This is a genomic window from Ketogulonicigenium robustum, from assembly GCF_002117445.1.
Lineage (GTDB): Bacteria > Pseudomonadota > Alphaproteobacteria > Rhodobacterales > Rhodobacteraceae > Ketogulonicigenium > Ketogulonicigenium robustum.
On the sequence record NZ_CP019937.1, the window covers coordinates 666,814 to 721,578 of the forward strand.

Sequence of the window (54,765 nt, forward strand, 5' to 3'; positions counted from 1 at the left end):
CTGACGCGCGCGCCCCTGCCAAGAACTTGGAGCCTCTGACATGCAACTGACCCCCCGTGAAAAGGACAAGCTGCTGATTTCCATGGCGGCCGAGGTCGCCCGTCGCCGCCTTGCGCGCGGGGTCAAGCTGAACCATCCCGAGGCGATTGCCTTGATCACCGATTTCGTCGTCGAGGGGGCCCGCGATGGCCGATCGGTCGCCGACCTGATGCAGGCGGGCGCCCATGTCATCACGCGCGCCCAATGCATGGAAGGGATCGCCGAGATGATCCACGACGTGCAGGTCGAAGCGACCTTCCCCGACGGAACCAAGCTGGTCACCGTCCACAATCCCATTCGCTAAGGGGCCGCTATGATACCCGGAGAGATCTTTCCCGCCGACGGCGATCTGACCTTGAACGCCGACCGCGAGGCGATCACGATGATGGTCGCAAACACGGGCGATCGCCCGATCCAGGTCGGCAGCCACTACCATTTCGCCGAGACGAACCCCGCGCTGGATTTCGACCGCGCCGCCGCGCGCGGGATGCGTCTTGATATTGCCGCAGGCACCGCCGTTCGGTTCGAGCCGGGCCAGCGCCGTGATGTGCGCCTGATCCCGCTGTCGGGCGCACGCATTGTGCATGGGTTCCGCGCCGAAGTCGCCGGTCCACTTTAAGGGGGTTGTCAGATGTCCACCAAAATCGCGCGCGCGGATTACGCGGCAATGTATGGCCCCACCACGGGCGACAAGATGCGTCTGGCCGATACCGAACTGGTGATCGAGGTTGAACGCGACCTGACCACCTATGGCGAGGAAGTGAAGTTCGGCGGCGGCAAGGTCATCCGCGACGGCATGGGCCAAAGCCAAGTCACCCGTGCGGGCGGCGCGGTTGATACCGTCATCACCAACGCGCTGATCATAGACCACACCGGCATCTACAAGGCCGACGTCGGCCTGCGCGACGGGCGCATCCACAAGATCGGCAAGGCCGGCAACCCCGATACGCAACCGGGCGTCGATATCATCATCGGCCCCGGCACCGAGGCGATCGCCGGCGAGGGGCGCATCCTGACGGCGGGCGGCATCGACAGCCACATCCACTTTATCGCGCCCCAGCAGATCGAGGATGCGCTGCATTCGGGCCTGACCACCATGATCGGCGGCGGCACCGGCCCCGCGCACGGCACGCTGGCCACTACCTGCACCCCCGGCCCGTGGCACATCGGGCGGATGCTGCAAGCTGCCGATGCCTTCCCGATGAACATGATGTTCGCGGGCAAGGGCAACGCCAGCCTGCCCGCCGCGCTTGAGGAACAGATCCTTGCGGGGGCCGCCTGCCTGAAGCTGCACGAAGACTGGGGCACGACCCCCTCGGCCATCGACACCTGCATGACCGTCGCCGACGCGATGGATGTGCAGGTGATGATCCACACCGACACGCTGAACGAATCGGGCTTTGTGGAACACACGCTGAAGGCCATGGCGGGCCGCACCATTCACGCCTTCCACACCGAAGGCGCGGGCGGCGGCCACGCCCCCGACATCATCAAAATCTGCGGCGAGGATTACGTCCTACCCGCCTCGACCAACCCGACGCGTCCGTTCACGCAGAACACGCTGGAAGAACACTTGGATATGTTGATGGTGTGTCACCACCTCGACAAATCCATCCCCGAGGACGTCGCCTTCGCCGAAAGCCGCATCCGCCGCGAGACGATTGCTGCCGAAGACATCCTGCACGATATGGGGGCGTTTTCGATCATCGCATCCGACAGTCAGGCGATGGGCCGCGTGGGCGAGGTGATCATCCGCACGTGGCAGACCGCGCACAAGATGAAGGTGCAGCGCGGCCGTCTGCCCGATGAAACGGGCGAGAACGACAACTTCCGCGTCCGTCGCTATATCGCCAAATACACGATCAACCCCGCCATCGCCCACGGCATCAGCCACGAAACGGGTAGTGTCGAGGAAGGCAAGCGCGCCGATCTGGTGCTGTGGAACCCTGCATTCTTCGGTGTGAAACCCGAGATGATCCTGATTGGTGGCAGCATCGTCGCGGCGCAAATGGGCGACCCGAACGCCTCGATCCCGACGCCGCAGCCGGTTTATACGCGCCCGATGTTTGGGGCGTTCGGCAAAGCGGTCGAAAACAACGCGGTGACTTTCGTGTCCGCCGCCGCCGCTGCTGGCGATCTGGGCCGCCAGCTGGGCCTTGGGAAAATGCTGCTGGGGGTTGTGAACACCCGCAACATCGGCAAGCGCGACCTGAAGCTGAACAGCGCGACCCCCAAGGTCGAAGTGAACCCCGAAACATACGAAGTGCGCGCCGACGGTGTTTTGCTGACGTGCGAGCCTGCAAAATCGCTGCCGATGGCGCAACGCTACTTCCTGTTCTAAGGCCTGATGATGACCCTGCACGCCCATGATATCGCCCGCGCTACGTCCGAGGCTCCGGTCGATTTCGTCGAATTGACCTATGAAGAACGCCTGATCCGTCGCAAGCGGATCACCACGGCAAACGGCCTGTCGTTTGTGGTCGACCTGCCCGAAACCGTGGGGCTGGACGAAGGCGACGCCTTTGTGCTGGAGGATGGCCGCCACGTGGTCGTCATGGCCGCTGACGAGGATCTGATGGAAGTGCAGGGCGATTTGCACCGTTTGGCATGGCACATTGGCAACCGCCACGCGCCTTGCCAGATCGAGATGGACCGTCTGGTCATCCGCGCTGACAAGGTGATGCGCGACATGCTGCTGGGCTTGGGCGCGGTGGTCAAAGACCTGCGCGAGCCCTTCCGCCCCGAAGGCGGCGCTTATGGGCATGGTCGCACCATGGGCCATTCGCACGGGAATCAGCCCCATGAACATGCCCACGATCACGCGCACGACCATGCCCACCACGACGGCCACGACCGCCTGCACACGCTGATGCAGGGTGATGCGCCCGCAGGGTCCGAGGATGGCCATCACCACCACGACCACACCCATGATGAGGTGCCGAACCTGCGCCCCCATCACCACCATGACCATAAACACTGAAAGCCTGCTGACCCTATCGCAATGGCTGTCGCCAGCCTATCCGGTAGGGTCGTTCGTTTTTTCGCATGGGCTGGAACAGGCAATTGTCAGCGGTACTGTCACCGACAAAGACAGCTTGATCGCGTGGCTAGCGGCCGTGCTGGCACATGGCGCTGGGCGAAACGATTGCATCCTGATCGGCGCCGCATGGCGGGGGGGTGATCTGCCCCACACCATCGCCTGCGGCGAGGCGCTGCAGCCCAGCCGCGAACGTCTGCTAGAGGCCCGTACCCAAGGGTTGGCCTTCGCCAAAATCACGCGTGATGTGCGCGGCTATGATCTGCCCGATACCGTGTTCCCCGTGGTGTTCGGGCGCGCTGCCGCACTGGCGGGCGCGCCGCTGGTGCCTGCTGCGCAGATGTATCTGCTGGCCTTTGTCACCAACCTTGTCCAAGCCGCGCAGCGCCTGATGCCGCTGGGCCAGACCCGCGCCCAGCAGGCGATCGAGGCGTTATCGCCGCTTTGTGCGCAAACGGCGCTGGAAAAAACCGCGCTGACATTGGATGATCTGGGCGGCTTTGCCCTTTCGGCCGACATCGCTGCGATGCGGCATGAAACTCTGCAGCCGCGCCTGTTCCGATCCTGAAAGGAAAGAAGATGACGAATTCCCCGAACGGCCCGCTTAAGCTGGGCATTGGCGGCCCCGTGGGCGCGGGCAAAACCACCCTGACCGCTACCTTGGCCAAGCGGCTAAAGGACGAGCTGTCGCTGGCTGTCATCACCAACGACATCTACACCCAAGAGGATGCCGAGGCGCTGATGCGTCTGCAAATTCTGCCCGCTAGCCGCGTGATGGGCGTGGAAACCGGCGGCTGCCCGCATACCGCGATCCGCGAGGATGCCTCGATCAATCTGGCCGCTGTCGCCGAAATGCGCACCCGCCACCCAGATCTGGATCTGGTGTTGATCGAAAGCGGTGGCGATAACCTGTCGGCAACGTTTTCGCCCGAACTGGCCGATGTCACCATCTATGTGATCGACGTGGCCGCGGGCGAGGAAATCCCCCGCAAGGGCGGCCCCGCCATCACGCGGTCGGATATTCTGATCATCAACAAAACCGACCTTGCCCCCTATGTCGGCGCATCATTGGATGTGATGGAACGCGACGCGACCCGCGTGCGGCAGGGCCGCCCGTTTGTCTTCACCAGCCTGCGCAAGGGCGAGGGGGTGGACGAGGTAATCCGCCTGCTGAAAGACATCGGTGGCCTGTGACGGGCGCGTGGATTGCACTTGACGGGCTGACCCGTCGCGGCTGGAAGATGCAGGGGGCCAGCGTCACCGGCACCTTCGCTTTGGATGCGGGGCTGCCCGATGGCGTGCCGGTTGTGGCCTGCGGCCTGTCCGGGCCGCTGCCCCGCGCGCTGCCCGCCAAACCGCTGGATGGGCTGGCGCTGCAAAACAACTGGGCGCTGGTGCCCGGCCTTGTGCAGCAAGACACCGGTGCCACCACGCTGGGCGAGGAGGCGCGCATCGCCGGTTGGCTGCGCGCGGCGGGCGACTGGGATGGCGCGATTTGTATTTGCCACGACCGCACACTCTGGGCCCATGTCAGCGCGGGCGAGGTTGTGGGCCTGCGCGCCAGCCTGACCGGCCGCATCGCCGACCTGCTGGACGAGGGGCAGGCCCCAGCTGACATTGATATGGTCGCGTTCGATACCGCGGTGCAGGATGGCTACGCTCGGCCCGAACAACTGCTGGCGCGGCTGGAAGGGGCGGCAAGCGTTAGCGCCACGCACGGCCTGCTGATCGGCGCCGATCTGGCAGGGGCCAAGCGCTGGTGGCTGGGGCAAGATATTGTCGTCATCGGCCCGCGCGCGGATATTTATGCCCGCGCGTTGCAGGGTTTGGGGGCCGCGCCGCGCACCGCGCCTGACGCAGAGACAACCTTGGCGGGGCTGATCGCCGCCGCCGCGCGCAAGGGGTAGATTATGGACCGTTTGGACGCCGACCGCTTGCTGGTTTCCGTCATCGACCTTGGCAGCTTCGCCCGCGCGGCCGAACGCCATAACGTCAGCCCGGGGCAGGCGTCCAAGGTGGTCTCGCGCCTCGAGTCTGACCTTGGCGTGCAACTGCTGACGCGCACCACGCGCGCCCTGTCGCTGACCGAGGCGGGCCAGACCTATGTCGAACGCATCCGCCGCGTGATCGAGGAAATCGACGCCATCGAATCGACGCTGCGTTCGAGCACGGGGCGACCGTCGGGGCGGCTGCGTGTCACCGCGCCGCTGACGTTCGGGGTCTCGACGCTGACGCCGATTCTGGTCGAATTTGCGCGCGCCTACCCCGAAATTGCGCTGGACGTCAGCTTTTCTGACCGTGTCACCAGCCTGGTGGACGAGGGGTTCGACGTCGCTGTGCGCATCGGCCATCCGGTCGACAGCAGCTTGATCGCGCGCAAGCTATGCGACATCCGCGTGGTGTTGGGCGCGGCGCCCGCCTATCTGGACCAGCACGGAACGCCCGCGCAGCCCTCGGCCTTGATCGGGCATGAATGTGTGATCGACGCGAATTTTTCGGACGCAACCCGTTGGCGGTTCAATACGCCGGACGGGCGGGTATCCGTGCCGGTGCAGGCGCGCATGACGCTGTCGAACGCCGAAAGCTGCGCCCGCGCGGCAGAACTGGGTATGGGCATCGCCCGCGTGCCCAGCTTTGTGGCGGGGCCGTTGGTGCAGCGCGGCGCGCTGGTTCCGCTATTGACCGATCAAGAAGACGACCCGATAGGCCTTTTCACGGTTTTCCCCGCCGGTCGCCACCAGCCGCTGAAGCTGCGCAGCTTTGTCGAGTTTCTGGCCGGTCGTTTCCGTGGTCAGCCCGAGTGGGAGCGCGGCTGGTAATTCGTTCCAATATGGAAACTTAATAGTCTCAATTGCATGACTTAATGCTTCTGATGCAATAGTCTATCTGTCGTTCAACAGTTAACGCGGTCAGCCCCACCAGCCCTGACAAGGGATGGGGCCTCTAGCGAGGAACGACAGAATGACGATTTCAAACCAAGCCCCAACCTTTGTCGGCGGGGTGACATTGACGGTCAAGGATCTGCCCACAGTTGCAGATTATTACCGCACGCTGCTGAACCTCGAGACGCATTCCAGCGATGGTGCCGAGGTTGTTCTGGGCGCCGACACCCCGTTCTTGACCTTGCGCGGCGACAAGTCCGCCCAAAACGCCGGCCCACGCCAGTCGGGCCTGTTCCACACCGCTTTCTTGCTGCCACAGCGCGCCGATCTGGGGCGCTGGGTGATGCACGCCATCGACAAGCGCATTGCCGTCGGCGGCGCGTCCGACCACGGCGTGAGCGAGGCGATCTACCTGACTGACCCCGAAGGCAACGGGATCGAGATTTACACCGACCGCGCCCATGCCGACTGGCCCTCGCAATCCGATGGCAGCCTCGACATGTATACCGAGGCGCTCAACGTGCAGGATCTGGTGCAAAGCGCCGGTAACAGCCGCTGGGCGGGCATCCCGCAGGGCAGCTATATCGGCCACGTCCATCTGCAAACGGCGATCTTGTCTGCCGCCGAAAACTTCTACGCCAAAGCCTTGGGGTTCGAGGTGACGACCCGCTATCCGGGTGCGATTTTCTATGGCTCGGGCGGCTATCACCACCATTTGGCATCGAACATCTGGAACAGCCGGAATTCGGCCCCCCGCACGGCCCACATGACCGGCCTGTCCGAGGTGCGCCTGCTGAACCAAACCCCCGCCGTTCAGGCCCAAATGGTTGCTGGTCTGCAAGCTGCCGGTGCCGAATTTGCCGAAACCGATGGTGCCATCCGCATCAGCGACCCCAGCAATACCCTGTTCGATATCCGCGTGAAGGAGGCCTAAGATGTTGGTGAATGGCAAATGGGATGCCGATTGGCAGCCGGTGCAGGCGACCGATAAAAAGGGCGGCTTCGTGCGCCAGATCTCGGGCTTTCGCAACTGGGTCACGGTTGACGGCAGCGCAGGCCCGACGGGCGAGGGCGGTTTTCAGGCCGAAGCTGGCCGCTATCACCTGTTCGTCGCGCTGATCTGCCCGTGGGCATCGCGCACGCTGATTGCGCGGGCGCTGAAGGGGCTGGAGGACGTGGTCACAGTCTCGATCGTCGAGCCCGAGCTGACGCGCGAGGGCTGGAAACTATCGGACGCCGCTTTGGCTGACGTCGAAACAGCCCAAGGCGCGACCTATCTGCACCAGATTTATACTGCGACCGATCCGGTTTACACGGGTCGCGCGACCGTGCCCGTCCTGTGGGACCGCAAGACACGCCGCATCGTGAACAATGAATCGGCCGACATCGTGCGGATGTTCAACACGGGCTTTGGCGCGCTTGCGAAAAACGACATCGACCTTTACCCCGCCGATATCGCGGCTGATATCGACGCGCTGAATGACTGGATCTACCCGCGCCTGAACAATGGCGTTTATTGCGCAGGCTTTGCCACCACGCAAGTCGCCTATGACGAAGCCTTTGCCGATGTTTTCACGGCGCTTGATGCGTTGGAAGATCGGCTGCTGGGCAAAGGCCCGTTCCTGTTCGGCGACCGCCTGACCGAAACCGACATCCGTGCCTTTGTCACTTTGGTGCGGTTCGATCTGGCCTACCACGGCCTGTTCAAAACCAACAAACGCGCGCTGACCAGCTATCCGGCGCTTTCAGCTTATCTTGAGCGTGTTTTGCAGGTGCCGGGGGTTGCGGCAACCGTTAGCCCCGACCATATCAAGCGGGGATATTATTCGATCAAAGCGCTTAATCCGAACGGCATCGTGCCTGATGGCCCCGATCTGCCGTGGATGCGCCTGTTGTAAAGGCGCGCGCAGTCTTTTCTTGTACTTGGGGCGATTTGGCCCGATTTTTGTAACGTCCCGCCCGTGACGGCCTGTTCTCCAGACAGGCAACGGGCATCATATTCGCCCTTTCCATCCCTTGGGCGGACATGAGGAAAGGCCGCCCTGTCTCCAGCAGGGCGGCCTGATGTTTTAGGCGACTTCTGCAAAAACCTTGTCGATGGCTTTTTCCAGCTTGCCGAACATCTCGTCCATCTGGGCGGGGGTGATGATGAACGGCGGGGCCAGCACGATGGATTGGCCAAGCGGGCGGCAGATCAGCCCTTGGTCGGTGCAGGCATTCGCGATGCGTTCCGATACCGACAGGCTGCTGTCAAAGGGGCGCTTGGTGTCTTTATCGGCTACGGCTTCCAGCGCGCCCATCAGGCCCTTGCCGCGCCATTCGCCAATGTTCGCCTTTTCGGCCAGATGGGCCATCCCGGCTTCGAACTGGGGCGTCAGCGCGCGGACGTTGTCCAGCAGGCCTTCGTTCAGGATCACGTCAATGGCCTTCAGCGCGATGGCGCAGCCGACGGGGTGGCCCGATGCGGTAAAGCCATGGGGGAATTCCTCGACCGCCTCGGACGCGTCTTGGATGCGCTGGGCCAATTCCGGCCCCAGAATGATAGCGCCCATCGGGAAGAAGCCCGCCGTGATGTTCTTGGACGAGATGATCGCATCAGGCTGGAAGTCATAGGTCTGGCAGCCCCAAACCTCGCCTGTGCGGCCGAAACCGGTGATGACCTCGTCCGCGATGAACGGAATGCCGTATTTCTTCAAAATCGGCTGGACGGCTTGGAAGTAACCCTTGGATGGCGGGATCGCGCCGCCCGCACCCATGACAGGTTCGGCAAAGAAACCGGCGATGGTCTCGGGGCCTTCGCGCAGGATCGTTTCTTCCAACTCGCGGGCAAGGCGGGCGGTGAACTGTTCCTCGGTCTCGTCCGCCGCGCCAAAACGCCAGTAGTGGGGGCAAGTCAGGTGGATGAAGCCGGGCAGGGGCAGGCCGAACGTTCCGACATAGGGCTTGCCCGTCATCGAGGCCGAGACCGCCGTCACCCCATGATACGCGTTCACCCGCGTCAGGATCTTGCGCCGCTCGGGCTGGCCTTCGTGGCGGAACATGAACCACAGCGCCTTGACCATCGTGTCATTCGCCTCGGATCCGGAGTTGGTGTAGAATACCTTGCCGCTGTCAAAGGGCGAGACCTCGATCAGCTTTTCGGACAGCAGCACCGTCTGGTCGGAAATGCGGCCAAAGAATGCGTGGTAACCCGGAAAGCGGTCGTATTGCGCCTTGGCCGCGTCGATCAGGCCTTGGTGGTCAAACCCCGCAACCATATTCCACAGGCCCGAATTGGCATCCAGATAGCTGCGTCCAGCGGTGTCGTAGATATATGGGCCTTTGCCGTGCGTGACGACGACCGCGCCGCGGCTGTGGATCGTGGGCAGATCGGTAAAGCCGTAAAGGTTGTGGCTGTCGGCGCGTGCTTCCCAGCTGTTGGGGCTGTTCGTGGGCATGGATGACCTCCTTTTGGTTGGTTCCAGCCTAGATCGGCGGTGGGCCGCGTTTCAACACCCCAAAACAGCGGCGATGCGCGGTATTTGCTGGTCTGCCCCCCGAAAATCCCGCTACAAGCTGCCTATAGGCAGGCAGGAGGATTGCTGATGCGCGTATTGGTAACAGGTGGTGCGGGCTATATCGGTAGCCATACTTTGGTCGAACTGGCCGCAATGGGGTATGAGGCCTGCGTGGTCGACAGCTATGCCAACAGCTCGCCCGTCGCGCTGGATCGCGTGCGCGAAATCACCAACGGCCATATCGAGGCGCATGACGTCGACATTCGCGACACTGCCGCGCTGACCGCTGTGGCGACCGCGTTCAAGCCCGATGCCGTGATCCATTTTGCGGGCCTGAAAGCGGTGGGCGAAAGCCGCACGCGCCCCGTCGATTATTACGATGTGAACGTGGCTGGCACCCTGTCGCTGCTGCGCGCGATGGAGGCTGCGGGCTGCGGCAAGATCGTCTTTTCATCATCCGCCACGGTTTATGGCGAGCCGCAGTCCCTGCCGATGACCGAGGATCACCCGCTGGCCCCGACCAATGTCTACGGCGCGACCAAATTCACCGCCGAACAGGCCCTGACCGCGTGGGCCGAAGCCGCGCCCGGGCGCACCTCGATTTTGCTGCGGTATTTCAACCCTGTCGGCGCGCATGATTCGGGCCGTATCGGCGAAGACCCCAAGGGCATCCCGAACAACCTGATGCCGTTCTTGGCGCAGGTCGCCACCGGCCGCCGCGAGAAGCTGGCGATTTTCGGCGATGATTATGCGACGATCGATGGCACCGGCGTGCGCGATTATATCCATGTGGTCGATCTGGCCCGTGCGCACGTCGCGGCGCTGAATTTCAACCAAGACGGGGCCGAGGCCTTCAACATCGGCACCGGCACCGGCTATTCCGTCAAGGAAATGCTGGGCGCGTTCTCGGCCACGGTTGGCCGCGATTTGCCCGCCGAAATCCACCCCCGCCGCGCCGGTGACGTGGCCGAGATGCGCGCCGATGCCACCAAAGCGGCCAATGTGCTGGGCTGGACGGCCGAATTCGGCCTGAAGGATATGACGGATAGCGTGTGGAAATGGCAGTCGGCCAACCCGATGGGCTACGGCGACCAAGACTAACCTAAAGGGTGCGGCGCGCCTTTAGCGCCGCACCAATCGTGCCTTCGTCCAGATAGTCCAGCTCGCCCCCAACAGGGACGCCTTGGGCCAGCGTTGTCACAGTGACGGCAGACAGGTGGTCGGCGATGTAATGGGCGGTGGTCTGGCCATCAATCGTGGCCCCCAGCGCCAAGATCACCTCTTGCACGTTTTCGGTCGTCACGCGGTCAATCAGGCGGGGGATGCGCAGCTCATCAGGGCCGACGGCGTCAATGGGCGACAGCGTGCCGCCCAAGACATGATAGCGCCCCTTGAAGGCGCCCGTGCGTTCCATTGCCCACAGGTCGTCAATGTCCTCAACCACGCAAATCTGGCCGTTTTGGCGGGCGACATCGGTGCAGATCGTGCAGAGATCGCCCGTGGTGAAGTTGCCGCAGTTCAGGCATTCACGCGCCGATTGTGCGACGGCCTGCATCGTATTGCCCAGCGGCACCATCAGCTGGCTGCGCTTTTTGATCAGATGCAACACCGCCCGCCGCGCAGAACGCGGCCCTAGGCCCGGAATGCGGGCCATCAACGCCATAAGGCGGGCGATGTCGCTATCGTCATCCATGCCTTAGAAAGGCAGTTTGAAATCGGGCGGCAGGCCAAGGCCGTCGGCCATGCGGCGCGTCTCGGCGGCCGAGCGCTCTTGCGCGCGCGACTGACCATCGCGGATGGCGGCCAAGATCAGATCCTCGACCACTTCCTTTTCGCTGGCGACCAGAATTGACGGGTCGATCGACAGCGATTTGATCTCGCCCTTGGCGGTCACGTTGACGCGCACAAGGCCGGCACCCGACTGGCCTTCGACCACGGTGTTTTCCAGTTCCTCTTGCAGGCGCGTCATTTTTTCCTGCATGTCTTGCGCGGTTTTCATCATCTTGGCCATATCGCCAAGACCGCCGAGGCCTTTGAACATGTTAACTTCCTTTTAGTCGTCTTCGAACGGGTCCCATTCATCCTCGACCTCGGGCAGGGCGTCCTGCGCGGCGGCTTGGGCTTTCTGGGCAACGGGGGTGACTTTGATGCTGGCACCGGGAAAGGCCAGCAGGGCGGCGGCCACCAGCGGATGCTGGGCGGCGCGGTCCTTTAGCGCGTTGTCGGCACTGTCGCGGGCCTCGGTAATGGTCGGGGCGCCGCCTTCGTTGACGATGATGACGGCCCAGCGGGCGTGCGTCCAGTTTTGCAGGCGCTGGGCCAAGCGGCCAGCAAGGTCGGGGGCCGCGTTGGGCGTCGGTTGAAATTCGATCCGTCCGGGCTGATAGCGGGCGATGCGCATGTTGCCTTCGACCTCGACCAGAAGGCGCATGTCGCGCTGGGCACGGATCAGGCCGACGACCGAATCAAAAGTCGCATATTGGGCCAGATAATCGGGTTGGCCCGCCAGTTGCGCCACAGGGCCACGCGGGGCGGAATGCGTGGCCATCGGCACGCCGCGTGCCTCGACACTACCGGACGGCGCGGGGGCAGGGCGGTATCCGCCGCCGCCACCGCCACCATTGGGGGGCGGCACCGGCATATCGCGCAGGCGCTCGACCAGTTCGGCGGGGCTGGGCAGGTCGGCCACATGGGTCAGGCGGATGATGGCCATTTCGGCGGCCATCATGCTGTTTGGCGCGGTGCCGACTTCCTCGAGCGCTTTCAGCAGCATCTGCCACATGCGGGTCAGAACACGCATGGCAATGGCATCGGCCATTGTGGTGCCACGGCTACGCTCGTCGGGCGGGATAGTGGGGTCGTCGGCAGCCTCGGGGGTGACTTTGATGACGGAAATCCAGTGCGCGATTTCGGCCAGATCACGCAAGATCGCCATCGGGTCGGCGCCGTCGGCGTATTGGGCCGACAGCTCGGCCAGCGCACCCGCAGCATCGCCGCGCAGGACCATGTCGAACAGATCCAACACGCGGCCGCGATCGGCCAGCCCCAGCATCATCCGCACCTGATCGGCGGTCGTCCCATCTTCAAGCCCCGTGCCGTGGCTGATGGCTTGGTCGAGCAAGCTGGTCGCGTCGCGGGCCGACCCTTCGGCGGCGCGGGTGATCAGCGCAAGGGCGTCATCGGTGATCGTCGCGCTTTCGCTGGTGGCGATTTTGCGCAGCAGGGCCATCATGACCTCGGGTTCGATCCGGCGCAGGTCGAAACGCTGGCAGCGCGACAGCACCGTGACAGGCACCTTGCGGATTTCGGTTGTCGCAAAGATGAACTTCACATGCTCGGGCGGCTCTTCCAGCGTTTTCAGCAACGCGTTGAAGGCGCTGGTCGACAACATGTGCACTTCGTCGATGATATAGATTTTGTAGCGTGCCGAGGCCGCGCGATAGTGGACGCTGTCGATAATCTCGCGGATGTCGTTCACGCCGGTGCGGCTGGCGGCGTCCATCTCTAGCACGTCGACGTGGCGCCCCTCGGTAATGGCGACGCAATGCTCGCACACGCCGCAGGGTTCGGTTGTGGGCCCGCCGGTGCCATCGGGGCCGATGCAGTTCAGACCCTTAGCGATGATCCGCGCTGTGGTGGTTTTACCGGTGCCACGAATGCCCGTCATAATAAAGGCTTGCGCGATGCGCCCTGACGCAAAGGCGTTCTTCAGCGTGCGCACCATCGCGTCCTGCCCGACCAGGTCGGCGAAGGTTTCGGGGCGGTATTTGCGCGCTAGAACGCGATATGCGGTAGGGGCGTTCATATCCTGCTCCGGTTCGGGGACGGTTCAACTTAACGCCCAGATGGTGGCGCGTAAACCATAGCTATGGGTTGGGCGGGGTATTATCAAAATCGCGCCGCATCAGGATTTCGTCATAGAGGCGGCCGTCCACCAGCAGCGCGCCGTGATCGCGTGCCCAAATGCGAAAGCCGTGGCGTTGGTAGAGCCGCAGCGCAGTCGCGTTGTCGGCCGCAACCGAGAGACGGATTTGCTGGCAGCGCGCGGCGCGGTTTGCAATCAGTGCTGCCATCAGCGCGTCTGCCGCGCCCTTGCCGCGGTGTTCTGGGCTGACGTAAATGCCCCAAATGGTGCTAATATGTGCGGTCTTTTGGCCAGTGTCGGCATAGACCCCGCCGATAGCGGCTAACGTGCCATCGCGCGTGAAAACGCCGTAGACGGTGCCGTTCGTCAGCCGCGCAGAAAAGAAATCGAGCTGCTGGCGTGATTCATAGGCGAAATCCGCGCCGAATGCGGTGGGGTGCGCGCGCAGGCCAGCCAAACGCAGGCGGCGAAAGGCCACCGCATCTGCGGCCACAAGTTGGCGCACCGATAGGCCCGCCTCGCGCATCATGTCTCGCAACGGCGGAAGATCAGCGTGCCGAATACGGGGTTGCGGTGGGGGTTGCCATCGCGCGGGTGATCCCGCCCGTTCAGCACCGGCACTTCCGACAGATCGAAGGGCGAATGCCCCGCAAGGCAGGCCAAATTCACCCCGAATTCATTGGGGCGCGAGCGGCGCTGATGGTGGGTGTAGATGCCGCATGCGCTGCAGAAGTAATGCTTGGCTTGCTGCGTGTTGAACGTATAGCACGACAGCGCGTCTTCGCCCTGCAAGATGGTGAATTCGTCCAGCCGGGTCGAGACAGCAACCGCACCGCGCATGGTGCAATAGCTGCAATTACAGCGCCTTGCGCTGGCAAGCCCGTCGCGCAAGTGCACACGAAAGCGCACCGCGCCGCAGTGGCACGATCCATCCAAACAAACATCAGTCATGAGGGTTTTCCTGTAGCCGCTGGCGGCAGGGCAAAGGTGAGAGGCTGGACACGACCCAGACGGGAATCGTTACGGCTGCTTCCTTCCGGACCTGACCGGGTTGGCGAGGCGCCTGCCCGCGCCAACCTCTCAGGCGGTGATATAGTCGCGCGCCAGCCGGTGCGCAAGGGTCAGATCAACCCTGCGGCCTTCGCACCTTCGGTCAAGTCGGGGGCGACGATATTGGCCCATTTGCCGCTGGCGGGGTGGATGTCGGGGATCTGCACAGTAAACAGACCGGCGGTAAAGGCGGATTCGGCACCGGTTTCGGAATCCTCGAAAGCGACACATTCCACCGGCTTCAGGCCCAGACGGTCGGCGGCCAGCAAGTAGGGATCGGGCGCGGGTTTGGGGTTTTGCACATCGTCAACCGGCACGATGACGTCGAAAAACCCCTCGAGCCCCGCTTTGGCCAGCTTTTCCAACGCCATCGTGCGATAGCTGGATGTGGCCAGCGCCAACAGGTAGCCTTTGTCTTTCAGCGTTTGCAGCAAGGCGGCAGCGCCCGGTTTGGTCGGCACGCCGTTGGCGCGTTGCTGGTCGATCCGTGCGCGCCACGCCAGCAGGAAATCGTCGGGGTCGACCTGCGCGGCCAGCGCGCGGTGCAAAATCGCGCGCCGCTCGATATCGTGGATGCCCGAGAGCGATTCGAACAGGGCCATGTCCCCCTCGACCCCCATGTCGGCCAGAACCGCCATGGCGGCGTGGTTGGCTTGGGCTTCGGTGTCGGTCAACGTTCCGTCTAGGTCAAAGACCACGCCCTTGAAGGCTTGTGTCATCGTCTGTTCCTTGTTTTTCGTCTTTCGAGGCGCGATTGATTTAATGCTGGGGAAAGAATGCAGCCGGCGTTTTCATCGCGGGCAGGGCGGACATGCGGTCGATCCAACGGCGCATCTTATCGGTAGCGGCAACGCCGATTTCGTCAACCCATTGGACATAGCCCCAAATGGCGCAATCGCCGACGCCGGGCTGGTCGCCGTGAAAGAAAGGGGCCTCGCCCAGCAGCTTGTCGAAGTTCTGCCGGTCGACATCATAGCGCGCATGCAACCAATCGAGCGACCCCGCAGGAAAGCCCGCGCCGTTAACTTTTGCGGCATAGCGGATCTGGGGGAGGCACATGCCGATACGGTTGGCTTCCCATACGATCAACTCGCGTGCGCGGCGCTGCCCTGCGGCACTTTCGCCGCCCAAGGTGCCGAAACGCGCGGCGATTTCCAGCAAAATCGCGCCCGATTGCACGTAAGGTGCATCGTCAATCAGCAGCAGCGGCACCTCGGCAAAGGGGCTGTTGGCCAGAAAGCGGGCGGGGCGCGTTTGCGGGTCGGCCCAGATGTCCACCAAGGTATTATCGTGGGCGATGCCCGCCAGATCCAGCGCAAGGGCGACCTTGCAGGCGTGGCCGGAATCGGGGTGACCGTAAAGGGTGATCTGTTGCATGCCGCGTTGCCCACTGTGCACTGTTTGTTGTCACTTATCATGCATTTATTACTGCGGTTGTGCTAGTCATCACGAATAGCTGAACTTTTCTGTAAATCGTTGCTGACCGGCCAGCGCAAATCAGTTAACCGATACCCAACGGTTAGGACGGGAGAAGGCCATGCAGTTTGTAGTGAACGACCACGTCGCGGTCGGCCCGCAGACATTGTTTGATCATATTAGCGATGTGGCGCTGCTGGAACAGATGGTCAAACGCGGTGGCGCCAGCATTCACCGCACCGATGGCGGCAGTGGTGCAACCGTGGGCGCCAGCTGGATGATCGGTGTGCCGTTTCGCGGCCGCACGCAAGATGTGTCGATGAAGCTGGTCGAGGTGCAGGCCCCGCGCCTGATGCGCATCGCATTCGCCTCGGGCGGGGTCGAGGGCGAGATTTCCTTGGTGCTGACGCCCGCCGAAGGTGCGGGCACCGATACCGTTTTTACCATGGAAATGGGGGCTAATTCGCTGATCGGGCGGCTGCTGCTGCAATCGCTAAAGCTGGCGCGCGGCACCATTTCGAACCGTATCCGCAAGCGGGTCGGCAACTATCTGCATCTGGCCGAGGCCCGCGCCCGCGCCTAAGCGCGGGGCGCAAGCATCCCTCAGCTATTGCGGGTGGGGGATGCGGGGAAGACGCCCATCAGGGCCATTGTGTCGGTGAAATAATCCAGTTCCTCCAACGCCAACTGGACTGAACGATCATCGGGGTGGCCCTCGATCTCGGCGTAGAACTGCGTTGCGGTGAAATGGCCGCCAACCATATAGCTTTCCAGCTTGGTCATGTTGACGCCGTTGGTGGCAAAGCCGCCCATGGCTTTGTAAAGCGCCGCCGGAATGTTGCGGACGCGGAAAATCAGGCTGGTCATCATCTTGCCCGCGCCGCGCCGCGCGTAGTCGGGCGTGCGCGACATGACCAGAAACCGCGTCGTGTTCAGGTCGTTATCCTCGACATGGCGGGCCAGCAGGTGCAGGCCGGTGATTTGGCCCGCAATTTCCGACGCCATCGCGGCAACCGACTTGTCGCCCAGCGCCGCCACGTCGCGGGCCGCGCCTGCGTTGTCGGACCATGCAACAGGGTTCAGTCCATTGTCGCGGATGAAACTGCGCGCTTGGCCCAGCAGCACCGGCATCGCGCGCACATCGCGGATGTCGGCCAGCGTCGCGCCCGGAACGGCCAGCAGGTTCACGTGCACGCGAACGAACGCCTCGTCGATCACGTGCAGGCCGCTTTCGGGCAGCAATTGGTGCACGTCGGCCACGCGGCCGTAGGTCGAATTTTCGACCGGGATCATGCCTAGATCGACCGCGCCGCTGCGCACGGCTTCGATCGCGTCTTCAAAGGTGGCAAAGGGGACGGGTTCAAATTCGGGGCGTGAATCGATGCAGGCTTGGTGGCTGTAAGCCCCGGGGGCGCCCTGATAGGCGATGCGGCCGCGCGTGGTCGTGGTCATGTGTCCTCCTCTGCCCGCGTGGGGGCGGGTTGCAATGGCTGTATACCTTGCGCGCGGGTGTTTGAAGGGCGTAGATGCTGCCATGTAGCAAGGAGGCGACATGTTGGACTTTCGGCACTGGCGCGACATGGGGCTGGCGATACTCGCGGCCTTGGCCCTGTTTGGCGCTGTGCGCTATATCGCAGGCGCTGTCATGTCGGTAGGCTCGGTCCACGAGGAACAGGCCTATATCGTGCCGATCCCCGGTGCCGCGCCGCTGGTCGACCCGCTTGACCCCGCCGAATTTGCCCGCATTTACGAAGCAGCCGACCCCGCCCGCGGGGAAAGTCTGTGGCGGTCTTGCCGGATGTGCCATTCCCATGTGGCGGGCGAAAACAAGACGGGCCCCAGTCTGGCAGGCGTCGTCGGGCGGCCCGTGGATACGGTCGCAGGCTTTGCCTATTCGGGTGCGCTGGAACGTGTGGTATCGGTCTGGACGCCCGATCGCATCAACGCGCTGATCGCCAACCCGCGCCGCTTTGCGCCCGGCACGCTGATGACCTTTACCGGAATGCGTAATCCGCAGGATCGTGCCGATCTGATCGCCTTTCTGTCGCGGCAGTAACCTCAGTTCACGTATATTCAACTTGAAACCTGACGCTTCAGACCTTTAGCTGGTGAAAACAAATCGCTCAGCAGAGGTATCATCATGCGCCAGCGCCCCCGTTCCGCCGCCAAAGCCATCGCACAGCGGCGCACCGACTGGCGCAGCATCGCATGGGCGGGCGCGCTGGGGGTTTTCGGGGCGGTGATTTTGGCGGGCGCGGTGAAGGCGCAAGACGCGCCGACGATTACCACGCATGGCTTCACCACCTTTGGTGACCTGTCCGAGCTGAAATATCCGGCCGATTTCCAGCATCTGGATTACGTGAACCCCGATGCGCCCAAGGGCGGCACCATCTCGATTTGGGCGCAGGGCACGTTCGACAACTTCAATCCCTATTCGCGCGAGGGGCGGGCAGGCGCGCTGGCCAACATCGGCTATGAAAGCCTGCTGGAAACCACCGCCGACACCGTAAGCGACGCCTATTGCCTGCTGTGCGCGACCATTGAATACCCCGAAAACCAAGATTGGGTGATCTTCCACATGCGGCCCGAGGCGCGCTTTTCCGACGGCACGCCGCTGACGGCGCATGATGTCGTCTTCAGCCACAACCTGCTGCTGGAACAGGGCCTGCCATCCTACGCCAGCGCGGTGGGCGAGGTGATCCTCACCGTCGAGGCGCTGGACGATTACACCGTGAAATTCACCTTCGCCCCCGATGCGCCTCGCAAAGGGCTGATCTTGCAAGCGGGCGCGGTGCCTGTCTTTTCGCAGGCGTGGTATGAAAGCAGCGGCGCGCGGCTGGACAAGATTCAGGTCGAGACCTCGCCAGGCTCGGGGCCGTATGTGCGCGACGATTTTAGCTACAGCAGCTATATCACCTACCGCCGCAACCCCGATTACTGGGGCGCCGACCTGCCTATCAACCAAGGGCGCGCGAATTTCGACACGATCCGCGTGGTGTATTACGCCGACAGCAACGTCGCGTTCGAGGCGTTCAAGGCGGGCGAATATACCTTCCGGCAGGAAAACAGCTCGATCGTGTGGGCCACGGGCTATGACTTTCCGGCGCTGAACAACGGCTATGTCCTCAAGGACGAGATGGCCAACGGCAGCCTGCCGCCCGCTGTCGGGATGGTGATGAACCTGCGCCGCCCGCAGTTTCAGGACATCCGCGTCCGGCAGGCGATTGCGCTGATGTATAACTTCACCTGGACGAACGACACGCTGCAATACGGCCTGTTCCAGCAGCGCGACAGCTTTTGGCAGGGCACCGCGCTAGAGGCGAAAGGCACCCCCGAGGGGCAGGAGCTGGAAGACCTGCAAGGCGTGGCCGACCTGATCGACCCCGCGATCCTGACGGACGAAGTCACCATGCCGCACACATCGGGCGCGAACCAGCTGGATCGCGGTAACCTGCGCCGCGCCTTGGCCTTGATGGCTGAAGCCGGTTGGGAAAGCGGCCCCGATGGCAAGCTGATGAAAGACGGCCAGCCCCTACGGATCGAGTTTCTGGGCTATTCGCCGATGTTTGATCGCATCATCACGCCCTTTATCGAGAACCTGAATACGCTTGGGATCGAGGCGAATTACAACCGCATCGACCCTGCGCAATATACCGTCCGCACCCGCGCGATGGATTACGACATGGTCTATGACGGCTATGACAACGGGATGGAGGAAGGCACCGGCCTGTCGCAGCGCTATGGCACCTATGCCGTGGACGATGTGTTCAACCCGGCGGGCTATGCCTCGCCCGCCGTGGACAAGCTGATCGAAGACGCGGTGGACGCCGAGAATTTCGACGAAATGGCCGCCGCCGTCCGCGCGATCGACCGTATCATGCGCCACGAGATGTTCGTTATTCCCACGTGGTATAACCCTAATTTCTGGGTGTCTTATTTCGACATGTTCGAACACCCCGACAATATGCCCCCCTATGCGCTGGGGCAGTTGGATTTCTGGTGGTACAACGCCGACAAGGCCGACGGTTTGCGCGCCGCAGGGGTGATCCGCTAAAAAATGGGCGCTTATATTCTACGACGGATCTTGCTGGTGATCCCGACCCTGTTCGGGATCATGCTGCTGAACTTTGCCCTGACCCAATTCGTGCCGGGCGGCCCGATCGAACAGATCATCGCCGATATGGAGGGGCGAGGGAATGTGTCTGAAAGCTTGACGGGCGGGGGCGGCGATGCCGCTTTCCAGGCCGAGGTGACATCTGGCGTGACGGGGTCAACCTATACCGGCGCGCGCGGCTTGCCCCCCGAATTCATCGAGCGGCTGGAAAAGGAATTCGGCTTCGACAAGCCGCCGGTCGAGCGGTTCTTCCTGATGATGTGGAACTATGCGCGGTTCGATTTCGGCAAAAGCTGGTTTCACCCCGACAAAACCGTGGTGCAGCTTGTGATCGAACGCCTGCCGGTGTCGATTTCGCTGGGGCTGTGGTCGACCCTGTTGGCCTATTTTATCTCGATCCCGTTGGGGATTCGCAAAGCGGTGAAGGACGGGTCGCGGTTCGATAACTGGACGTCAGGGGCGATCATCATCGGCTATGCGATACCCGGGTTTTTGTTTGCGGTGCTGCTGGTGGTGCTGTTTGCAGGCGGGTCGTACTGGCGGATCTTCCCCCTCAGCGGCATTGTTAGCGAGGGCTGGCAGAACATGTCGCCGCTGGCCAAGATCGGCGATTACTTCTGGCATATGGCGCTGCCGGTGATCGCGTCGACCATATCGGGGTTTGCCACGCTGACGCTGCTGACGAAGAACAGCTTTCTGGACGAAATCCGCAAGCAATACGTGATGACCGCCCGCGCCAAGGGCCTGTCCGAGCGGCGGGTGCTGTATGGGCACGTGTTTCGCAATGCGATGCTGATCGTCATTTCCGGCTTTCCTGCGCTGTTCATCAGCGTGTTCTTTGGTGGATCGCTGATTATCGAGACGATCTTCTCGCTCGACGGGCTGGGCCGGCTGGGCTACGAGGCCGCATTGTCGCGCAACTATCCCGTTGTTTTCGGAACACTTTTCGCGTTCGGTCTGATGGGGTTGGTGATGGGCATCATCACCGACCTGACCTATGTGCTGATCGACCCGCGCATTGATTTTGAAAGCCGAAACTGATGGCCCTGTCTTCCCTGAACCAGCGCCGCTGGCGCAACTTTCGCAAGAACGGCCGCGCTTTCTGGTCACTGCTGATTTTCGGCGTGCTGTTCACCATCAGCCTCTTTGCCGAGGTGATAGCCAACGACAAACCGCTTGTCCTCAGCTATCGCGGCGATCTGATTTTTCCGATGACGCGGTTCTATTCGGAGCGCGACTTCGGGGGCGATCTGCCCACCGTCGCGCGCTACAAAGATATCGAGCTGCAGTGCCTGATCGAAACCGGCGGGCTGGAAAGCTGCTTTGACGACCCCGAGGGTATGATCGCGGCCGCTAAAGCCGGCACAATCACCGACCCCGATTTTGTCAAAGGTTGGATGGTCTGGCCGCTGATCCCGTACCGCTACTCCACTATCGTCGATATTCCGGGCGCAGCCCCGTCGGCACCCGACAGCCACAACTGGCTGGGCACCGATGACACCAAGCGCGACGTGCTGGCGCGCGTAATCTATGGTGTGCGGCTGTCGATCTTCTACGCCATCGTCGTGACGGCGGTAACGTCGGTCATCGGTATCGCGGTTGGGGCGGCATCGGGGTATTTTGGCGGCTGGGTCGACCTTATCTCGCAGCGGATCATCGAGATTTGGTCTGCGACGCCGACCCTTTATGTCATCATCATCGTGTTTTCGGTGCTGGGGCGAAGTCTGACGTTGCTGATATTACTGGCCATTTTGTTCGGCTGGATGGGGCTTGTCGGGGTGGTGCGCGCCGAATTCTTGCGGGCGCGTAACTTTGAATACGTCCGCGCGGCCCGCGCGCTGGGCGTGTCCGACGGGGCGATCATGTGGCGGCACATGCTGCCCAACGCCATGGTTGCCACTGTCACCATGCTGCCGTTCATCGTCACCGGCCAGATCGGCGCGTTGGCGGCGCTGGATTTCATCGGCTTCGGCCTACCGTCGTCGGCCCCCAGCTTGGGTGAGTTGGCGCAGCAGGCAAAAGACAACCTGCAGGCGCCGTGGCTGGGCTTCACCGCTTTCATCACCTTCGCCGTGATGTTGACGCTGCTTGTGTTCATTTTTGAAGGGGTCCGCGACGCCTTTGACCCGCGAAAGACGTTCAGATGACTGCGCTGCTTGACGTTCAAGACCTGCATATCCGCTTCCGCCAAGACGGGGCCGAAGTGCACGCGGTGCGCGGGGTTAGCTTTCACGTGGACGCGGGCGAGACCGTGGCGCTGGTCGGCGAAAGCGGGTCGGGCAAGTCGGTGACGGCAATGTCGGCCGTGCGCCTGCTGGCCGATAGTGGCGAGGTTTCGGGCCGCGTGCAGTTCAAGGGCCGCGACATGCTGGGCCTGTCGCAAAGCGCCCTGCAAGAGGTGCGCGGCAACGACATCAGCTTTATCTTTCAAGAGCCGATGACATCGCTGAACCCGCTGCACACGATTGAAAAGCAGCTGGCCGAAACGATCGAACTGCACCAGCGCTTGCGCGGCGCGGCGGTGCGCGCGCGCGTGATCGAGCTGTTGACACAGGTCGGCATCCGTAACCCTGAAGGCCGCCTGTCGGCCTATCCGCACCAGCTTTCGGGGGGGCAGCGCCAGCGTGTGATGATCGCGATGGCGCTAGCGAACGACCCCGCCTTGCTGATCGCGGACGAGCCGACAACCGCACTGGACGTGACCATTCAGGCGCAGATTCTGGAATTGCTGGCCGAAGTGCGCCGCGCGCGCGGTATGTCGATGCTGTTTATCACGCATGATCTGGGGATTGTGCGCCGCATCGCCGACCGTGTCTGCGTGATGAAAGACGGCGAAATCGTCGAGCAGGGCCCTACCGCCGAGATTTTTGCCAACCCTCAACACCCCTACACGCGCATGCTGCTGGCCGCGCAATCCAGCGGCAGCGCGCCGCCCGTTGACGACAACGCGCGCGTGGTGGCCGAGGTACAAAACCTGCGCGTATGGTTCCCCATTCAGCGCGGCCTGATGAAGCGGACGGTTGGCCATGTGAAGGCCGTCAACGATGCCAGCTTTACCGTCCGCGCGGGCGAGACGATCGGCATTGTGGGCGAGTCAGGTTCGGGTAAAACCACGTTGGCACTGGCGCTGATGAGGCTGGTGGGGTCGGAAGGGCGCATCTTGTTTGAGGGGCGCGATATTGCCCGCTTTAGCAACAGCCAAATGCGCCCGCTGCGGCGGCAGATGCAGATTGTCTTTCAGGATCCCTTCGGGTCGCTGTCGCCGCGCATGACCGTCGCGCAGATCATATCCGAGGGGTTGGGCGTCCACGCCGTCGACCCCAGCGTGCCGCGCGACCAACTGGTTGTCGACATCATGCGCGAGGTGGGCCTGAACCCCGATATGCGCAGCCGCTATCCGCATGAATTCTCGGGCGGGCAGCGCCAACGCATCGCTATTGCCCGCGCGCTGGTTTTGCGCCCCGACCTGTTGGTGCTGGACGAGCCGACATCTGCGTTGGATATGACGGTGCAGGCCCAGATCGTCGATTTGCTGCGCGATTTGCAGGCTAAGCATGGGCTGGCCTATGTCTTTATCAGCCACGACCTGCGCGTTGTCCGCGCGCTGTCGCACAAGATTATGGTGATGAAAGACGGCGATGTAGTTGAAGCGGGCACGACAGATGACGTCTTCTCGCGCCCGACCAGCGACTATACACGTGCGCTGATGAAGGCTGCGTTCGGCGCGTAATCTGGCAAAAACAAAGGAGCGATGTTTGCAGCGCCCTTTGTCTTAGTTGGTGTCCAGTAGGGTGCAGGCCATGCTGCGCGCTTGCAGGCGGCCACAGGCCAGCTCGGCTTCTTCGCGTGTCATGCCGGTGAAGTTGGCGTCAAACCCGCGCGGCGACTGGCTGACTGTGCGCTGGCTGGATGACAGAAGGCCAGCCTCCATCATAGCGACGCGCATCAACTCGCGCTCGGCCGCGTAGGACGAATTGAACCGCCCGATGCTGACCCCGTAAAGACGCCCGCCAGACGTCGACATGCGCGAGACGACTTGCGGCTGCGCGCCTGTGCTGGCTGCGGGGGTGATTTCGGCGGTTGTCATGATCACGGTTGTTGGGCGCGTCTCGCCGCTGGTTTGCGGGCCATCATCCAGCATTGCCAGCGTTTCGGGTTGCGCAGGGGTCGACCCGAAGGCGGCTTCCAGCGCGATTGGCGCTTCCTCGGGCGAGACGGCGGCGGTCACGACGGGTGCAGCTTCGGGCTGAGGCGCGGGCTCGCGTTCGGGGGCGGCTTCCGCCACCGGAATGGCAGTTGGGACAGGCGCGGGTTCCGCGCTGGCCACCACGGTCGTTGCGGTCGCGGGGCGCATCATCGGGCGCGTCACAGGGGTTGCGCTCGCCATCATGATCGCGGCCTCGATTGCGTCGGTGGTGCCGCCGGCTTCTTCAGGCTCTTCGCTGGTAATCGCGCTGAGGTCGGCGTTGTCGATCATCTGGAAGGGCAGGGGCACGGGCTCGGCGGGGGCTTCGGCCACCGCCACAGCGACAGCCTCGGCCACGGGCGAGGGGGCCTGGCCTGGCCGCGCCATCGGGCGCAGCGCGCTGGCGGCTTGCGGCACCGTTGGGGCGGGTGCATTGCTGCCCGCGCTGGCCGACACAGCCGCGATCAGCGCATTCATGTCAAAGTTGTCGTCAGGCGCGGCCTGTGGGCGCGCGGGGGGTGAGGCGGGGGCCGCAGCGGGCGGTGCCGACTGGAAGGCGGGCGGTGCATCGGGCGTGCGGACACGTGCATTGCGCGGTGCGTTGGCAAAGCCTTGGTCCAGCAGGCGGGTGATGCGGGCATGTCGGTCAGCGTTCGAGGTCGCGCCAAAAACGGTGGCGATGATGCGCACATTGCCGCGTTCAGCCGATGCCGTCAGGTTATAGCCTGCAGCCTGCGTATACCCTGTTTTGATGCCGTCGGCCCCGCTGTAATTGTCCAGCAGGCGCGAGTTGGTGGTGCGCACGGTCGCAATGCCCGCATCGGCCGAGCGGCGCGAGAAGAGGTTGTAATACTGCGGAAAATCGTAAATTAGGTGCCGCCCGAGGATCGACATATCGCGTGCGGTCGAATAGTGCCCCTCGGTCGTCAGGCCGTTCATGCTGATGAAGTGGCTGTTGTTCATGCCCATCGCGCGGGCGGTGGCATTCATGCGCGCGGCAAAGGCTTGCTCGGACCCCGAAATGCCGATGCCGATGGCGGTTGCCGCATCGTTTGCCGATTTGATGGCTGCGGCGCGGATCAGATATTGCAGCTGAATGCGCTGGCCATTACGCAGACCCAAGCGCGACGGCGGCTGGCTGGCTGCGGCTTGGGTCACCGTGATCGGCGTTTCCAACGAGACTTCGCCGCGGCTGATCGCTTGAAAGGCGATATACAGCGTCATCATTTTCGTCAGCGAGGCAGGGTGTAGGCGCGTGTCGGCATTTTCCGAATGCAGCACCTGACCGGTGCGAGCATCCATCACCAGCGCGGCGTAGGGCGCAGCGACGGCTTGCGTCGCCAGCGTTGCGCACAGGATTACACATGCCGTCAGCCAAGAAATGGCTTTGTATGCCAGTTTTGTCATCTTACTGCCCTCGCCTCGGGGTCTGGCTGCAGTTGACCCGCAGTCCTTCCCTCAGAGAAATCTTGCCCCAAGGCTAACATGTGACCCGCCGCAATAAAACAGAAGATTTCCAGCGGGTTCGCGCGCATACCTAGTGCGATGCGCCAATATGTGGCACAGGCACGCGAATTGCCGCCTAAATGCAGATACCGCCTGTGGATAAGTTTTCGCAAACTGTGGCAGATCTGCACATCGCCAAAAGATTAACAAATCATGAAGCGGTCAGAGCGAATCAACCAGATCGGATAGCGCGTCGATTTGGGCAATGGCGCGAAAGCGGGGGTGACCGATGGGTGGTTCGGCGTGTTCCATATACCATGTGGTCGCGTGCGGCACGTGCACACCCCAATGGCCAGCCTCGATCGCGGGGATCACATCCGACTTCAGCGAATTGCCGACCATTAACGATTGGCGCGCCCCGCGCTGGCCGAAAATGCGGGCATAGGTGTCGGGGCGCTTGTCGCTGACGATCTCGACAGCGGCGAACAACTCGCCCAGCCCCGACAGCGCAAGCTTGCGTTCCTGATCCAGCAGGTCGCCCTTGGTGATCAGAACCACATCGCCGCGCGCGGCCATCGCCTCGACGGCGGCGCGGGCACCAGGCAGCAGCTCGACCGGGTGTGTCAGCATCTCTTTGCCCCAGTCCAGAATGCGGGCGATGGTCGCCGCATCGACGCGGCCGTCGGTCACCTGAATGGCGCTTTCGATCATCGATAGAACGAAGCCTTTAATGCCGAAGCCGTAGCGGGCAAGGTTGCGCGATTCGGCTTCCATCAGCTGGTTCATCAGGTGGTCGCGGTCGGCGAAGTCGGCAAGTAATTCGATGAACTGGGCCTCGGTCGTGCGAAAGAAGACTTCGTTCTGCCACAGGGTGTCGTCGGCATCGAAGCCGAAAGTCCAGTTTTGATGCGCCATTTGCCTTACCTTAGGTATTCGTCGGGTCTTTTCTTGTGCCTAAGGCTGCTTATATAGGGGTGCAACCTTTCAATTGATATTCAAGGCGGAACGTGACGCATGAGTGGCACGATACGGATGACGGCATCCGGCGATCATAACGGTGACGATAACGGCGACGAGATCGATCGCGGCGTTGCGTTAAAGACGCGCCCAAAGACCAAGCGGCCCCCCTTGTACAAGGTGATGCTGCTGAACGACGACTATACCCCGATGGAATTCGTGGTGCTGGTGCTGCAGCGGTTTTTCAGCTTGGACGAGTCGCGTTCGGTGGAAATCATGCTGACGGTGCACACGAAAGGCGTCGCGGTTGTCGCCGTCTTCCCCTATGAGGTGGCCGAGACGAAGGTCGCGCAGGTGATGGAATTCGCCCGCCGCAACCAGCACCCGCTGCAATGCACGATGGAACAAGAGTAGACATATGGCGCAATCTCGCCTGACGACCGCGCTGGATACTGGCGCGCTAACACTGCCTGCGGGCCCGATTTTGGTAATGCGCCCGCCCGCAGGGATGGACCTGTCGGCCCTGCCGCGCGCCGATGTGACCATCAGCCATACCTTCCGCCCCGATTACGAATACTGGGAAGCCGCCGGTTACGATGTTGTTGTGGGGGCAAAGCCTGCCACCGTCGCGCTGGTTGTGTTGCCGCGCGCCAAGGCGCTGGCGCGCGCGATGATAGCCGAGGCCGCGTCCTTGGCCGATCTGGTCGTAGTCGATGGGCAGCGTGAGGACGGTATCGACAGCATCTGGCGCGACATCCGCAGCCGTCTTCCTGAACTCGACCTGTCGGGCGTCGTCAAGGCGCACGGACGGCTGTTCTGGTTCGCCGCAGCTGATGTCTTCGCCGACTGGGTCTTGCCCGAACCCAAGGCGTTCGACGGTTTCGTTACTACCGCAGGCGTGTTTTCCGATGGCGCGGTCGACCGTGGCTCGGCATTGCTGGCGGCAGCGCTGCCGGCCAAGCTTCCGTCGCGGATCGCCGATTTGGGCGCGGGGTGGGGCTATCTGGCCGCCGCTGCGCTGGCGCGCGAGGGTGTCATCTCGATCGATCTGGTCGAGGCCGAGGCGCTGGCGCTGGAGTGCGCCAAGCTGAACATTCCCGATGACCGCGCGCGCTTCACTTGGGCCGATGCCACGCGGTTCAAGGCCGACAAAGTGTTCGATGCGGTCATCATGAACCCGCCGTTCCACGTTGGGGCCAAGGGCGATCCGGCTCTCGGGCGCGCGTTCATCGCGGCGGCTGCGCGTATGCTGCACCCAGGCGGCCAGCTGTGGATGGTAGCGAACCGCCACCTGCCGTACGAGGAAGCCCTGCGCGAGCAGTTCCGCGTGGTCGAGGAATTGCCCGGCGGCGACGGCGCATTCAAGCTGTTCCACGCCGCCAAACCGGCCCGCAAAGCGCGCTAAGCGCCCTTGCGCCGCCTATTCTTCGGGGTAGGCGGCGACGCAGGCCTGAATCGCGGGCGCGATGCGCGCCTGCAGGTCGTTCCGCCGTTCATAAAGCGAATCGAGCTTGGCCTGTTCGGCGTAAAGGTTGATGGCGACGGGCACGCGCCGCTCTACCGTACGGGCGCGGTCGCAGCGCACCTGCACCACCGTGCCGTCTTGCAGCGTGCGTTCGCAATAATCGCGCTCAATCTCGACATCTTCGCGGGTGCCAATGGCGTAGCCGCGGGCCAGATTGCCCTCGGTCTCGGTGATCAGGCGGTTGATTGTGGGCAAGTTACCCGAAGCATCGCTGATACAGGCTTCGCGCGGGGTCTGGCAGGCGGCCAGCAGCACCAGCGGCAAAATGAATACGGCCTTGTGCATGGTGCACCCCTTTGTCGTCCAAACTGCGATCCGCGTGGCTGGTGCCGACGCCGCGCAGATGGTAAGTGCCCCCCATGAAAGGCGCAAGAGGCCAGACTGCGCGCAAGGCCTGCGTCCCAAGTGAAAGAGGGCCCCGATGACCGCTGAAACCACGCCAAACGCAATGGAAGCCGAACGCAAGGCCGCCGCCGACTGGTTCCACACGCTGCGTGACGACATTGTTGCCGCGTTCGAGGCCGCCGAGGAAGGCGCGGTTGCTGGCCCCTCGGGCGATCTGTCGCCTGCCAAGTTCGACGTGACCCCGACCCCCCGCACAGGCCCGGATGGCGAGGATCTGGGCGGCGGACTGATGAGCGTGATGCGCGGCGGGCGTGTGTTTGAAAAGGTCGGCGTGAACTTTTCGGCCGTTTCCGGAACGCTGGGGGCCGGGGCGATCAAGGCCATGGCCGCGCGCGGCGTGCCCGGGATCGAGGAAGACCCGCGCTTTTGGGCGTCGGGCATCTCGCTGGTGGCGCATATGCAGAACCCGCACGTGCCCGCCGTGCATATGAATACGCGGATGTTCTGGACGCCCTCGGCGTGGTGGTTCGGGGGCGGTGCCGACCTGAACCCGCCAATCCCTTACGACGAAGACACAGCGCATTTCCACGCCACCCAGCAAAAGTTCATCGAACCCCATGGCGAGGGCCTGTATCCAAAGCTGAAGGCGTGGGCTGATGAATACTTCTATGTGCCCCACCGTGGCCGCGCGCGCGGCGTCGGCGGCACGTTTATGGATGATCACAACACCGGCGACTGGGCCGCAGATTTCGCGCTGACCCAAGACATCGGTCGCGCTTTCCTGCCGTCCTATCTGCCGCTGATCGAACGGCGCCGTATGACCCCGTGGACGGAAGAAGACCGCGACATCCAGCTGGTCTATCGCGGTCTTTATGCCGAATATAATCTGGTCTGGGATCGTGGAACCAAGTTTGGTTTGGCGACGGGCCACAACGCGGATGCCGTGTTGATGAGCCTGCCGCCATTGGCCAAATGGGCTTAATCAGCCCCTGATCGTTTCCAGCATCAGGGTCACATTCTCGGGGTCGGCATCGGGCGTGATGCCGTGCCCGAGGTTGAAAATATGCGGCCCGCCGCGCAAGGCATCGACCACGCGGCGGGTTTCTCGCACCAGATCCTCGCCGCCGGTCACCATATAGCTGCTTTTCAGGTTGCCCTGCACGCAGCCATGGGGCTGCACGTTTTGGGCGATCCATTCGGGCGTCACACCGTCATCAATCGCGATGCAATCCGCGCCAGTGGCCGCATGAGCGGCACTGTAGCGTTCGCCCGCGCCGCGTGGGAATGCGATGATCGGCAGGCCGGGGTGGCGTTCCTTCAAGGCGGCGGTGATTTGCTGCATGGGTTTCAGCGAAAAATCGTTGAAATCGTCGCCTTGCAGCGATCCGGCCCAGCTATCGAACAGTTTGATGACTTCGGCCCCCGCATCGACTTGGGCGGATAGATATTCGATGGTGCTGGCGGTCAGCAGGTCGATAATACCTTGGAAAGTCGTGCGATCTTCGGCCTTTAGCGCGTGGGCGGGGCCTTGGTCGGGGGTGCCTTGGCCTGCAATCATATAGGTGGCGACGGTCCACGGGGCACCGGCAAACCCGATCAGCGTCGTCTCGCGCGGCAGCTCGCGTGCAAGAATGCGGACGGTTTCGTAAATCGGGGACAGACGGTCATGCACGGCGTCGGCGGGCTTTAGCGCGGCCAGTTCCTCGGGCGTGGTGACGGGGGTTAGGCGCGGGCCTTCGCCAGGGGTGAACCACAAGTCTTGCCCAAGAGCCTGCGGCAGCAGCAGAATGTCGGCAAACAAGATTGCCGCGTCAAAGCCGTAGCGGCGGATCGGCTGCAGCGTGACTTCAGCCGCGAGTTCCGGGTTGTAGCACAGCGACAGGAAGTCGCCCGCTTGCGCGCGGGTGGCGCGATATTCGGGCAGGTAGCGCCCGGCTTGCCGCATCATCCAGACGGGCGGGGTGGGCAATGTCTCGCCAGCAAGGGCGCGCAGGATGGGCTTTTGCAGGGGCATGGTCTTCCTCGTATGCGTCTGGTCTGAAGTCGGGTGCATGGGCGCGAAAGTCAAGCCTGCACCGTTGCCAGCCTGCACGGGGCGGATTAGAAAGGTGCCATGTTGAACGCGCTTCCTTCCCCCGCTGAACCCCTTCGCATTGGCACGCGCGGCTCGCCGCTGGCGCTAGCGCAGGCCTATGAAACCCGCGACCGCTTGGCGCAAGCGTACGATCTGCCGCACGAAGCGTTCGTGATCGAGGTCATCAAGATGACCGGCGATATGGTGCAGGACAAAGCCCTGCGCGAGATCGGCGGCAAAGGCCTTTTCACGCGCGAGATCGAGGAAGCGCTGCTGGACGGCAGCATCGACATAGCCGTCCATTCGATGAAGGACATGCCGGTCGAACAGCCCGCTGGTCTGACGCTGGATTGCTTTTTGCCGCGCGAGGACGTGCGCGACGCGTTCGTCTCGCGCCATAACTGGAGCTTGAACGACATTCCTGCGGGCAAGGTCTTGGGCACGTCCAGCCTGCGGCGGCGCGCGCAGATTTTGGCGCGGCGGCCTGATCTGGTTGTGGTGGAGTTTCGCGGCAATGTGCAGACGCGCCTGCGCAAGCTGGACGAAGGCGTGGCTGATGCGACCTTCCTTGCGATGGCTGGCCTGAACCGGCTTGGGCGGGCTGATGTGCCGCAAAAGCCGCTGTCGCCCGCCGAGATGCTGCCCGCAGTCGCGCAAGGTGCCATCGGGGTCGAACGGCGCACCGACGACCGGATCGTTGCAGGCTTGCTGGCAGCCATTCACCACGGGCCGACCGGCACTCGTCTGGCGGCCGAACGCGCGTTTTTGGCGGGCCTTGATGGGTCGTGCCACACGCCCATCGCCGGTCTGGCGGAAATCCAAGGTGACGAGCTGACCCTGCGCGGCGAGATTTTGCGCCCTGACGGATCCGAGGTGCTGGCCGACCAAATGCGGTGCGCTGTCACTGACGCCGCCGTGATAGGTGCTGAAATGGCACGCAAAATGCGTGCTTTGGCAGGCGAGGGCTTCTTTACGCTTGGTTAGCCTCTGGCGTTGGGCCAGCCCTGCGGCTAGAGAGAAGCGGAAGTCAAGTCAGGCAGGTTCACGATGACCGCAATTCGCCCGCAACCCGGCATTATGGATATCGCGCTGTATCAAGGCGGCGCATCCACCATCGCTGGGAAAAGCCATGTTTTGAAACTCTCCTCGAACGAGAATCCGGCAGGGTTCTCGGACGCCGCGAAGGAGGCTTTCCTGCGGGCGGCACATGACCTGCATCGCTATCCCGGCACCGATCACGCGCGCCTGCGCGCTGCCATTGGCGAGGTGCAAGGCCTTGATCCCGATAATATTATTTGCGGTGTCGGGTCTGATGAAGTGCTGCAGTTCGTCACGCAAAGCTACTGCGGCGTCGGCGACGAGGTAATCTATACCGAGCACGGTTTCTCGCTGTATCCGTTGTTGGCGATGGCGGCGGGCGCAACGCCCGTCAAAGTGGCCGAGCGCGAGCGGAAGGTCGATGTCGACGCGATTTTGTCGGCCTGCACCAAAAAGACGCGAATCGTCTTTCTGACGAACCCAGGCAACCCGACCGGCACGATGATCGAGCCCGAGGAAATCGCCTGGCTAGCCGACAAGCTGCCGCCGCAAGTCTTGCTGGTGCTGGACAGCGCCTATGCCGAATTTGCCGATGGCTATGACGGCGGCGCGGCGCTGGTCAGCGAGCGCCAGAACATGATCATGACGCGCACCTTTTCAAAGATCCACGGTCTGGGTGGTTTGCGGATCGGCTGGGGCTATGCCCCGCGTGCAATCATCGACGTGCTGAACCGCGTGCGCCAGCCGTTCAACCTGTCCGAAGTGCAACTGAGCGTGGCCGAAGCCGCCATGCGCGATACCGCTTGGGTCGAAAAGTGCCGCAATGACAACGCCAAATGGCGGGCATGGTTACGCAACGCGCTTATCGATCTGGGTGTCGAGGTTGACCAAAGCTTTGCGAACTTCATCCTTGCGCGTTTCGTCGATGGTAACGAGGCGGCCGGTTGTGACGCGCACCTGCGCGATAACGGCATTATCGTCCGCCGCGTGACGGGGTATGGCTTCCCAGAAGCCCTGCGCATCACCGTTGGTGACGAGGCGGCCTGCCGTCAGGTCGTCCATGCGGTCGCGCAATTCAAAGGCCTGCGGTGATGGATGCTGTTTTCAATCGCGTTGCCCTGATCGGTCTTGGGTTGATTGCGTCCTCGATCGCGCATGCCGCGCGGCGCGCGGGGGCGGCGGGGACGATTGTCGGCTACGACATCGCCCCCGAGACACGCGCCGTCGCGCGCGAAATAGCGCTGTGTGACCAAGTGGTTGATAGTGCTGTCGATGCGGTGGCAGATGCAGATCTGGTGATTTTGTGCGTGCCAACCGGTGCGATGGACGTAGTTGCGGCGGAAATCGCGAGCGCGCTGAAACCGGGCGCAATCCTCAGCGATGTCGGCTCGACCAAGCGGTCGGTCGTCGATGCCGTAGCGCCGTTCGTGCCAGACGGCGTGCATTTCATCCCCGCGCACCCGTTGGCCGGGACCGAGCATTCCGGCCCGCGCGCGGGCTTTGCCACGTTGTTTGACAACCGCTGGTGCATCATCGTGCCGCTGCCCGACAGCGATCCGGTGGCTCTCGACAAGCTGAAGGCGTTCTGGCAGGCGCTGGGGGCGAATGTCGATGTGATGGACGCCGACCACCACGACCGTGTGCTGGCCGTCACCAGCCATACCCCGCACCTGATTGCCTACACAATGGTCGGCGTTGCCGATGATCTGGGACGCGTCACAGATTCCGAGGTGATCAAATACTCGGCCGCCGGTTTTCGCGATTTTACGCGGATCGCGGCATCCGACCCTACGATGTGGCGCGACGTTTTTTTGAACAACAAAGACGCGACGCTAGAGATTTTGGGCCGTTTTACCGAAGAATTGTTCGCCCTGCAGCGCGCCATTCGAATGGGTGACGGCGACCACCTGCACGCCTATTTCACCCGCACGCGCGCCATCCGCCGCGGGATTATCGAGGCAGGGCAGGATACCGACAAGCCCAACTTCGGGCGCGGAGAAGACCCGCGCGAAGGCGACGCTGGATGAGGAGTGCGCGCGCGATCGCCCTCGGGCTGTTGTGCTTGTTGCCCTTGGCTGCCGCCGCCCAAGATGTGCCCCGGCCACCGGCCCGCGCAGGCAGCGCGGCGCCGGCCGTTCAGGCCAACCCCGATGGATCATTGCGGATCACCACGCCGCGCGCGCGGCCTGCAGGGGTGCCCGCGGTGCCCCAAGCCGCGCAAGTCGCCCCGATGCAACGCGTGACAGCCGCGCCAGTGCCGCTGCCGAGTGCTCGGCCTGCAGGGCGTCGCCCGGCCCCCCCACCGGCAGCTGCACCTGCAGCGGCGCCGCGAATCGCCTCGGCGGGCGGCAGCGGGGGCTTGTGCGGGGTGGCTGCCTTACAAGGCGATGTGCTGCGCGATATATCGGGGGCGGGCGGATGCGGCGTGCAGAACGCAGTGCAGGTGCGATCGGTTTCGGGCGTCAGCCTGTCGTCGCCATTGGTGGTTAACTGCGACACGGCTGTCACCTTCAACCGCTGGGTCAGCGAGGTTGCGATCCCCACGATTGGCAACACCGGTGGCGGGTTGGCGCAAATTCAAACGCCGGGCGGGTACGCCTGTCGCGGGGTTGTCGGCTCGCGCAACAGTGGCAACCGTTTGTCGGAACATGGACGCGGCAAGGCCGTTGATGTCGTGGCGTTCCGCTTGCGTGACGGGTCAAGTTTTTCGGTTTTGAACGGCTGGCGCAGCGCCGCGTGGGGTAACATCTTGCGGCAGCTTCACCGCTCGGCCTGCGGTATGTTCGGCACCGTTTTAGGCCCTGAAGCGAACGCTGCTCACCGTGACCACCTGCATTTTGATACCGCCAGCCGCCGGTCGGCTTACTGCCGATAAGGCTGAGAAGGACTGCTGATGTCGTACGAGACTGCCCAAACGCGGGCCCCCAAACCCATCGAAATTGCCGTTGCGCTGGCAACCGGCGGTCTGATGACGGTCATGTTGTTGTCGAACAGCATGATGGCCGCCCATACGACGCCGCTGTTTTCGTCGCTGACGGCGCATGGGGTGGGGACGCTGGTGCTGGTCGCCGCGCTGGCGCTGCTGCGGCTGGTCCGTAAAGGGCAGGGCGCGGCGCCTATTGTCGCCAACGCCCCGCTTTGGGTCTACCTTGGTGGGCTATCGGGGGCGCTGACGGTTGTGGTCACATCCACCGCGGCCAATTCCGCCTTGGCGCTGACCGGCACGCTGGCACTGGGGCTGGCGGGGCAGGTTGTGCTGGCGCTGGTGTTCGACCGCTTCGGCCTGTTGGGCATGACAAAACGCTTGCCGACACGCAATGACATGCTGGCGCTGGTGCTGATTATCGCGGGCACGCTGCTGATTATTTTCGGGCGGGGGGCCGCGTGATGGCCTATATGATTTTGCTGGCTTTTGTCGGCGGCATGCTGATCACGCTGTCGCGGCAGGTAAATGGGCGGTTGGCGCTGTCGACATCGGCGTTGGTGTCATCGTTCTGGAACCATGCGGTCGGGTTCGCCGTGCTGATGGTGTACACGCTGGTGGTTGGCAGCAGTTTCTGGCCCGAGGGGGCGAACACCGCACCCGCCCTTGCGTGGATGGGGGGCGCGTTTGGTGCGGTATTCGTGGCGGCGGGCAGCTGGCTGATCCCGCGCCTTGGGGCGGCGCTGACCTCGGTTTTGCTGATCGCGGCGCAGATGCTTTCCAGCGTGGCGCTGGATTTCCTCAATGGCGCGTCAGGTGTGCAGTGGATGCAGGCTGCGGGCGTCTTGCTGATTTTGGTAGGCGTCTGGATTAGCCGAAACAAGACGTAAAAAAGGGCCTTGCGGCCCTTTTTCAGTATTTGCTGGCGGCTTTGACCTTGGCGTTGATGAAATCCATTAGTGCCATCATCACGCCCGACAGGATGAAGACCAGGTGGATGATCACCAGCCACATCAGCTCGTTGCTGTCGAATAGGTCGCCCACCGGCTTACCTATTTCCATAAAGCGCTTCAGCAGGTGGATAGCCGAAATTGCCACGATCGAGGCGATCAGCTTCATCTTGAGGCCCGCGAAATCGACGGTGCCCATCCATTCGGGGCGCTCGGTGCCCTCTTCGATGTCCAGTTTCGAGATGAAGTTTTCATAGCCCGAGAAAATCACGATCCCCAGCAGGTTGGCGGCCAACGTCAGGTCGATCAGCGACAGAACGGCCAGAATGCCTTTGTCCATTTCCATCGTGAACATCTGGGGGACGTAGTAGAAAAGCTCGCGGAAGAAGATCACGACAATCATCAGCAGCGCCAGCACGAGGCCCAGATACATCGGGGCCATCAGCCACCGTGAGGCAAAAAGGGTGCGCTCGAATTTTTGTTCGAGGCCGTTTTTGGAAGACATGTTTTACTCCGCGAGGGTTGATCAACCCCAGATAAAATCTGCGTGTGCGCCCCGCAATGGGGGCGGGTGCGAAAAACATGCGGGCAAAGAAAAAGCCCGCCGAAAACGGCGGGCTTTGCAGAACAATCTATGTAAGATTAGTTCTTTGCGTAGAATTCGACGACGAGGTTCGGTTCCATGATGACCGGATAGGGAACGTCGGCCAGCGAAGGCGTACGGACATAAGTCGCGGTCAGCTTGCTGTTGTCGACTTCGATGTAGTCGGGAACGTTACGCTCGGCCAGGTTGATGGCTTCCAGCACGACGGCCAGTTGCTTCGACTTGGCGCGGATCTCGATGACGTCGCCTTCTTTGACGCGGTACGAGGGGATGTTCACCGAAACGCCGTTCACCAGCACGTGGCCGTGGTTCACGAATTGGCGTGCAGCAAAGACGGTCGCAACCCACTTGGCGCGGTAGACGACGGCATCCAGGCGACGCTCCAGCAGGCCTACCAGGTTCTCACCGGTGTCGCCCTTGGTACGCTCGGCATCCGAATAGATGCGGCGGAATTGCTTCTCGGTCAGGTCGCCGTAGTAACCCTTCAGCTTTTGCTTGGCGCGCAGTTGCACACCAAAGTCCGACAGCTTGCCCTTGCGGCGCTGACCGTGCTGACCCGGGCCGTATTCGCGGCGGTTCAGCGGCGACTTGGGACGGCCCCAGATGTTTTCGCCCATGCGGCGGTCAATTTTGTGCTTGGCAGAAGTACGCTTGGTCACCTCTGATCTCCTTCAAAGTGGGTGTCCCTTACGGGACGTGAAGGGCGTTGTCCTTTGGAATCATATCCCGACAGGCTGCCCCTTGCGGGGGCCACCAACACCAACAGCGGCGGCTTTATGGGCCGCAGGGGGGGAAGTCAAGGCCGCGTGGCAACGATGAAGACGGTATCTACCGTAAAGCTGCCGTCTTCTTCGATCTTCAGGGTCTTGCGCACTGGATCGCTGGCGCCCGACTGCAATTGCAGCAGCGCCGCGACCAGCGCCATCGGGGTGCCCGAGCGCTGAACCCAAGGCTGGAAGGCCAGCCGCAGGGGGTAGTGGCGCAGGTCTTGTACGTTGAAACCCGCGTTGCCGACGGCGGCCACCCATTCTGCCGCCGAATAGTCGCGGACATGCGACGGGTCGCGCAGCAGTTCGATCGCCTGCAGATGCGAATCCGCGATGGCGCTGCGGGGCGATACGGTGTCGATAAACACGGACCGCGCGCCCGGTTTTAGCACGCGGTAGGCCTCGCGCAGGCCGCTATGCAGATCGTGCCAGTGGTGCGCGGAAAAGCGGCTTGCCAGAAAGTCGGCATGCTCATCGGGCAGGGACAGCATTTCGGCGGGCGCGAATTGGGTGGTTAGGTTGGTAATGCCGCGGGCGCGGGCGGTTTCATTCACCGCCATCAGCATATCTTGCGACAGATCGACCGCCAGAACATGGTCGGCCAGCGCTGCCATGCGGTAAGCCACATGCCCGCCGCCCGCGCCGAGGTCGATGGCCATCTGGGGGCGGTGTTGCCTCAGAACCGCCTCGAGGGCGGTCAGGTCGTCGCCTTGGGCGTGGGTTGCGCTGTCGACATAGGCTTGGGCGCGCGGGCCGAACTGCTTTTCGACGTGGGTGTGGTTGGTATCGGTCATGGGACCCCCTGAAATGAAAAAGCCCGCCGTTTCCGGCGGGCTTCGTGGTCAGTCCGCCAGCTCGGGCGTGTCTGTCGGGGTGGCGCGCGCTTTGGCGGGGTCGAACTGCAAGTCCAGCTTGCCGTCCTTCACGCCAACGCGCACGACGCCGCCCTTTTGCAGGCTTCCAAACAGCAACTCCTCGGCCAAAGGCTTCTTGATATGCTCTTGGATGACGCGGGCCAGCGGGCGGGCCCCCATCTTTTCGTCGTACCCCTCGTCGCCCAGCCATGCGGCGGCTGCGGGCGACAGTTCGAAGTGAACGTTGCGGTCCAGCAGTTGCGCTTCCAGTTGCAGCACGAACTTCTCGACCACTTTGCTGATCGTTTCTTTGCCCAAGGGCGCGAAAGCGATCACCGCATCCAGACGGTTACGGAACTCGGGCGTGAAGGTCCGCTCGATCGCGGCGGTATCCTCGCCCTCGCGGCGGTCGCGGCCAAAGCCCATGGCCTCACGGGCCTGATCGGCCGCCCCCGCGTTCGAGGTCATGATCAAGATCACATTGCGGAAGTCCACCTGACGGCCGTTGTGGTCGGTCAGCTTGCCATGGTCCATCACCTGCAGCAGGATGTTGAACACATCGGGGTGCGCCTTTTCGATCTCGTCCAGCAGCAGCACCGAATGCGGATGCTGGTCGACGCCGTCGGTCAGCAGGCCGCCTTGATCAAAACCGACATACCCCGGAGGGGCCCCGATCAGGCGCGAGACGGCGTGCTTCTCCATGTATTCCGACATGTCAAAGCGCAGCATCTCAACGCCCAAGCTGTCGGCCAACTGCTTGGCGACCTCGGTTTTGCCCACACCGGTCGGGCCGGCGAACAGGTAGTTGCCGATGGGCTTTTCAGGCTCGCGCAGCCCCGCACGGGCCAGTTTGATCGCCGATGCGAGGGCCTCGATCGCCTTGTCCTGCCCGAACACCACGCGTTTCAGCGCGGGTTCCAGATCTTTCAGCGTCGCTGCGTCGTCTTTCGAGACTTGCTTCGGCGGGATCCGCGCGATCTTGGCCACGACGGCCTCGACCTCTTTCACCGAGATCGTTTTGCGACGGCGGCTTTCGGGGACCAAATGTTGCGCGGCGCCAGCCTCGTCGATGACGTCGATGGCGCTGTCGGGCAGTTTGCGGTCGTGGATGTAGCGCGCGGCAAGCTCAACCGCGGAACGGATGGCCTCGTTCGTGTATTTGATGCCGTGGTGTTCCTCGAAATTGGGCTTGAGGCCACGCAGGATTTTGACGGCATCCTCGACGCTCGGCTCGTTCACGTCGATCTTTTGGAAACGACGGGCAAGGGCACGATCTTTTTCGAAATGCTGGCGGAACTCTTTATACGTGGTCGAACCCATGCAGCGCAGCTTGCCGCCCGCCAAAGCGGGTTTCAACAGGTTCGACGCATCCATCGCCCCGCCCGAGGTTGCCCCCGCGCCAATGACGGTGTGGATTTCGTCGATGAACAGCACGGCGTCGGGGTGGTCTTCCAGCTCTTTCACAACGGCTTTCAGGCGTTCCTCGAAATCACCGCGATAGCGCGTGCCAGCCAGCAGCGCCCCCATGTCCAGCGAATAGATCGTTGTTGCGGCCAGAACCTCGGGCACGTCGCCACGCACGATTTTCCATGCCAGACCTTCGGCGATGGCGGTTTTGCCAACGCCCGGATCGCCGACCAGCAGCGGGTTGTTCTTGCGGCGGCGGCACAGCACTTGGATCGCCCGCTCGACCTCGGTCTCGCGACCGATCAGGGGGTCGACATCGCCCTTGCGGGCTTTGGCGTTCAGGTCGACGCAGTATTTCGCCAGCGCCTTTTCCTTCTCGTCACCAGCAGCGGCTGCTTTTTCCTCGCGCACCTCGGCCCCGTCGATATTGCGGCTTTCAGCAAAATCGGGGTCTTTGGCGACGCCATGGGCAATGAAGTTCACCGCGTCATACCGCGTCATATCCTGTTCTTGCAGGAAGTAGACGGCGTGGGATTCGCGTTCGGCAAACAGGGCGACGATCACGTTGCCGCCCGTCACCTCGGCACGGCCCGCGCTTTGCACATGGATCGCGGCGCGCTGGATTACGCGCTGGAAGGCCGCCGTGGGGACGGCTTCTGACCCCTCGACCGCGGTGACTAGGGTGGCAAGGTCGTCATCGATAAAATCTTCCAACGATTTGCGCAGGTCGACCATATCTACGGCACAGGCGCGCAGAACATGCGCGGCATCGGGTTCGTCCAGCAACGACAACAGCAGGTGTTCGAGCGTTGCAAGCTCATGGTGGTGGGTGTTGGCGATCGCCAAAGCACCGTGGATGGACTGTTCGAGCGAAGTGGTAAAAGACGACACGGGTAGGGTGCTCCTCTGTCCGGGGGCGGGCGGGCGATGGGCCCGACCACCATGGCCTCCTGAGGTATAAAGATCGGCTTTCCGCGCGTATCTTCAAGAAGTATTTTGTCACATTGCGATCACGTTATCACTTCGGCCGATCAGTTGGCCTGCGAATTGCGCAATAGTGTGCGGCTGCGGGGGGGCGATGGGGCCGCCACCCGTGGCATGATGCAGCTACGATTTAAGGGGTCAGAAGCTGTCTTTCAATGATCGCAGCTTGGCGAAAACGCGGGCGGGGTCTTGCCCATCCATATCGACGGCATGGGCGATGGCAGGGTCGGCGCTGCGCAAAAAGGGGTTCGTCGCCAGTTCCTGCGACAGCTTCGCCGGAATCGTGAAGCCGCCTTCGGCGCGAACGGCTGCGATTTTGGCGGCGCGGGCGCGCAGGGCAGGGTCGTCGGGCAGCAGCGACAGCGCGAAACGCATATTACTCTCGGTATATTCGTGGCCGGAATAAACCATCGTGTCGGCGGGCAGCGCGGCAAGGCGCTGCAGGGTGTCGTACATTTGGGCAGGGGTGCCCTCGAACAAGCGGCCGCAGCCCATCACCATCAGGCTATCGCCCGTAAAGACGGCGCTGAGTTCGGGCAGGTAAAAAGCAATATGCCCCACGGTATGCCCCGGCACGTCCAGAACCTCGACCGGGGTGCCCAGCAGCGAAAAACGGTCGCCCGGCTTTAGCGCGTGGCCGAGCGGGGGCAGGCGTTCGGCATCGGCTGCCGCGCCGTAAACCTTGGCCTTAAATTCCGCGACCAGCGCAGGTACGGCCTGAATGTGGTCGTCGTGGTGGTGGGTCAGCAAAATCGCATCCAGTCGCCAGCCGCGCGCCCGCAGCACAGTCTGGATCGGCGCGGCCTCGGGCGCGTCGATCAGGGCGGTGCGGTTGGTGGTCGTGTCGTGGATCAAAAATGCGTAATTGTCGCGCAGACAGGGGATCGTAACGATTTGGAAGCCCTTGTCATCGGTTCCTGTCGTGACGGACATGGCTGTCTCCCTTCGGTCAGTGGTCAATACGGGTTGCAAAGGCGACCCCTTTGGGAATCATGGGATTACGCACGCTGCATGGCAAGACGGTGCGGCGATAAATGCGAGGTGAAATGTATCTGGATGTCCAAGATCTGAAGAATTTCTACTACCGCAATGCGCTGGGGCGGGCGGTGCAGCAGGTCGTGCGCGGGCGTTTGCGGCATATCTGGCCCGATACGCGCAGTATGACGGTGGCAGGATTCGGCTTCGCCTTGCCGCTTTTGCGCCCCTTCCTGCCCGAGGCGCGCCGCGTGATCGGCCTGATGCCCGGCCCGCAGGGCGTGATGGCGTGGCCCCCCGGCCTGCCCAATATCGCCCTGTTGTGCGAGGAACTGGACTGGCCGCTGGAAACGGGGTCGGTCGACCGCCTTGTCATGCTGCACGGGCTAGAGATGTCGGAACGCCAGTCCGACCTGCTAGAGGAAACCCACCGCGTTCTGGGCCCCGGCGGGCGGGCCGTCTTTGTGGTGCCGAACCGCGCGGGCCTTTGGGCGCGATATGATAAAACCCCCTTCGGCTTCGGTAAGCCCTACACTCTGGGCCAGTTGGAGGGGCTGCTGAAAGAACACGACTTCGTAATCGAGACGGCCTTTACCGCCCTTTATCAGCCGCCCTCGTTGCGGCCGCTGTGGCGCCGCTTTGGCCAGATGATCGAACGGGTCGGTACGCGTACCCCGGCCATCTATGCAGGCGGCGTTCTGATGGTCGAGGTGACCAAAGCGCCGGTTGCCCTTCCGCGCCCGCGGGTGGGGGCCGCGCGCGCGGCGCGTAATTTGCGAATCCTTAGCCCCGCTGGCAGCCCCGTCAGCAGCCCTGCAGCGCTGCGCGCGCGACCTGATGCGCGCAGATCGACGCAATAGGGGCGCCGAATCCGCGCATCGTGCCAAAACAGACGGCAATGGCGCGAAACAAATGCCATTTGATCACGAAAACCGGCGCCTAGCTGGTTGCGAGGGAAACCCTCGTCTGCTACATGCGCCTTGGATTAATGACTGCCCTTTCACAGGGGCAGTTGGGGGTAGGCTGCCCGCACGGTGTCGCAATTACGCGCCGTCGATGTGGGCCCAGACATCGGAAGGGTGGACGTGTCCGAACCAGCTTCGATTTCAACCGGCATTGCCAGCCGCTACGCGACGGCGGTCTTCGACCTCGTGATGGAAGAGGGGGCTTTGCCCGCGCTGGAGGCGGATATCGACAGCCTCGGCGCCGCTCTTAGCGATAGCGCTGATTTGCGTGCCATGATTTCTTCACCCGTCGTCAGCCGTGACGATCAGGAAAAGGCCATCGCGGCTGTTGCTGATGCGTTGGGCCTGTCGGGCGTGTTGAAAAACACCTTGGCGTTGATGGCCGAAAAGCGCCGCCTGTTCGTTCTGCCCCAGTTGGTGGCTGAACTGAAAAATCGCGTCATGGCCGCCAAAGGCGAAGTCGTGGCCGATGTCGTATCGGCCAAGGCGCTGACCGCGACCCAAGCGACCAAGCTTGCCGAGGTTCTTTCGGCGAAATTTGGCAAAACCGTTAAACTGAATGCGACCGTCGATCCTGCATTGATCGGCGGTCTTGTTGTAAAAATCGGCTCGAAGATGATCGACACCTCGGTCGCTTCGAAGCTGCAGGCACTCCAGAACACCATGAAAGAGGTCGGATGATGGCGATCCAAGCCGCTGAGATTTCCAAGATCCTGAAGGACCAGATCAAGAATTTTGGCCAATCGGCTGAAGTTGCAGAAGTTGGTCGCGTCCTTTCGGTTGGCGATGGCATCGCCCGCGTTTATGGCCTCGATAATATTCAGGCTGGCGAAATGGTTGAATTCCCGGGCGGAATTCAGGGCATGGCGCTGAACCTTGAAAAAGACAACGTCGGTGTCGTGATTTTCGGTACCGACCGCGACATCAAGGAAGGCGATGTCGTCAAGCGCACGCAGTCGATCGTGTCGGTTCCGGCCGGCAACGGCCTGCTGGGCCGCGTTGTTGACGCGCTGGGTAACCCGCTGGACGGCAAAGGCCCGATCGTTGCCACCGAGCAACGCGTTGCCGACGTCAAAGCCCCCGGCATCATTCCGCGTAAATCGGTACACGAGCCGATGGCAACCGGCCTGAAGTCGGTTGACGCGATGATCCCCGTTGGCCGTGGCCAGCGCGAGCTGATCATTGGTGACCGTCAGACCGGCAAGACCGCAATCGCGCTCGACACCATTCTGAACCAAAAGTCGTACAACGAAGCTGCTGGCGACAACGAGTACAACAAGCTGTACTGCGTTTACGTTGCAATCGGCCAAAAGCGTTCGACCGTGGCCCAGCTGGTGAAGAAGCTGGAAGAAACCGGCGCAATGGCCTATTCGATCGTGGTTGCTGCAACCGCGTCGGATCCGGCCCCGATGCAATATCTGGCGCCCTATTCGGCAACCGCTATGGCCGAATTTTTCCGCGACAACGGCCGCCACGCACTGATCATCTATGATGACTTGTCCAAGCAAGCCGTTGCTTACCGCCAGATGTCGCTGCTGCTGCGTCGTCCGCCGGGCCGCGAAGCTTATCCGGGCGACGTGTTCTACCTCCACTCCCGCCTGCTGGAGCGTTCGGCAAAGCTGAACGACGAATTCGGTGCTGGCTCGCTGACCGCGCTGCCGATCATCGAAACCCAAGCTGGAGACGTGGCCGCTTACATCCCGACCAACGTGATCTCGATCACCGACGGTCAGATCTTCCTGGAAACGGACCTGTTCTACCAGGGCGTCCGCCCGGCCGTGAACACCGGTCTGTCGGTGTCGCGTGTGGGTTCGTCCGCACAAAGCAACGCCATGAAGTCGGTGGCTGGCCCGATCAAACTGGAACTGGCCCAGTACCGCGAAATGGCGGCCTTTGCGCAGTTCGGGTCCGATCTGGACGCCTCAACCCAGCAGCTGCTGAACCGTGGTGCACGCCTGACCGAAGTGATGAAGCAGCCGCAATACGCGCCGCTGACCAACGCTGAAATGGTCGTCGTGATCTATGCTGCGATCAAGGGCTACCTTGACAAGCTGCCGGTAAAGGAAGTGGGCCGTTTCGAAGCTGCCCTGCTGACCTACCTGCGTACGCAGCGTAAGGACCTGTTGGACTTCATCAGCACCGAAGATCCCAAGATCAAGGGTGACGCTGAAACCAAGATCAAGTCGGCTCTGGACGATTTCGCGCGCGATTTCGCCTGATCCGGGCCATAGAAGGGAGAGGCGGGCATGCCCAGTCTTAAACACCTGAAAAACCGGATCGCGTCGGTCAAGTCGACCCGCAAGATCACCAAGGCCATGCAGATGGTTGCCGCGGCGAAACTTCGCCGCGCGCAGGAAGCTGCCGAAGCCGCGCGCCCCTATGCCGACCGTTTTAACGCGGTTCTGGCGGGGCTGACGGCCGCGGCAGCAAATTCGCCCTCGGCGCCCGCCCTTTTGGCTGGAACGGGTGCGGACAAGGTCCATCTGCTGATCGTCCTGTCGTCCGAACGCGGCCTGTGTGGGGGCTTTAACGCCAACATCGCTCGCCTTGCACGCCAGCACGCCAACAAGCTGTTGGCCGAAGGCAAAACGGTCAAGATCCTGACCGTTGGCAAGAAAGGCCGCGAAGCGCTGAAGCGCGACTTTGGCACCCTGTTTGTCGGCCACGTCGATCTGACGGGCGTCAAGCTGGGCTATGCCACCGCGCAAGAGGTTGCCGGTCAAATCCTGTCGTCGTTCGACGCCGGTGAATTTGATGTCGCAACCTTGTTCTTCGCGCGCTTCCAGTCGGTGATCAGCCAAACGCCGACGGCGTTGCAGATCATTCCGGCCCAAGTCGACACGACTGCCGAAGTCTCGAGCCTTTACGACTACGAGCCGGACGAAGAATCGATCTTGGAGGAGCTGTTGCCGCGTGGTGTTGCCACGCAGGTTTTCGCAGCCCTGTTGGAAAACGCGGCCTCGGAGCAGGGCGCACGTATGACGGCAATGGACAATGCGACGCGCAATGCGGGCGACATGGTCAACAAGCTGACGGTTCAGATGAACCGTACCCGTCAGGCGGCGATCACTACCGAGCTTATCGAAATCATTGCGGGCGCCGAAGCGCTCTAACGGAACCGGAGTAACGACATGGCATATCAGGGCAAAATCACGCAGGTGATTGGCGCCGTCGTCGACGTTCAGTTTCAGGATCAGCTGCCGGCGATTCTGAACGCGCTGACGACTGAAAACAACGGCAAGAAACTGGTTCTGGAAGTTGCACAGCACCTGGGCGAGGGTACCGTTCGTACCATCGCTATGGACGCAACCGAAGGTCTGGTTCGTGGCGGTCTGGTGGAAGACACCGGCGCGCCGATCTCGGTTCCGGTGGGCGATGCCACGCTGGGCCGCATCCTGAACGTCATCGGCGAGCCCGTTGACGAAAAGGGCCCGGTTATTGCAACCGAAACCCGCCCGATCCACAACACTGCACCGACCTTCGACCAACAGTCGACCGCGTCGGAAGTGCTGGTGACCGGCATCAAGGTTATCGACCTGCTGGCCCCCTATTCCAAGGGTGGTAAGATCGGTCTGTTCGGCGGCGCCGGCGTGGGCAAGACGGTTCTGATCATGGAACTGATCAACAACATCGCCAAAGTGCACTCGGGCTACTCGGTTTTCGCCGGTGTGGGCGAGCGTACCCGCGAAGGTAACGACCTGTATCACGAGATGATCGAGTCGGGCGTTATCAAGCCGGACAACTTGGCCGAGTCGAAAGTGGCCCTTGTTTACGGCCAAATGAACGAGCCGCCGGGTGCGCGTTCGCGCGTCGCCCTAACCGGTCTGACCATTGCGGAACAATTCCGCGACACGTCGGGTTCGGATGTTCTGTTCTTCGTCGACAACATCTTCCGCTTTACCCAAGCTGGTTCGGAAGTGTCGGCGCTGCTGGGCCGTATTCCGTCGGCAGTGGGCTATCAGCCGACGCTGGCGACCGACATGGGCGCCCTGCAAGAGCGTATTACCTCGACCAAGAACGGTTCGATCACCTCGGTCCAGGCCATCTACGTGCCCGCCGATGACTTGACCGACCCGGCACCTGCCGCGACCTTCGCCCACTTGGACGCGACGACGACCCTGTCGCGTGCGATCTCGGAACTGGGGATCTACCCCGCCGTTGACCCGCTCGATTCGACCTCGCGTCTGATGGATCCGGGTATCGTCGGCGAGGAGCACTACAGCGTCGCACGTTCGGTCCAGACCATCTTGCAGAAGTACAAGTCGCTGCAAGACATCATCGCGATCTTGGGCATGGATGAGCTGTCGGAAGAAGACAAGCTAACCGTCGCCCGCGCCCGCAAGATCCAGCGCTTCCTGTCGCAACCGTTCGACGTGGCGAAGATCTTCACCGGCGCCGACGGCAAGCAAGTCCCGCTGGAAGATACGATTTCTTCGTTCAAGGCCGTTGTGGCCGGTGAATACGACCACCTGCCGGAAGCTGCCTTCTACATGGTTGGCGGCATCAAGGAAGTGATCGAAAAAGCCGAGCGTCTCGCCGCGGCTGCAGCCTAAGGAGCGGTTGAATGGCTGACATCCAATTCGACCTCGTCAGTCCCGAGCGGAAGCTTGCTTCCGTCTCGGCACGCGAGGTGCAGATTCCGGGCGCCGATGGCGACCTGACCGCGATGGCGGACCATGCGACCACCATCACGACGCTGCGTCCGGGTGTTCTGCGGGTGATCCATGCGGGCGGCACTGACGCCTATCTGGTCACCGGTGGTTTCGCCGACATCAGCGCGACCGCAGTGACGATCTTGGCGGAAGTGGCTTTGCCCGTCGCCGAGGTGACCGCCGAGAAGGTCGAAGAGCTGCTGATCGCCCTGCGCGCCGGTAGCGATATCGACCTAGCGCAAAAACGCGCCGCCGATCTGGCTGCTGCAGCGCAGTCGCTCGGTCTTTGACGCGTAGCTTCTGAGATAAACGCATAGCTCTGTGGGGGGCCCTTGAAAGGGGGCCCCCCACTGTCGTCCAGCAGACTGGAGTAAATCTTGCAACGCTTTATCAGCAGCTATGTTGGTGTTGACCAAGGCCAAGTGGTGATGTTCTCGGACTACGAGAGCAATGGCCCCATGTGGACAGGGCGCGGCGAGCGCGAGGTTCGCAAGAAGATCACCTTCAGCGAGCCGTTTTCGGCGACACCAGCGGTGCAAACCCATTTCATGATGTGGGATATTTCGAACGGGTCAATCTCGCGGATCGATCTGAACGCGGTCGATGTGACACCCAAGGGCTTTACCATTGTCGTGCGTACATGGGGCGATACGCGCATTGCGCGTGTGCGCATCAGTTGGCAGGCCATCGGAATGGTCGATCCTGAGGCATGGGACATCTGATCAAGGATAAAAAATGCCCCGCAGCGGAAACTGCGGGGCATTTTCTTATTCGACCGAGGAGTAAAGACCCTCATAGATCGGCACCAAAGTGTCGGTCTCGAACAGTGACGACACGGATGTGCCGCTCCAGGTGTTGAGGATGGCTTGCGCGAACAGGGGCGCGGTCGGCACGATGCGGATGCGTTCGCTTGCCTTCACGCTGGCGTTCGGCTCGATCGAGTCGGTGATGACCAGCGACTTCATGACCGAATTGTTGATCCGCTCGATCGCAGGGCCGGACAGGACACCATGGGTGATGTAGCTGTGCACCTCGGCAGCGCCTGCTTCGATCAGCACTTCGGCGGCTTTGCACAGCGTGCCGGCGGTGTCGCAGATGTCGTCCACGATGATACAGGTCTTGCCCGTAACCTCGCCGATCACCGTCATCTCGGCGATCTCACCCGGCTTTTCGCGCCGCTTGTCGACGATTGCCAGCGGCGCATTGATGCGCTTGGCCAGCTCGCGCGCGCGGCCCACGCCGCCGACGTCGGGCGAGACGACCATCAGATCGTCCATCCGCCCCGCGAAGTGATGCTTGATGTCCAGCGAGAAAATCGGCGAGGCATAGAGGTTGTCGACGGGCATGTCGAAGAACCCTTGGATCTGCGCGGCGTGCAGGTCCAGCGTCAGCACGCGGTCAACACCGGCGGTGGCGATCAGGTTCGCAACCAGCTTGGCCGAAATAGGCGTGCGGGCGCGTGTGCGGCGATCTTGGCGGGCATAGCCGAAATAGGGGATCACAGCCGTGATGCGCCCCGCCGAGGAGCGGCGCAGCGCGTCGGTGATGATCAGCAGCTCCATCAAGTTGTCGTTCGAGGGGTTCGAGGTCGATTGCACGACGAACATATCCTCGCCGCGCACGTTTTCGTACACTTCGACATAGACTTCTTGGTCGTTGAAACGTTCGACCCGTGCATCCACAAGATCTACGTTCATGCCGCGGTGCATCGACATGCGCCGGGCGATAGCGCGCGAAAGCGTGCGGTTAGCGTTGCCCGAAATCAGCTTTGGTTCGGTCATCAGCGGCATCGGTTTTTCCTTTGGCAGAAGGGGCGGCCGCGCCTGATGCGGGCCGCCGTCGATGAGGGGCTTCTGGCCCCATGCGGCGAAATCTGCAACGCCTTTATCGCGATTGTTGGCGTAAACATCCAAAACCGCGTGAGGGACGCAACAGAACCCGGTTAAAGGTGCGCCAGAAACGCATCAACCTGCGCAATGGGCAGCGACCAGTCGCACACAAAACGGGCTTCCAGCAACTCATCATCGGGGCCGTCGCCCAGCGGGCCATGTGTCAGGCTGTAGACCGCGCCTGCGGCCATCAGTTTGCGGTGCAGCGCACGGGGCAGGGCGATGAAGATGATGTTGCCTTCGACGGGGTAGGCGGGGGCATGTCCTGCGGCGGCGAAGCCCGCAGCAAGGTGGGCCGTGGTCGCGTTGGCACTGCGCGCCATGTCCAGCCACAGGTCGTCATCCAGAAATGCGCCGAATTGCGCTGCCAAATACCGGTGCTTGGAAAACAGATGTGCGCCGCGTTTGCGACGGTATTCGAATTCCTGCCCGCGAGCGGGGTCGAAAATCACCACCGCCTCGACACCCATCAGGCCGTTCTTGGTGCCGCCAAAGGATACGACGTCGATACCGGCCTTCCATGTCATCTCGGCCGGGCTGCAGCCGAGAGCGACAAGTGCATTGGTAAACCGCGCACCATCCATATGCACCGGAAGCCCTGCAACATGCGCAACGTCGGTGACGGCTTTGATCTCATCCAGCGTATAGAGCGTGCCTTTTTCGGTCAGCTGGGTGATCTGCACGGCACCGGGCTGCGCGCCGTGAATGCCGCGCGTCCCTTGGGCCGCAATCGCGGCGCGCAGGGCGGCAGGGTCCAGCTTGGCTTGAACGTCGTCAACCAAACGCAGCGTCGCGCCGCCCATGAAGGCGACGGGGGCGTTGCATTCGTCTTCCTGAATATGCGCCATCGCGGTGCAGAACACCGTCTGCCATGGCTGCACCAGCGTCGCCAGCGCCAGCGAATTGGCGGCGGTGCCGGTTGCGACGAAATGCACAACCGCGTCGGGCGCGTCGAACAGGGCGCGGATGCGCGCCTGCACATCGTGGGTCAGTGCGTCGTTGCCGTAGCCCGGCACATAGCCCGTATTGGCTGCCTCCAGCGCGCGGATGACCGAAGCATGCACGGGGCCTGCATTATCCGAGGCGAAAAACATTCAAAGAGGCTCCTCAATAATATGGTCTTCCCAGTCGTCGTCATCGACCGATAGTTCCGAGACAGTCATTCCGGCGGCAGATACGCCTGCCTTGTGCACCGCATTGGCATCGCCGCTGATCAGGTGGTGCCACGGGTATAGGGGGTTGCCTTCGTGCAGCAGCCGATAGGCGCAGGTTTGCGGCAACCAGTATAGGTTTTTGCGCAAGGTGCGGGGCGTCAGCACGATGCATTCGGGCACGAAATCGTGCCGGTTGGGGTATTTGGTGCAGCGGCAGGTCGCGTTGTCCAGCAGACGGCAGGCGACGTTGGTCAGAAAAACCTCGCCGCTGTCTTCGTCTTCGATCTTGTTCAGGCAGCACTTGCCACAGCCGTCACAGACGGCTTCCCATTCGGCTGGGGTCATCTTTTCCAGCGGAAAAGCCTCCCAAAACCGGGGGCGCAGGGGGGCGTCAGACATCGGCCAAGATCCGGCGTGCCTTTTCGACATCGGCGTGCATCGTGTCGATCAGCGCATCGACACTGTCGAACTTCAGTTCCGGCCGCAGGTATTCGACAAGCCCGACCGAGATGCGCGCGCCATAAAGGTCGCCGCGGAAATCCAGCAGGAATGTCTCGCAGTTGGGTTTGTTGACCCCGAAGGTGGGCCGGATCCCGATCGAGGTCGCACCCTTGTAGCGGCCCGCATAGGGGCCATCGCGCACGATCACGGCAGTAGCGTAGACGCCAAAGCGCGGCATATGCAGCCCGCTGATCGAGATGTTCGCGGTGGGAAAGCCCAATTCGCGCCCGCGCTGGTCGCCGTGTTCGACGATACCTTCCAGACGGTGGATGTGGCCCAGCATCGCCGCCGCGTCGCGCGGGCGACCTTCGGCCAGCGCCTGCCGGATCGCGGTCGAGGATACCTCGCCGCCGACCAATGCGATCAGCGGTGCGACCGTGACGCCAAAGCCCATCTCGGCCCCCAGCGCGGTCAGCCGCTCGGCGCTGCCGGTGCGGCCTTTGCCGAAATGAAAATCTTGCCCGACGACAACATGTCGCACGCCCAAACGATCATGCAGAATCTGCGCGACGAATTCTTCGGCGGTGAGGCCAGCCAGAACGGTGTTGAAAGGCAGCTCGTACAGCCGCTCGACGCCGCATTCTTGCAACTGCGCGGTGCGCGTTGCGGCATCCATCAGCCGGAAATCCGGCCCGTCGGGGGCAAAGAACTGCCGCGGGTGCGGCTCGAACGTCAGCACGCCCAAGGGCGCGCCCAGCTGGGCTGCGATGCGGCGCGCGTGGTCGATGACGGCAGAATGACCTGCGTGCACCCCATCGAAGTTACCGATGGCCACGACAGCGCCCCGTTGGTCGGGCGCAATGAAAAGCGAGTCTCGGATGATGTCCATGCGTTTTGCCTAGCGCCGACGCGTTACAAGCGCAAGGTGGGGCCCCCGCGCGTTAGCGCAGGAAGCCAATGGTATAGGTTGGCGACAGCCCGCTGCCTGCTAGATAATCATGCAGTGCCTGCGGATCGGGCTGGTGGACGGTTTTCGTCTCGCGCGCGGCCAAACCGCCCGAGATATAGAGGCAGTCGTAATCCTCGGAGACGGCGCCTTGCACGTCGGTGATGATCCCGTCTCCGATGCAGATGATGCGATTGTGATCGACCTTTAGCCCCAGCTTTTCCAGACGGCGGCGGGCCAGAGCGTAGATCGGGGCATGCGGCTTGCCGAAATACAGGCTTTCGCCGCCCATCTCGGTATAGATCTGCGCCAACTTGCCCGCGCACCATTCGCGCGACTCGCCACGGTCGACCACGATGTCGGGGTTCGCGCACAGCAGCTTCAGCCCCTTGGCGATCGCCTTCTCAAAGTCGGGGCGGTAGATGTCGGGGTCGGCGGTGGGGTTGGCGGGGCCCGCGCAAACGATGCCGTCAGCATCCTCGAGCGTGACCTCGGTCACCTCCATCGGGTTGTCCAGCACTTGGGGCGGCTGCAGGAACATCCGTTCGTGCGGCTGGCCGATGAACCACACCTTTTGCCCGACCACGCCGGTGAACAGCGCAGTGCGCGCCGCATCGCCAGAGGTGGCGATGGCATCCCAAGCATCGCGCGCAATGCCGAAGTCTTCGGTGATCTGCTTCTCGACGCTGGCGCGCGGGCGGGGCGAGTTGGTGACCAGAACCACCGTGCCACCTTTGGCGCGGTAGGCCTGCATCGCGGCGACGGCGGCAGGCAGGGCGTGCACGCCGTCGTGCATGCAACCCCACAGATCGACGAAAGCCGCATCATAGTTCAGCGCGATCTCGTCGAATGTTTCGATGATGCGGCTCATGGGTTACACCTTCAGCGCGGGGATGATCTGCTTTTTACGGCTCATGATGCCGGGCAGCACAACGGTGTCGCCGGTGACGGTCGCGCCAAAGCTTTTCTCGGCCACAGTCTTGGTCAGATCGTTCGGCACCAGCAGAGTGGCTTCTTCGTTCAGAATGTCGACGACGAATAGCAGGACCTGGTCGGCGCCGTCTTCCTTGGCGACATCCAACATGCTGGCCATCAGGCTGTCTTTGCGGGATAGAACCGTTTGCGGCGAGGTGGTTTCCAGCACCGAAACGCGGAAATCAACGCCGCCGACAGTGTATTCTTTGGAATCCATCCGCAGCAATTCTGCATCCGAGAAACGCGATACGTCCGACTTGGCGGCGAACATTTCTGCCGCATAGGCGGGGATCGCGATGTTCAGATCGGCCGCCAGCTTCTCGGCCAGCGCGCGGTCAACCGGCGTGGTGGTGGGCGAGCGGAATTCCAGCGTATCCGAGAGGATGCACGACAGGATCAGGCCCTTGATCGCATCGGGGGCGGTTTCAGCGGCATCGCCCATCAGCTGGTGCAGCAGCGTGGCCGTGCAGGCCAGCGGGCGGATGGTGATGTCGATCGGGCCTTTGGTTTCCAGCCCGCCGACAAGTTTGTGGTGGTCGATAATGGCTTGGATGTCGGCGTCGTTGATACCGGCCGGCAGCTCGGCGGGGTTGTTCGTGTCGACGATAACGCAAGGCTGGCCGGCGGCAATCTCGGTCAGCAGGGCGGGGGTGTCAAAGCCCCAACGGCCCAGCACAAAGGCGGCCTCGGTATTGGGGGTGCCTAGCACACGCGCTTCGGCGGTCGTGCCGGTGGTGTTAAGGTACCACGCCCAGACGAGGGCGGAACAGGTGGCGTCAGTATCGGGGGATTTGTGGCCGAAAACCAAAGTCGTCATGAGAGGGTGTTTCCTGCTGCGTACGGGTCAAAGGCAGCCAAAGCTGCGTTTCGCCGCATGTATAGGGGGGGCTGGGGGCCTTGTCACCCGCATGCACAGGCGATTTGCGGCCTGTCATCCAAATTTCACGCGCATGGGTTAGTTTCTTGCATATCGGTAGTTGACACGCGCGGGGACAGGTTCCTAAGTATCGCCCGTTAGCACTCGTCAAGCGTGAGTGCTAAAACCCATAACCTAGTTGAGCTGAGGAGCCGCAAGATGGCATTCAAGCCGCTTCATGACCGTGTGGTCGTGCGTCGTGTGCAAAGCGAAGAAAAGACCAAGGGTGGTCTGTTCATCCCTGAAAGCGCAAAAGAAAAGCCCGCAGAAGGCGAAGTGATCGCCGTGGGCGAGGGCGCACGCAAAGACTCGGGCGAGCTGATTGCACCCGCAGTTAAGGTTGGCGACCGCGTTCTGTTCGGCAAGTGGTCGGGCACCGAAATCACCGTCGAGGGTGAAGAGCTGCTGATCATGAAGGAAAGCGACATTCTGGGCATCATCGCCTGATTTTCGCCGCCTTCGTTCGAAACCATAGAAGACAAGGAAAGCTGAAATGGCTGCCAAGGACGTAAAGTTCAATACCGAAGCCCGCGAGCGTATGCTGAAGGGTGTCAACATCCTCGCCGACGCCGTGAAAGTTACGCTGGGCCCCAAAGGCCGTAACGTTGTTATCGACAAATCGTTCGGTGCCCCGCGCATCACCAAGGACGGCGTGTCGGTCGCCAAAGAAATCGAACTGGCTGACAAGTTCGAAAACATGGGCGCGCAGCTGGTTAAAGAAGTTGCTGCCCGCACCAACGACGAAGCTGGTGACGGCACCACCACCGCAACCGTTCTGGCCCAAGCGATCATCCGCGAAGGCATGAAGTCGGTCGCAGCTGGCCTGAACCCGATGGACCTGAAGCGCGGTATCGACCTGGCAACGGCCAAGGTTGTCGAAGCGCTGAAGTCGGCTGCTCGTCCCGTTGCTGACACCGAAGAAGTTGCTCAAGTCGGCACCATCTCGGCCAACGGCGAAGCGCTGATCGGTAAGCTGATTGCCGAAGCCATGCAGAAAGTCGGCAACGAGGGTGTCATCACCGTCGAAGAAAACAAAGGCATGGAGACGTCGGTCGAAGTCGTCGAAGGCATGCAGTTCGACCGTGGCTTCCTGTCGCCGTACTTCGTCACCAACCCCGACAAAATGGTTGCTGACCTTGACGACGTGCTGATCCTGCTGCACGAGAAAAAACTCTCGTCGCTGCAGCCGATGGTTCCCCTGTTGGAAGCCGTCATCCAGTCGCAAAAGCCCCTGCTGATCATCGCTGAAGACGTCGAAGGCGAGGCTCTGGCCACGCTGGTCGTCAACAAGCTGCGCGGCGGCCTGAAAATCGCTGCCGTCAAGGCTCCGGGCTTCGGCGACCGTCGCAAGGCCATGCTGCAAGACATCGCGATCCTGACCGGTGGTCAAGTGATCTCGGAAGACCTCGGCATGAAGCTGGAAAGCGTCACGATCGACATGCTGGGCACCGCCAAGCGCGTTTCGATCACCAAAGACGCGACGACCATCGTTGATGGTGCAGGCTCCAAGCCCGAGATCGAAGCCCGCGTTGGCCAGATCCGCACCCAGATCGAGGAAACCACCTCGGACTACGACCGCGAGAAGCTGCAAGAGCGTGTGGCCAAGCTGGCAGGCGGTGTGGCTGTCATCCGCGTTGGCGGCATGACCGAGATCGAAGTGAAAGAGCGTAAAGACCGCGTCGACGACGCCCTGAACGCAACCCGCGCTGCTGTCCAAGAAGGCATCATCGTTGGTGGTGGCGTTGCACTGGTGCAAGCGACCAAAGTGCTGGAAGGCCTGGAAGGCGCGAACGCCGATCAGAACGTCGGTATCGCGATCATCCGCCGCGCGCTGGAAGCCCCGATCCGTCAAATCTCGGAAAACTCGGGCGTCGACGGTGCCGTGGTTGCAG

The 54,765-nt window shown here is 62.4% G+C and carries 60 protein-coding genes and 1 other RNA gene (2 of these 61 cut by a window edge); 36 read left to right on the plus strand and 25 right to left on the minus strand.

Annotated features, from left to right (window positions below; genetic code table 11):
- The 11 genes from BVG79_RS03325 to BVG79_RS03375 all read left to right on the plus strand — a co-directional run.
- Positions 1-39, plus strand: the end of a protein-coding gene (locus tag BVG79_RS03325; RefSeq protein ID WP_236951404.1) for an urease accessory protein UreD. It extends 783 nt beyond the left edge of the window; the window shows 39 of its 822 coding nt (coding positions 784-822); its start codon lies off the left edge, out of view; it ends in the stop codon at positions 37-39.
- Between the two features lies 1 nt (position 40).
- A complete protein-coding gene (locus tag BVG79_RS03330) occupies positions 41-343 on the plus strand; it encodes an urease subunit gamma (RefSeq protein ID WP_085785635.1) in 303 nt (100 codons plus the stop codon).
- 9 nt (positions 344-352) lie between these two features.
- Positions 353-658: an urease subunit beta gene (locus tag BVG79_RS03335; RefSeq protein ID WP_085785636.1), complete on the plus strand. Its 306-nt coding sequence runs from the start codon at positions 353-355 to the stop codon at positions 656-658.
- 12 nt (positions 659-670) lie between these two features.
- Complete coding sequence (ureC, locus tag BVG79_RS03340; protein ID WP_085785637.1) at positions 671-2,380, plus strand: urease subunit alpha; 1,710 nt, start codon at positions 671-673, stop codon at positions 2,378-2,380.
- 9 nt (positions 2,381-2,389) lie between these two features.
- Positions 2,390-3,019, plus strand: coding sequence for an urease accessory protein UreE (locus tag BVG79_RS03345; protein ID WP_085787218.1), 630 nt, complete (start codon positions 2,390-2,392; stop codon positions 3,017-3,019).
- On the plus strand, positions 3,003-3,644 hold the full coding sequence (locus BVG79_RS03350; RefSeq protein WP_085785638.1) for an urease accessory protein UreF: 642 nt from the start codon (positions 3,003-3,005) through the stop codon (positions 3,642-3,644). The genes BVG79_RS03345 and BVG79_RS03350 overlap by 17 nt, the downstream gene beginning before the upstream one ends.
- Before the next feature lie 11 nt (positions 3,645-3,655).
- Positions 3,656-4,270, plus strand: coding sequence for an urease accessory protein UreG (gene ureG, locus BVG79_RS03355; RefSeq protein ID WP_085785639.1), 615 nt, complete (start codon positions 3,656-3,658; stop codon positions 4,268-4,270).
- The gene (locus BVG79_RS03360) at positions 4,267-4,983 is read left to right on the plus strand and encodes a 2-dehydro-3-deoxygalactonokinase (protein ID WP_085785640.1); all 717 of its coding nucleotides are present in this window, start codon (positions 4,267-4,269) and stop codon (positions 4,981-4,983) included. Before ureG ends, BVG79_RS03360 begins: the two co-directional genes overlap by 4 nt.
- 3 nt (positions 4,984-4,986) lie before the next feature.
- Positions 4,987-5,895, plus strand: coding sequence for a LysR family transcriptional regulator (locus BVG79_RS03365; RefSeq protein ID WP_085785641.1), 909 nt, complete (start codon positions 4,987-4,989; stop codon positions 5,893-5,895).
- 142 nt (positions 5,896-6,037) lie between these two features.
- Positions 6,038-6,892, plus strand: a complete 855-nt coding sequence (locus tag BVG79_RS03370) for a VOC family protein (protein ID WP_085785642.1) — start codon at positions 6,038-6,040, stop codon at positions 6,890-6,892.
- Position 6,893: 1 nt separating this feature from the next.
- Positions 6,894-7,856 (plus strand): glutathione S-transferase family protein, encoded by a 963-nt coding sequence (locus tag BVG79_RS03375; protein WP_085785643.1) that lies wholly within the window; start codon positions 6,894-6,896, stop codon positions 7,854-7,856.
- A 171-nt stretch (positions 7,857-8,027) separates the two neighbouring features.
- Here BVG79_RS03375 and BVG79_RS03380 read toward each other — a convergent pair whose 3' ends face one another.
- Entirely contained in the window at positions 8,028-9,395 is a 1,368-nt protein-coding gene (locus BVG79_RS03380; protein WP_085785644.1) for an aminotransferase, read from the minus strand.
- 147 nt (positions 9,396-9,542) lie between these two features.
- Between BVG79_RS03380 and galE the strand changes: the two genes are divergently transcribed.
- Positions 9,543-10,556, plus strand: coding sequence for a UDP-glucose 4-epimerase GalE (gene galE, locus BVG79_RS03385; protein WP_085787219.1), 1,014 nt, complete (start codon positions 9,543-9,545; stop codon positions 10,554-10,556).
- Position 10,557: 1 nt separating this feature from the next.
- Here the strand turns inward: galE and recR are convergent, their stop codons facing one another.
- The 8 genes from recR to BVG79_RS03425 all read right to left on the minus strand — a co-directional run bounded on the left by recR (position 10,558) and on the right by BVG79_RS03425 (position 15,747).
- Positions 10,558-11,148: a recombination mediator RecR gene (gene recR / locus BVG79_RS03390; protein ID WP_085785645.1), complete on the minus strand. Its 591-nt coding sequence runs from the start codon at positions 11,146-11,148 to the stop codon at positions 10,558-10,560.
- Positions 11,149-11,151: 3 nt separating this feature from the next.
- Positions 11,152-11,496, minus strand: a complete 345-nt coding sequence (locus tag BVG79_RS03395) for a YbaB/EbfC family nucleoid-associated protein (protein ID WP_085785646.1) — start codon at positions 11,494-11,496, stop codon at positions 11,152-11,154.
- Between the two features lie 12 nt (positions 11,497-11,508).
- Positions 11,509-13,260, minus strand: coding sequence for a DNA polymerase III subunit gamma/tau (locus BVG79_RS03400; RefSeq protein WP_085785647.1), 1,752 nt, complete (start codon positions 13,258-13,260; stop codon positions 11,509-11,511).
- A 61-nt stretch (positions 13,261-13,321) separates the two neighbouring features.
- A complete protein-coding gene (locus BVG79_RS03405) occupies positions 13,322-13,825 on the minus strand; it encodes a GNAT family N-acetyltransferase (protein ID WP_236951405.1) in 504 nt (167 codons plus the stop codon).
- Positions 13,826-13,845: 20 nt separating this feature from the next.
- On the minus strand, positions 13,846-14,271 hold the full coding sequence (locus tag BVG79_RS03410) for a GFA family protein (RefSeq protein WP_085785648.1): 426 nt from the start codon (positions 14,269-14,271) through the stop codon (positions 13,846-13,848).
- Positions 14,272-14,305: 34 nt separating this feature from the next.
- Positions 14,306-14,403: signal recognition particle sRNA small type (gene ffs / locus BVG79_RS03415), an RNA gene on the minus strand.
- Positions 14,404-14,441: 38 nt separating this feature from the next.
- Positions 14,442-15,089 (minus strand): HAD family hydrolase, encoded by a 648-nt coding sequence (locus tag BVG79_RS03420; RefSeq protein ID WP_085785649.1) that lies wholly within the window; start codon positions 15,087-15,089, stop codon positions 14,442-14,444.
- Between the two features lie 40 nt (positions 15,090-15,129).
- Entirely contained in the window at positions 15,130-15,747 is a 618-nt protein-coding gene (locus BVG79_RS03425) for a glutathione S-transferase family protein (protein ID WP_085785650.1), read from the minus strand.
- Between the two features lie 160 nt (positions 15,748-15,907).
- Here BVG79_RS03425 and BVG79_RS03430 point away from each other — a divergent pair, with 160 nt between their 5' ends.
- A complete protein-coding gene (locus BVG79_RS03430) occupies positions 15,908-16,369 on the plus strand; it encodes an SRPBCC family protein (RefSeq protein WP_085785651.1) in 462 nt (153 codons plus the stop codon).
- Positions 16,370-16,389: 20 nt separating this feature from the next.
- On the opposite strand, the gene BVG79_RS03435 is transcribed toward BVG79_RS03430, so the two are convergent.
- A complete protein-coding gene (locus BVG79_RS03435; protein WP_085785652.1) occupies positions 16,390-17,238 on the minus strand; it encodes a prephenate dehydratase in 849 nt (282 codons plus the stop codon).
- A gap of 100 nt (positions 17,239-17,338) precedes the next feature.
- Between BVG79_RS03435 and BVG79_RS03440 the strand changes: the two genes are divergently transcribed.
- The 5 genes from BVG79_RS03440 to BVG79_RS03460 all read left to right on the plus strand — a co-directional run bounded on the left by BVG79_RS03440 (position 17,339) and on the right by BVG79_RS03460 (position 23,630).
- On the plus strand, positions 17,339-17,842 hold the full coding sequence (locus BVG79_RS03440) for a c-type cytochrome (protein ID WP_085785653.1): 504 nt from the start codon (positions 17,339-17,341) through the stop codon (positions 17,840-17,842).
- A gap of 84 nt (positions 17,843-17,926) precedes the next feature.
- Complete coding sequence (locus BVG79_RS03445; protein ID WP_198167884.1) at positions 17,927-19,840, plus strand: extracellular solute-binding protein; 1,914 nt, start codon at positions 17,927-17,929, stop codon at positions 19,838-19,840.
- Between the two features lie 3 nt (positions 19,841-19,843).
- Positions 19,844-20,941, plus strand: coding sequence for a microcin C ABC transporter permease YejB (locus BVG79_RS03450; RefSeq protein WP_085785655.1), 1,098 nt, complete (start codon positions 19,844-19,846; stop codon positions 20,939-20,941).
- Entirely contained in the window at positions 20,941-22,047 is a 1,107-nt protein-coding gene (locus BVG79_RS03455; RefSeq protein WP_085785656.1) for an ABC transporter permease, read from the plus strand. The genes BVG79_RS03450 and BVG79_RS03455 overlap by 1 nt, the downstream gene beginning before the upstream one ends.
- The gene (locus tag BVG79_RS03460; protein ID WP_085785657.1) at positions 22,044-23,630 is read left to right on the plus strand and encodes an ABC transporter ATP-binding protein; all 1,587 of its coding nucleotides are present in this window, start codon (positions 22,044-22,046) and stop codon (positions 23,628-23,630) included. Before BVG79_RS03455 ends, BVG79_RS03460 begins: the two co-directional genes overlap by 4 nt.
- A 42-nt stretch (positions 23,631-23,672) precedes the next feature.
- On the opposite strand, the gene BVG79_RS03465 is transcribed toward BVG79_RS03460, so the two are convergent.
- On the minus strand, positions 23,673-25,493 hold the full coding sequence (locus BVG79_RS03465; RefSeq protein WP_085785658.1) for a serine hydrolase: 1,821 nt from the start codon (positions 25,491-25,493) through the stop codon (positions 23,673-23,675).
- A 261-nt stretch (positions 25,494-25,754) separates the two neighbouring features.
- Positions 25,755-26,447: an HAD family hydrolase gene (locus BVG79_RS03470; RefSeq protein ID WP_085785659.1), complete on the minus strand. Its 693-nt coding sequence runs from the start codon at positions 26,445-26,447 to the stop codon at positions 25,755-25,757.
- 99 nt (positions 26,448-26,546) lie between these two features.
- On the opposite strand from BVG79_RS03470, the gene clpS reads away from it, so the two are divergent.
- Positions 26,547-26,903, plus strand: coding sequence for an ATP-dependent Clp protease adapter ClpS (gene clpS / locus BVG79_RS03475; protein WP_085785660.1), 357 nt, complete (start codon positions 26,547-26,549; stop codon positions 26,901-26,903).
- 4 nt (positions 26,904-26,907) lie between these two features.
- Positions 26,908-27,894, plus strand: coding sequence for a class I SAM-dependent methyltransferase (locus tag BVG79_RS03480; protein WP_085785661.1), 987 nt, complete (start codon positions 26,908-26,910; stop codon positions 27,892-27,894).
- A 15-nt stretch (positions 27,895-27,909) separates the two neighbouring features.
- Here BVG79_RS03480 and BVG79_RS03485 read toward each other — a convergent pair whose 3' ends face one another.
- On the minus strand, positions 27,910-28,299 hold the full coding sequence (locus BVG79_RS03485; protein ID WP_085785662.1) for a hypothetical protein: 390 nt from the start codon (positions 28,297-28,299) through the stop codon (positions 27,910-27,912).
- 136 nt (positions 28,300-28,435) lie between these two features.
- Here BVG79_RS03485 and hemF point away from each other — a divergent pair, with 136 nt between their 5' ends.
- On the plus strand, positions 28,436-29,341 hold the full coding sequence (gene hemF / locus BVG79_RS03490) for an oxygen-dependent coproporphyrinogen oxidase (protein ID WP_085785663.1): 906 nt from the start codon (positions 28,436-28,438) through the stop codon (positions 29,339-29,341).
- On the opposite strand, the gene hemE is transcribed toward hemF, so the two are convergent.
- Positions 29,342-30,373, minus strand: a complete 1,032-nt coding sequence (hemE, locus tag BVG79_RS03495) for a uroporphyrinogen decarboxylase (RefSeq protein ID WP_085785664.1) — start codon at positions 30,371-30,373, stop codon at positions 29,342-29,344.
- A gap of 99 nt (positions 30,374-30,472) precedes the next feature.
- Here hemE and hemC point away from each other — a divergent pair, with 99 nt between their 5' ends.
- The 6 genes from hemC to BVG79_RS03525 all read left to right on the plus strand — a co-directional run bounded on the left by hemC (position 30,473) and on the right by BVG79_RS03525 (position 35,284).
- Positions 30,473-31,417 (plus strand): hydroxymethylbilane synthase, encoded by a 945-nt coding sequence (gene hemC / locus BVG79_RS03500; protein WP_085785665.1) that lies wholly within the window; start codon positions 30,473-30,475, stop codon positions 31,415-31,417.
- 63 nt (positions 31,418-31,480) lie between these two features.
- A complete protein-coding gene (gene hisC, locus BVG79_RS03505; protein WP_085785666.1) occupies positions 31,481-32,563 on the plus strand; it encodes a histidinol-phosphate transaminase in 1,083 nt (360 codons plus the stop codon).
- Positions 32,563-33,498, plus strand: coding sequence for a prephenate/arogenate dehydrogenase family protein (locus BVG79_RS03510; protein ID WP_085785667.1), 936 nt, complete (start codon positions 32,563-32,565; stop codon positions 33,496-33,498). Before hisC ends, BVG79_RS03510 begins: the two co-directional genes overlap by 1 nt.
- Positions 33,495-34,346, plus strand: a complete 852-nt coding sequence (locus tag BVG79_RS03515) for an extensin-like domain-containing protein (RefSeq protein WP_085785668.1) — start codon at positions 33,495-33,497, stop codon at positions 34,344-34,346. The genes BVG79_RS03510 and BVG79_RS03515 overlap by 4 nt, the downstream gene beginning before the upstream one ends.
- An 18-nt stretch (positions 34,347-34,364) precedes the next feature.
- Positions 34,365-34,859: a DMT family transporter gene (locus tag BVG79_RS03520; protein ID WP_085785669.1), complete on the plus strand. Its 495-nt coding sequence runs from the start codon at positions 34,365-34,367 to the stop codon at positions 34,857-34,859.
- Positions 34,859-35,284 (plus strand): DMT family transporter, encoded by a 426-nt coding sequence (locus tag BVG79_RS03525; protein WP_085785670.1) that lies wholly within the window; start codon positions 34,859-34,861, stop codon positions 35,282-35,284. The genes BVG79_RS03520 and BVG79_RS03525 overlap by 1 nt, the downstream gene beginning before the upstream one ends.
- Before the next feature lie 22 nt (positions 35,285-35,306).
- Here BVG79_RS03525 and BVG79_RS03530 read toward each other — a convergent pair whose 3' ends face one another.
- From BVG79_RS03530 to gloB, 5 genes are all read right to left on the minus strand, one after another.
- Complete coding sequence (locus tag BVG79_RS03530; protein ID WP_085785671.1) at positions 35,307-35,849, minus strand: TIGR00645 family protein; 543 nt, start codon at positions 35,847-35,849, stop codon at positions 35,307-35,309.
- A gap of 137 nt (positions 35,850-35,986) precedes the next feature.
- A complete protein-coding gene (gene rpsD / locus BVG79_RS03535) occupies positions 35,987-36,607 on the minus strand; it encodes a 30S ribosomal protein S4 (protein WP_085785672.1) in 621 nt (206 codons plus the stop codon).
- Positions 36,608-36,744: 137 nt separating this feature from the next.
- Positions 36,745-37,509: a class I SAM-dependent methyltransferase gene (locus BVG79_RS03540; RefSeq protein ID WP_085785673.1), complete on the minus strand. Its 765-nt coding sequence runs from the start codon at positions 37,507-37,509 to the stop codon at positions 36,745-36,747.
- 48 nt (positions 37,510-37,557) lie between these two features.
- Positions 37,558-39,867: an ATP-dependent Clp protease ATP-binding subunit ClpA gene (gene clpA / locus BVG79_RS03545; protein WP_085785674.1), complete on the minus strand. Its 2,310-nt coding sequence runs from the start codon at positions 39,865-39,867 to the stop codon at positions 37,558-37,560.
- A gap of 231 nt (positions 39,868-40,098) precedes the next feature.
- Entirely contained in the window at positions 40,099-40,893 is a 795-nt protein-coding gene (gloB, locus tag BVG79_RS03550) for a hydroxyacylglutathione hydrolase (RefSeq protein ID WP_085785675.1), read from the minus strand.
- Positions 40,894-41,006: 113 nt separating this feature from the next.
- Between gloB and BVG79_RS03555 the strand changes: the two genes are divergently transcribed.
- The 7 genes from BVG79_RS03555 (at position 41,007) to BVG79_RS03585 (ending at position 47,274) form a co-directional block, all read left to right on the plus strand.
- The gene (locus BVG79_RS03555; protein ID WP_085785676.1) at positions 41,007-41,795 is read left to right on the plus strand and encodes a class I SAM-dependent methyltransferase; all 789 of its coding nucleotides are present in this window, start codon (positions 41,007-41,009) and stop codon (positions 41,793-41,795) included.
- A gap of 219 nt (positions 41,796-42,014) precedes the next feature.
- Entirely contained in the window at positions 42,015-42,581 is a 567-nt protein-coding gene (locus tag BVG79_RS03560) for a F0F1 ATP synthase subunit delta (RefSeq protein ID WP_198167910.1), read from the plus strand.
- Positions 42,581-44,119 (plus strand): F0F1 ATP synthase subunit alpha, encoded by a 1,539-nt coding sequence (gene atpA / locus BVG79_RS03565; RefSeq protein WP_085785677.1) that lies wholly within the window; start codon positions 42,581-42,583, stop codon positions 44,117-44,119. The genes BVG79_RS03560 and atpA overlap by 1 nt, the downstream gene beginning before the upstream one ends.
- A gap of 27 nt (positions 44,120-44,146) precedes the next feature.
- Positions 44,147-45,013, plus strand: coding sequence for a F0F1 ATP synthase subunit gamma (locus BVG79_RS03570; protein ID WP_085785678.1), 867 nt, complete (start codon positions 44,147-44,149; stop codon positions 45,011-45,013).
- Between the two features lie 18 nt (positions 45,014-45,031).
- On the plus strand, positions 45,032-46,453 hold the full coding sequence (atpD, locus tag BVG79_RS03575) for a F0F1 ATP synthase subunit beta (RefSeq protein ID WP_085785679.1): 1,422 nt from the start codon (positions 45,032-45,034) through the stop codon (positions 46,451-46,453).
- An 11-nt stretch (positions 46,454-46,464) separates the two neighbouring features.
- Positions 46,465-46,842: a F0F1 ATP synthase subunit epsilon gene (locus tag BVG79_RS03580; protein WP_085785680.1), complete on the plus strand. Its 378-nt coding sequence runs from the start codon at positions 46,465-46,467 to the stop codon at positions 46,840-46,842.
- 87 nt (positions 46,843-46,929) lie between these two features.
- Positions 46,930-47,274, plus strand: coding sequence for an H-type lectin domain-containing protein (locus BVG79_RS03585; protein ID WP_085785681.1), 345 nt, complete (start codon positions 46,930-46,932; stop codon positions 47,272-47,274).
- A gap of 45 nt (positions 47,275-47,319) precedes the next feature.
- Here BVG79_RS03585 and BVG79_RS03590 read toward each other — a convergent pair whose 3' ends face one another.
- The 6 genes from BVG79_RS03590 to BVG79_RS03615 all read right to left on the minus strand — a co-directional run bounded on the left by BVG79_RS03590 (position 47,320) and on the right by BVG79_RS03615 (position 52,774).
- Positions 47,320-48,342, minus strand: a complete 1,023-nt coding sequence (locus BVG79_RS03590) for a ribose-phosphate pyrophosphokinase (protein ID WP_085787222.1) — start codon at positions 48,340-48,342, stop codon at positions 47,320-47,322.
- Positions 48,343-48,494: 152 nt separating this feature from the next.
- Positions 48,495-49,535, minus strand: a complete 1,041-nt coding sequence (locus BVG79_RS03595; protein WP_085785682.1) for a threonine aldolase family protein — start codon at positions 49,533-49,535, stop codon at positions 48,495-48,497.
- Complete coding sequence (locus BVG79_RS03600; RefSeq protein ID WP_085785683.1) at positions 49,536-49,994, minus strand: YcgN family cysteine cluster protein; 459 nt, start codon at positions 49,992-49,994, stop codon at positions 49,536-49,538.
- Positions 49,987-50,925: a bifunctional riboflavin kinase/FAD synthetase gene (locus BVG79_RS03605; RefSeq protein WP_085785684.1), complete on the minus strand. Its 939-nt coding sequence runs from the start codon at positions 50,923-50,925 to the stop codon at positions 49,987-49,989. The genes BVG79_RS03600 and BVG79_RS03605 overlap by 8 nt, the downstream gene beginning before the upstream one ends.
- Before the next feature lie 52 nt (positions 50,926-50,977).
- The gene (locus BVG79_RS03610) at positions 50,978-51,853 is read right to left on the minus strand and encodes a TIGR01459 family HAD-type hydrolase (RefSeq protein WP_085785685.1); all 876 of its coding nucleotides are present in this window, start codon (positions 51,851-51,853) and stop codon (positions 50,978-50,980) included.
- Between the two features lie 3 nt (positions 51,854-51,856).
- Positions 51,857-52,774, minus strand: coding sequence for a manganese-dependent inorganic pyrophosphatase (locus tag BVG79_RS03615; protein WP_085785686.1), 918 nt, complete (start codon positions 52,772-52,774; stop codon positions 51,857-51,859).
- 258 nt (positions 52,775-53,032) lie between these two features.
- Between BVG79_RS03615 and groES the strand changes: the two genes are divergently transcribed.
- Positions 53,033-53,320 carry a co-chaperone GroES gene (gene groES, locus BVG79_RS03620; RefSeq protein WP_085785687.1) on the plus strand — a complete coding sequence of 96 codons (288 nt, stop codon included), beginning with the start codon at positions 53,033-53,035 and terminating at the stop codon, positions 53,318-53,320.
- Between the two features lie 46 nt (positions 53,321-53,366).
- A protein-coding gene (gene groL, locus BVG79_RS03625; RefSeq protein ID WP_085785688.1) for a chaperonin GroEL crosses the window boundary here: on the plus strand, positions 53,367-54,765 show its 5' portion. Its footprint extends 245 nt past the window's final position; 1,399 of the gene's 1,644 nt are visible here — the first part of the coding sequence; its start codon is at positions 53,367-53,369; the stop codon falls past the right edge of the window.

Bases quoted from the DNA above. Each gene is read 5' to 3' on its own strand.
- BVG79_RS03330 (WP_085785635.1), top strand. From the start codon at position 41: ATGCAACTGACCCCCCGTGAAAAGGACAAGCTGCTGATTTCCATGGCG.
- BVG79_RS03335 (WP_085785636.1), top strand. From the start codon at position 353: ATGATACCCGGAGAGATCTTTCCCGCCGACGGCGATCTGACCTTGAAC.
- ureC (WP_085785637.1), top strand. From the start codon at position 671: ATGTCCACCAAAATCGCGCGCGCGGATTACGCGGCAATGTATGGCCCC.
- BVG79_RS03345 (WP_085787218.1), top strand. From the start codon at position 2,390: ATGACCCTGCACGCCCATGATATCGCCCGCGCTACGTCCGAGGCTCCG.
- BVG79_RS03350 (WP_085785638.1), top strand. From the start codon at position 3,003: ATGACCATAAACACTGAAAGCCTGCTGACCCTATCGCAATGGCTGTCG.
- ureG (WP_085785639.1), top strand. From the start codon at position 3,656: ATGACGAATTCCCCGAACGGCCCGCTTAAGCTGGGCATTGGCGGCCCC.
- BVG79_RS03365 (WP_085785641.1), top strand. From the start codon at position 4,987: ATGGACCGTTTGGACGCCGACCGCTTGCTGGTTTCCGTCATCGACCTT.
- BVG79_RS03370 (WP_085785642.1), top strand. From the start codon at position 6,038: ATGACGATTTCAAACCAAGCCCCAACCTTTGTCGGCGGGGTGACATTG.
- BVG79_RS03375 (WP_085785643.1), top strand. From the start codon at position 6,894: ATGTTGGTGAATGGCAAATGGGATGCCGATTGGCAGCCGGTGCAGGCG.
- BVG79_RS03380 (WP_085785644.1), bottom strand. From the start codon at position 9,395: ATGCCCACGAACAGCCCCAACAGCTGGGAAGCACGCGCCGACAGCCAC.
- galE (WP_085787219.1), top strand. From the start codon at position 9,543: ATGCGCGTATTGGTAACAGGTGGTGCGGGCTATATCGGTAGCCATACT.
- recR (WP_085785645.1), bottom strand. From the start codon at position 11,148: ATGGATGACGATAGCGACATCGCCCGCCTTATGGCGTTGATGGCCCGC.
- BVG79_RS03395 (WP_085785646.1), bottom strand. From the start codon at position 11,496: ATGTTCAAAGGCCTCGGCGGTCTTGGCGATATGGCCAAGATGATGAAA.
- BVG79_RS03400 (WP_085785647.1), bottom strand. From the start codon at position 13,260: ATGAACGCCCCTACCGCATATCGCGTTCTAGCGCGCAAATACCGCCCC.
- BVG79_RS03410 (WP_085785648.1), bottom strand. From the start codon at position 14,271: ATGACTGATGTTTGTTTGGATGGATCGTGCCACTGCGGCGCGGTGCGC.
- BVG79_RS03420 (WP_085785649.1), bottom strand. From the start codon at position 15,089: ATGACACAAGCCTTCAAGGGCGTGGTCTTTGACCTAGACGGAACGTTG.
- BVG79_RS03425 (WP_085785650.1), bottom strand. From the start codon at position 15,747: ATGCAACAGATCACCCTTTACGGTCACCCCGATTCCGGCCACGCCTGC.
- BVG79_RS03430 (WP_085785651.1), top strand. From the start codon at position 15,908: ATGCAGTTTGTAGTGAACGACCACGTCGCGGTCGGCCCGCAGACATTG.
- BVG79_RS03435 (WP_085785652.1), bottom strand. From the start codon at position 17,238: ATGACCACGACCACGCGCGGCCGCATCGCCTATCAGGGCGCCCCCGGG.
- BVG79_RS03440 (WP_085785653.1), top strand. From the start codon at position 17,339: ATGTTGGACTTTCGGCACTGGCGCGACATGGGGCTGGCGATACTCGCG.
- BVG79_RS03445 (WP_198167884.1), top strand. From the start codon at position 17,927: ATGCGCCAGCGCCCCCGTTCCGCCGCCAAAGCCATCGCACAGCGGCGC.
- BVG79_RS03450 (WP_085785655.1), top strand. From the start codon at position 19,844: ATGGGCGCTTATATTCTACGACGGATCTTGCTGGTGATCCCGACCCTG.
- BVG79_RS03455 (WP_085785656.1), top strand. From the start codon at position 20,941: ATGGCCCTGTCTTCCCTGAACCAGCGCCGCTGGCGCAACTTTCGCAAG.
- BVG79_RS03460 (WP_085785657.1), top strand. From the start codon at position 22,044: ATGACTGCGCTGCTTGACGTTCAAGACCTGCATATCCGCTTCCGCCAA.
- BVG79_RS03465 (WP_085785658.1), bottom strand. From the start codon at position 25,493: ATGACAAAACTGGCATACAAAGCCATTTCTTGGCTGACGGCATGTGTA.
- BVG79_RS03470 (WP_085785659.1), bottom strand. From the start codon at position 26,447: ATGGCGCATCAAAACTGGACTTTCGGCTTCGATGCCGACGACACCCTG.
- clpS (WP_085785660.1), top strand. From the start codon at position 26,547: ATGAGTGGCACGATACGGATGACGGCATCCGGCGATCATAACGGTGAC.
- BVG79_RS03480 (WP_085785661.1), top strand. From the start codon at position 26,908: ATGGCGCAATCTCGCCTGACGACCGCGCTGGATACTGGCGCGCTAACA.
- BVG79_RS03485 (WP_085785662.1), bottom strand. From the start codon at position 28,299: ATGCACAAGGCCGTATTCATTTTGCCGCTGGTGCTGCTGGCCGCCTGC.
- hemF (WP_085785663.1), top strand. From the start codon at position 28,436: ATGACCGCTGAAACCACGCCAAACGCAATGGAAGCCGAACGCAAGGCC.
- hemE (WP_085785664.1), bottom strand. From the start codon at position 30,373: ATGCCCCTGCAAAAGCCCATCCTGCGCGCCCTTGCTGGCGAGACATTG.
- hemC (WP_085785665.1), top strand. From the start codon at position 30,473: ATGTTGAACGCGCTTCCTTCCCCCGCTGAACCCCTTCGCATTGGCACG.
- hisC (WP_085785666.1), top strand. From the start codon at position 31,481: ATGACCGCAATTCGCCCGCAACCCGGCATTATGGATATCGCGCTGTAT.
- BVG79_RS03510 (WP_085785667.1), top strand. From the start codon at position 32,563: ATGGATGCTGTTTTCAATCGCGTTGCCCTGATCGGTCTTGGGTTGATT.
- BVG79_RS03515 (WP_085785668.1), top strand. From the start codon at position 33,495: ATGAGGAGTGCGCGCGCGATCGCCCTCGGGCTGTTGTGCTTGTTGCCC.
- BVG79_RS03520 (WP_085785669.1), top strand. From the start codon at position 34,365: ATGTCGTACGAGACTGCCCAAACGCGGGCCCCCAAACCCATCGAAATT.
- BVG79_RS03525 (WP_085785670.1), top strand. From the start codon at position 34,859: ATGGCCTATATGATTTTGCTGGCTTTTGTCGGCGGCATGCTGATCACG.
- BVG79_RS03530 (WP_085785671.1), bottom strand. From the start codon at position 35,849: ATGTCTTCCAAAAACGGCCTCGAACAAAAATTCGAGCGCACCCTTTTT.
- BVG79_RS03540 (WP_085785673.1), bottom strand. From the start codon at position 37,509: ATGACCGATACCAACCACACCCACGTCGAAAAGCAGTTCGGCCCGCGC.
- gloB (WP_085785675.1), bottom strand. From the start codon at position 40,893: ATGTCCGTCACGACAGGAACCGATGACAAGGGCTTCCAAATCGTTACG.
- BVG79_RS03555 (WP_085785676.1), top strand. From the start codon at position 41,007: ATGTATCTGGATGTCCAAGATCTGAAGAATTTCTACTACCGCAATGCG.
- atpA (WP_085785677.1), top strand. From the start codon at position 42,581: ATGGCGATCCAAGCCGCTGAGATTTCCAAGATCCTGAAGGACCAGATC.
- BVG79_RS03570 (WP_085785678.1), top strand. From the start codon at position 44,147: ATGCCCAGTCTTAAACACCTGAAAAACCGGATCGCGTCGGTCAAGTCG.
- atpD (WP_085785679.1), top strand. From the start codon at position 45,032: ATGGCATATCAGGGCAAAATCACGCAGGTGATTGGCGCCGTCGTCGAC.
- BVG79_RS03580 (WP_085785680.1), top strand. From the start codon at position 46,465: ATGGCTGACATCCAATTCGACCTCGTCAGTCCCGAGCGGAAGCTTGCT.
- BVG79_RS03590 (WP_085787222.1), bottom strand. From the start codon at position 48,342: ATGCCGCTGATGACCGAACCAAAGCTGATTTCGGGCAACGCTAACCGC.
- BVG79_RS03595 (WP_085785682.1), bottom strand. From the start codon at position 49,535: ATGTTTTTCGCCTCGGATAATGCAGGCCCCGTGCATGCTTCGGTCATC.
- BVG79_RS03600 (WP_085785683.1), bottom strand. From the start codon at position 49,994: ATGTCTGACGCCCCCCTGCGCCCCCGGTTTTGGGAGGCTTTTCCGCTG.
- BVG79_RS03605 (WP_085785684.1), bottom strand. From the start codon at position 50,925: ATGGACATCATCCGAGACTCGCTTTTCATTGCGCCCGACCAACGGGGC.
- BVG79_RS03610 (WP_085785685.1), bottom strand. From the start codon at position 51,853: ATGAGCCGCATCATCGAAACATTCGACGAGATCGCGCTGAACTATGAT.
- BVG79_RS03615 (WP_085785686.1), bottom strand. From the start codon at position 52,774: ATGACGACTTTGGTTTTCGGCCACAAATCCCCCGATACTGACGCCACC.
- groES (WP_085785687.1), top strand. From the start codon at position 53,033: ATGGCATTCAAGCCGCTTCATGACCGTGTGGTCGTGCGTCGTGTGCAA.